The organism is Enterobacteriaceae endosymbiont of Donacia sparganii, assembly GCF_012569045.1.
In the GTDB taxonomy this organism is placed as follows: domain Bacteria; phylum Pseudomonadota; class Gammaproteobacteria; order Enterobacterales; family Enterobacteriaceae.
On record NZ_CP046196.1, the window covers coordinates 233,012 to 290,682 of the forward strand.

The 57,671-nt window shown below is 19.3% G+C and carries 70 protein-coding genes and 5 tRNA genes (2 of these 75 running past the window's edge); 18 read left to right on the forward strand and 57 right to left on the reverse strand.

Annotation, left to right across the window (positions count from 1 at the left end; translation table 11 throughout):
* On the reverse strand, nt 1–379 hold the 5' portion of the coding sequence (locus GJT98_RS01080) for an inositol monophosphatase family protein (protein ID WP_168821023.1). Its footprint begins 407 nt before the window's first position; only the first 379 of its 786 coding nucleotides appear in the window; the start codon lies at nt 377–379; the stop codon falls past the left edge of the window.
* Between the two features lie 185 nt (nt 380–564).
* On the opposite strand from GJT98_RS01080, the gene GJT98_RS01085 reads away from it, so the two are divergent.
* The 3 genes from GJT98_RS01085 (at nt 565) to GJT98_RS01095 (ending at nt 3,935) form a co-directional block, all read left to right on the forward strand.
* Nucleotides 565–1,140, forward strand: a complete 576-nt coding sequence (locus tag GJT98_RS01085; protein ID WP_168821025.1) for a NifU family protein — start codon at nt 565–567, stop codon at nt 1,138–1,140.
* Nucleotides 1,141–1,260: 120 nt separating this feature from the next.
* The gene (locus GJT98_RS01090; RefSeq protein ID WP_168821027.1) at nt 1,261–2,163 is read left to right on the forward strand and encodes a homoserine O-succinyltransferase; all 903 of its coding nucleotides are present in this window, start codon (nt 1,261–1,263) and stop codon (nt 2,161–2,163) included.
* A 20-nt stretch (nt 2,164–2,183) separates the two neighbouring features.
* Complete coding sequence (locus GJT98_RS01095; RefSeq protein WP_168821029.1) at nt 2,184–3,935, forward strand: proline--tRNA ligase; 1,752 nt, start codon at nt 2,184–2,186, stop codon at nt 3,933–3,935.
* Here GJT98_RS01095 and tilS read toward each other — a convergent pair.
* The 11 genes from tilS to rpsB form a co-directional block, all read right to left on the reverse strand.
* Nucleotides 3,910–5,241, reverse strand: a complete 1,332-nt coding sequence (gene tilS / locus GJT98_RS01100) for a tRNA lysidine(34) synthetase TilS (protein WP_168821031.1) — start codon at nt 5,239–5,241, stop codon at nt 3,910–3,912. The genes GJT98_RS01095 and tilS overlap by 26 nt on opposite strands.
* Before the next feature lie 36 nt (nt 5,242–5,277).
* Nucleotides 5,278–8,811 carry a DNA polymerase III subunit alpha gene (gene dnaE / locus GJT98_RS01105; RefSeq protein WP_168821032.1) on the reverse strand — a complete coding sequence of 1,178 codons (3,534 nt, stop codon included), beginning with the start codon at nt 8,809–8,811 and terminating at the stop codon, nt 5,278–5,280.
* 60 nt (nt 8,812–8,871) lie between these two features.
* Nucleotides 8,872–9,312, reverse strand: a complete 441-nt coding sequence (gene fabZ, locus GJT98_RS01110; RefSeq protein WP_168821034.1) for a 3-hydroxyacyl-ACP dehydratase FabZ — start codon at nt 9,310–9,312, stop codon at nt 8,872–8,874.
* Between the two features lie 79 nt (nt 9,313–9,391).
* Nucleotides 9,392–9,913 carry an OmpH family outer membrane protein gene (locus tag GJT98_RS01115; protein ID WP_168821036.1) on the reverse strand — a complete coding sequence of 174 codons (522 nt, stop codon included), beginning with the start codon at nt 9,911–9,913 and terminating at the stop codon, nt 9,392–9,394.
* Between the two features lie 40 nt (nt 9,914–9,953).
* Nucleotides 9,954–12,443: an outer membrane protein assembly factor BamA gene (gene bamA, locus GJT98_RS01120; protein ID WP_168821038.1), complete on the reverse strand. Its 2,490-nt coding sequence runs from the start codon at nt 12,441–12,443 to the stop codon at nt 9,954–9,956.
* Nucleotides 12,424–13,785, reverse strand: a complete 1,362-nt coding sequence (gene rseP / locus GJT98_RS01125) for an RIP metalloprotease RseP (RefSeq protein WP_168821040.1) — start codon at nt 13,783–13,785, stop codon at nt 12,424–12,426. Before rseP ends, bamA begins: the two co-directional genes overlap by 20 nt.
* 149 nt (nt 13,786–13,934) lie before the next feature.
* The gene (gene uppS / locus GJT98_RS01130) at nt 13,935–14,672 is read right to left on the reverse strand and encodes a polyprenyl diphosphate synthase (protein WP_168821042.1); all 738 of its coding nucleotides are present in this window, start codon (nt 14,670–14,672) and stop codon (nt 13,935–13,937) included.
* Between the two features lie 85 nt (nt 14,673–14,757).
* Nucleotides 14,758–15,312 (reverse strand): ribosome-recycling factor, encoded by a 555-nt coding sequence (locus GJT98_RS01135; protein ID WP_168821044.1) that lies wholly within the window; start codon nt 15,310–15,312, stop codon nt 14,758–14,760.
* A gap of 34 nt (nt 15,313–15,346) precedes the next feature.
* Nucleotides 15,347–16,075, reverse strand: a complete 729-nt coding sequence (gene pyrH / locus GJT98_RS01140; protein WP_168821046.1) for a UMP kinase — start codon at nt 16,073–16,075, stop codon at nt 15,347–15,349.
* A gap of 60 nt (nt 16,076–16,135) precedes the next feature.
* The gene (tsf, locus tag GJT98_RS01145) at nt 16,136–16,942 is read right to left on the reverse strand and encodes a translation elongation factor Ts (RefSeq protein WP_168821048.1); all 807 of its coding nucleotides are present in this window, start codon (nt 16,940–16,942) and stop codon (nt 16,136–16,138) included.
* Between the two features lie 9 nt (nt 16,943–16,951).
* Complete coding sequence (rpsB, locus tag GJT98_RS01150) at nt 16,952–17,656, reverse strand: 30S ribosomal protein S2 (RefSeq protein ID WP_425482523.1); 705 nt, start codon at nt 17,654–17,656, stop codon at nt 16,952–16,954.
* A gap of 174 nt (nt 17,657–17,830) precedes the next feature.
* Between rpsB and map the strand changes: the two genes are divergently transcribed.
* The gene (gene map, locus GJT98_RS01155; protein WP_168821050.1) at nt 17,831–18,619 is read left to right on the forward strand and encodes a type I methionyl aminopeptidase; all 789 of its coding nucleotides are present in this window, start codon (nt 17,831–17,833) and stop codon (nt 18,617–18,619) included.
* 66 nt (nt 18,620–18,685) lie between these two features.
* On the opposite strand, the gene rpoD is transcribed toward map, so the two are convergent.
* The 3 genes from rpoD to rpsU form a co-directional block, all read right to left on the reverse strand.
* Complete coding sequence (rpoD, locus tag GJT98_RS01160) at nt 18,686–20,497, reverse strand: RNA polymerase sigma factor RpoD (protein ID WP_168821052.1); 1,812 nt, start codon at nt 20,495–20,497, stop codon at nt 18,686–18,688.
* A gap of 137 nt (nt 20,498–20,634) precedes the next feature.
* The gene (gene dnaG, locus GJT98_RS01165) at nt 20,635–22,371 is read right to left on the reverse strand and encodes a DNA primase (RefSeq protein WP_168821054.1); all 1,737 of its coding nucleotides are present in this window, start codon (nt 22,369–22,371) and stop codon (nt 20,635–20,637) included.
* A 47-nt stretch (nt 22,372–22,418) separates the two neighbouring features.
* Nucleotides 22,419–22,634, reverse strand: a complete 216-nt coding sequence (gene rpsU, locus GJT98_RS01170; protein ID WP_168821056.1) for a 30S ribosomal protein S21 — start codon at nt 22,632–22,634, stop codon at nt 22,419–22,421.
* Between the two features lie 133 nt (nt 22,635–22,767).
* Between rpsU and tsaD the strand changes: the two genes are divergently transcribed.
* Entirely contained in the window at nt 22,768–23,775 is a 1,008-nt protein-coding gene (gene tsaD / locus GJT98_RS01175) for a tRNA (adenosine(37)-N6)-threonylcarbamoyltransferase complex transferase subunit TsaD (RefSeq protein ID WP_168821057.1), read from the forward strand.
* Nucleotides 23,776–23,862: 87 nt separating this feature from the next.
* Entirely contained in the window at nt 23,863–24,666 is an 804-nt protein-coding gene (locus GJT98_RS01180) for an undecaprenyl-diphosphate phosphatase (protein WP_168821059.1), read from the forward strand.
* Between the two features lie 15 nt (nt 24,667–24,681).
* Here GJT98_RS01180 and GJT98_RS01185 read toward each other — a convergent pair whose 3' ends face one another.
* Entirely contained in the window at nt 24,682–25,911 is a 1,230-nt protein-coding gene (locus GJT98_RS01185; protein WP_168821061.1) for a multifunctional CCA addition/repair protein, read from the reverse strand.
* Between the two features lie 205 nt (nt 25,912–26,116).
* Here GJT98_RS01185 and ribB point away from each other — a divergent pair, with 205 nt between their 5' ends.
* Nucleotides 26,117–26,764 carry a 3,4-dihydroxy-2-butanone-4-phosphate synthase gene (gene ribB, locus GJT98_RS01190; RefSeq protein WP_168821062.1) on the forward strand — a complete coding sequence of 216 codons (648 nt, stop codon included), beginning with the start codon at nt 26,117–26,119 and terminating at the stop codon, nt 26,762–26,764.
* Between the two features lie 20 nt (nt 26,765–26,784).
* On the opposite strand, the gene GJT98_RS01195 is transcribed toward ribB, so the two are convergent.
* The 5 genes from GJT98_RS01195 to trxA all read right to left on the reverse strand — a co-directional run bounded on the left by GJT98_RS01195 (nt 26,785) and on the right by trxA (nt 29,050).
* Nucleotides 26,785–26,858: transfer RNA gene (locus GJT98_RS01195), tRNA-Pro, on the reverse strand.
* Between the two features lie 14 nt (nt 26,859–26,872).
* A tRNA-His gene (locus tag GJT98_RS01200) sits at nt 26,873–26,945 on the reverse strand.
* 64 nt (nt 26,946–27,009) lie between these two features.
* Nucleotides 27,010–27,083: transfer RNA gene (locus tag GJT98_RS01205), tRNA-Arg, on the reverse strand.
* 153 nt (nt 27,084–27,236) lie between these two features.
* Entirely contained in the window at nt 27,237–28,496 is a 1,260-nt protein-coding gene (rho, locus tag GJT98_RS01210; RefSeq protein ID WP_168821064.1) for a transcription termination factor Rho, read from the reverse strand.
* A gap of 221 nt (nt 28,497–28,717) precedes the next feature.
* Nucleotides 28,718–29,050, reverse strand: a complete 333-nt coding sequence (gene trxA, locus GJT98_RS01215) for a thioredoxin (protein WP_168821066.1) — start codon at nt 29,048–29,050, stop codon at nt 28,718–28,720.
* 305 nt (nt 29,051–29,355) lie between these two features.
* On the opposite strand from trxA, the gene dksA reads away from it, so the two are divergent.
* Nucleotides 29,356–29,799, forward strand: a complete 444-nt coding sequence (gene dksA / locus GJT98_RS01220; protein ID WP_168821068.1) for an RNA polymerase-binding protein DksA — start codon at nt 29,356–29,358, stop codon at nt 29,797–29,799.
* Nucleotides 29,800–29,890: 91 nt separating this feature from the next.
* On the opposite strand, the gene GJT98_RS01225 is transcribed toward dksA, so the two are convergent.
* From GJT98_RS01225 to tsaC, 5 genes are all read right to left on the reverse strand, one after another.
* The gene (locus tag GJT98_RS01225) at nt 29,891–30,661 is read right to left on the reverse strand and encodes an ABC transporter permease (protein WP_168821431.1); all 771 of its coding nucleotides are present in this window, start codon (nt 30,659–30,661) and stop codon (nt 29,891–29,893) included.
* 31 nt (nt 30,662–30,692) lie between these two features.
* Complete coding sequence (locus GJT98_RS01230) at nt 30,693–31,610, reverse strand: ABC transporter ATP-binding protein (RefSeq protein WP_168821070.1); 918 nt, start codon at nt 31,608–31,610, stop codon at nt 30,693–30,695.
* A gap of 160 nt (nt 31,611–31,770) precedes the next feature.
* A complete protein-coding gene (locus GJT98_RS01235) occupies nt 31,771–32,391 on the reverse strand; it encodes a Fe-Mn family superoxide dismutase (RefSeq protein ID WP_168821072.1) in 621 nt (206 codons plus the stop codon).
* Between the two features lie 32 nt (nt 32,392–32,423).
* Complete coding sequence (aroE, locus tag GJT98_RS01240) at nt 32,424–33,251, reverse strand: shikimate dehydrogenase (RefSeq protein WP_168821074.1); 828 nt, start codon at nt 33,249–33,251, stop codon at nt 32,424–32,426.
* A 2-nt stretch (nt 33,252–33,253) separates the two neighbouring features.
* On the reverse strand, nt 33,254–33,814 hold the full coding sequence (gene tsaC, locus GJT98_RS01245; protein ID WP_168821076.1) for an L-threonylcarbamoyladenylate synthase type 1 TsaC: 561 nt from the start codon (nt 33,812–33,814) through the stop codon (nt 33,254–33,256).
* 130 nt (nt 33,815–33,944) lie between these two features.
* Here tsaC and def point away from each other — a divergent pair, with 130 nt between their 5' ends.
* Nucleotides 33,945–34,481 (forward strand): peptide deformylase, encoded by a 537-nt coding sequence (def, locus tag GJT98_RS01250; protein WP_168821078.1) that lies wholly within the window; start codon nt 33,945–33,947, stop codon nt 34,479–34,481.
* Nucleotides 34,478–35,452 carry a methionyl-tRNA formyltransferase gene (gene fmt, locus GJT98_RS01255; RefSeq protein WP_168821080.1) on the forward strand — a complete coding sequence of 325 codons (975 nt, stop codon included), beginning with the start codon at nt 34,478–34,480 and terminating at the stop codon, nt 35,450–35,452. The genes def and fmt overlap by 4 nt, the downstream gene beginning before the upstream one ends.
* Here the strand turns inward: fmt and rplQ are convergent.
* The 28 genes from rplQ to rpsJ form a co-directional block, all read right to left on the reverse strand.
* On the reverse strand, nt 35,445–35,831 hold the full coding sequence (gene rplQ / locus GJT98_RS01260; protein ID WP_168821082.1) for a 50S ribosomal protein L17: 387 nt from the start codon (nt 35,829–35,831) through the stop codon (nt 35,445–35,447). The genes fmt and rplQ overlap by 8 nt on opposite strands.
* Before the next feature lie 27 nt (nt 35,832–35,858).
* Nucleotides 35,859–36,872: a DNA-directed RNA polymerase subunit alpha gene (locus tag GJT98_RS01265; RefSeq protein ID WP_168821084.1), complete on the reverse strand. Its 1,014-nt coding sequence runs from the start codon at nt 36,870–36,872 to the stop codon at nt 35,859–35,861.
* Between the two features lie 21 nt (nt 36,873–36,893).
* Nucleotides 36,894–37,514, reverse strand: coding sequence for a 30S ribosomal protein S4 (rpsD, locus tag GJT98_RS01270; RefSeq protein ID WP_168821086.1), 621 nt, complete (start codon nt 37,512–37,514; stop codon nt 36,894–36,896).
* A 50-nt stretch (nt 37,515–37,564) separates the two neighbouring features.
* Entirely contained in the window at nt 37,565–37,954 is a 390-nt protein-coding gene (gene rpsK / locus GJT98_RS01275) for a 30S ribosomal protein S11 (RefSeq protein ID WP_168821088.1), read from the reverse strand.
* 21 nt (nt 37,955–37,975) lie between these two features.
* Nucleotides 37,976–38,332: a 30S ribosomal protein S13 gene (gene rpsM / locus GJT98_RS01280; RefSeq protein ID WP_168821090.1), complete on the reverse strand. Its 357-nt coding sequence runs from the start codon at nt 38,330–38,332 to the stop codon at nt 37,976–37,978.
* Between the two features lie 57 nt (nt 38,333–38,389).
* Nucleotides 38,390–38,506, reverse strand: a complete 117-nt coding sequence (gene rpmJ / locus GJT98_RS01285; protein WP_168821094.1) for a 50S ribosomal protein L36 — start codon at nt 38,504–38,506, stop codon at nt 38,390–38,392.
* Nucleotides 38,507–38,542: 36 nt separating this feature from the next.
* On the reverse strand, nt 38,543–39,868 hold the full coding sequence (gene secY / locus GJT98_RS01290; protein WP_168821096.1) for a preprotein translocase subunit SecY: 1,326 nt from the start codon (nt 39,866–39,868) through the stop codon (nt 38,543–38,545).
* 7 nt (nt 39,869–39,875) lie between these two features.
* Nucleotides 39,876–40,307, reverse strand: coding sequence for a 50S ribosomal protein L15 (gene rplO, locus GJT98_RS01295; protein ID WP_168821098.1), 432 nt, complete (start codon nt 40,305–40,307; stop codon nt 39,876–39,878).
* Nucleotide 40,308: 1 nt separating this feature from the next.
* Entirely contained in the window at nt 40,309–40,488 is a 180-nt protein-coding gene (rpmD, locus tag GJT98_RS01300) for a 50S ribosomal protein L30 (RefSeq protein ID WP_168821100.1), read from the reverse strand.
* Nucleotides 40,472–40,999: a 30S ribosomal protein S5 gene (gene rpsE / locus GJT98_RS01305; protein ID WP_168821102.1), complete on the reverse strand. Its 528-nt coding sequence runs from the start codon at nt 40,997–40,999 to the stop codon at nt 40,472–40,474. Before rpsE ends, rpmD begins: the two co-directional genes overlap by 17 nt.
* 24 nt (nt 41,000–41,023) lie before the next feature.
* Nucleotides 41,024–41,377, reverse strand: coding sequence for a 50S ribosomal protein L18 (rplR, locus tag GJT98_RS01310; protein ID WP_168821104.1), 354 nt, complete (start codon nt 41,375–41,377; stop codon nt 41,024–41,026).
* Between the two features lie 28 nt (nt 41,378–41,405).
* The gene (gene rplF, locus GJT98_RS01315) at nt 41,406–41,939 is read right to left on the reverse strand and encodes a 50S ribosomal protein L6 (RefSeq protein ID WP_168821106.1); all 534 of its coding nucleotides are present in this window, start codon (nt 41,937–41,939) and stop codon (nt 41,406–41,408) included.
* A 16-nt stretch (nt 41,940–41,955) separates the two neighbouring features.
* Nucleotides 41,956–42,348 carry a 30S ribosomal protein S8 gene (gene rpsH / locus GJT98_RS01320; RefSeq protein WP_168821107.1) on the reverse strand — a complete coding sequence of 131 codons (393 nt, stop codon included), beginning with the start codon at nt 42,346–42,348 and terminating at the stop codon, nt 41,956–41,958.
* Nucleotides 42,349–42,381: 33 nt separating this feature from the next.
* Complete coding sequence (gene rpsN, locus GJT98_RS01325; protein WP_168821109.1) at nt 42,382–42,687, reverse strand: 30S ribosomal protein S14; 306 nt, start codon at nt 42,685–42,687, stop codon at nt 42,382–42,384.
* 19 nt (nt 42,688–42,706) lie between these two features.
* Entirely contained in the window at nt 42,707–43,246 is a 540-nt protein-coding gene (gene rplE, locus GJT98_RS01330) for a 50S ribosomal protein L5 (protein ID WP_168821111.1), read from the reverse strand.
* A 17-nt stretch (nt 43,247–43,263) separates the two neighbouring features.
* Nucleotides 43,264–43,578: a 50S ribosomal protein L24 gene (gene rplX, locus GJT98_RS01335; RefSeq protein WP_168821113.1), complete on the reverse strand. Its 315-nt coding sequence runs from the start codon at nt 43,576–43,578 to the stop codon at nt 43,264–43,266.
* Nucleotides 43,579–43,600: 22 nt separating this feature from the next.
* On the reverse strand, nt 43,601–43,972 hold the full coding sequence (gene rplN, locus GJT98_RS01340; protein WP_168821115.1) for a 50S ribosomal protein L14: 372 nt from the start codon (nt 43,970–43,972) through the stop codon (nt 43,601–43,603).
* Between the two features lie 101 nt (nt 43,973–44,073).
* Entirely contained in the window at nt 44,074–44,328 is a 255-nt protein-coding gene (gene rpsQ / locus GJT98_RS01345; protein ID WP_168821433.1) for a 30S ribosomal protein S17, read from the reverse strand.
* Nucleotides 44,297–44,530: a 50S ribosomal protein L29 gene (gene rpmC / locus GJT98_RS01350; RefSeq protein ID WP_168821117.1), complete on the reverse strand. Its 234-nt coding sequence runs from the start codon at nt 44,528–44,530 to the stop codon at nt 44,297–44,299. The genes rpsQ and rpmC overlap by 32 nt, the downstream gene beginning before the upstream one ends.
* A 12-nt stretch (nt 44,531–44,542) precedes the next feature.
* Nucleotides 44,543–44,944 carry a 50S ribosomal protein L16 gene (gene rplP / locus GJT98_RS01355; RefSeq protein WP_168821118.1) on the reverse strand — a complete coding sequence of 134 codons (402 nt, stop codon included), beginning with the start codon at nt 44,942–44,944 and terminating at the stop codon, nt 44,543–44,545.
* 17 nt (nt 44,945–44,961) lie between these two features.
* On the reverse strand, nt 44,962–45,672 hold the full coding sequence (gene rpsC, locus GJT98_RS01360; RefSeq protein ID WP_168821120.1) for a 30S ribosomal protein S3: 711 nt from the start codon (nt 45,670–45,672) through the stop codon (nt 44,962–44,964).
* Nucleotides 45,673–45,686: 14 nt separating this feature from the next.
* A complete protein-coding gene (gene rplV, locus GJT98_RS01365) occupies nt 45,687–46,022 on the reverse strand; it encodes a 50S ribosomal protein L22 (protein ID WP_168821122.1) in 336 nt (111 codons plus the stop codon).
* Between the two features lie 46 nt (nt 46,023–46,068).
* Nucleotides 46,069–46,356 (reverse strand): 30S ribosomal protein S19, encoded by a 288-nt coding sequence (rpsS, locus tag GJT98_RS01370; protein ID WP_168821124.1) that lies wholly within the window; start codon nt 46,354–46,356, stop codon nt 46,069–46,071.
* Between the two features lie 27 nt (nt 46,357–46,383).
* Complete coding sequence (rplB, locus tag GJT98_RS01375) at nt 46,384–47,205, reverse strand: 50S ribosomal protein L2 (RefSeq protein WP_168821126.1); 822 nt, start codon at nt 47,203–47,205, stop codon at nt 46,384–46,386.
* Between the two features lie 18 nt (nt 47,206–47,223).
* Nucleotides 47,224–47,529 (reverse strand): 50S ribosomal protein L23, encoded by a 306-nt coding sequence (rplW, locus tag GJT98_RS01380; RefSeq protein WP_168821128.1) that lies wholly within the window; start codon nt 47,527–47,529, stop codon nt 47,224–47,226.
* Nucleotides 47,526–48,131 (reverse strand): 50S ribosomal protein L4, encoded by a 606-nt coding sequence (gene rplD, locus GJT98_RS01385; RefSeq protein WP_168821435.1) that lies wholly within the window; start codon nt 48,129–48,131, stop codon nt 47,526–47,528. The genes rplW and rplD overlap by 4 nt, the downstream gene beginning before the upstream one ends.
* A 28-nt stretch (nt 48,132–48,159) precedes the next feature.
* Nucleotides 48,160–48,801 (reverse strand): 50S ribosomal protein L3, encoded by a 642-nt coding sequence (gene rplC / locus GJT98_RS01390; protein ID WP_168821129.1) that lies wholly within the window; start codon nt 48,799–48,801, stop codon nt 48,160–48,162.
* A 54-nt stretch (nt 48,802–48,855) separates the two neighbouring features.
* Complete coding sequence (rpsJ, locus tag GJT98_RS01395; protein ID WP_168821131.1) at nt 48,856–49,167, reverse strand: 30S ribosomal protein S10; 312 nt, start codon at nt 49,165–49,167, stop codon at nt 48,856–48,858.
* A gap of 244 nt (nt 49,168–49,411) precedes the next feature.
* Here rpsJ and ruvX point away from each other — a divergent pair, with 244 nt between their 5' ends.
* The 3 genes from ruvX (at nt 49,412) to hemW (ending at nt 51,666) form a co-directional block, all read left to right on the forward strand.
* A complete protein-coding gene (gene ruvX / locus GJT98_RS01400; protein WP_168821133.1) occupies nt 49,412–49,846 on the forward strand; it encodes a Holliday junction resolvase RuvX in 435 nt (144 codons plus the stop codon).
* A gap of 95 nt (nt 49,847–49,941) precedes the next feature.
* The gene (locus GJT98_RS01405; protein WP_168821135.1) at nt 49,942–50,508 is read left to right on the forward strand and encodes a YggT family protein; all 567 of its coding nucleotides are present in this window, start codon (nt 49,942–49,944) and stop codon (nt 50,506–50,508) included.
* Between the two features lie 9 nt (nt 50,509–50,517).
* Nucleotides 50,518–51,666, forward strand: coding sequence for a radical SAM family heme chaperone HemW (gene hemW, locus GJT98_RS01410; protein WP_168821137.1), 1,149 nt, complete (start codon nt 50,518–50,520; stop codon nt 51,664–51,666).
* Here hemW and trmB read toward each other — a convergent pair.
* Complete coding sequence (trmB, locus tag GJT98_RS01415; protein WP_168821139.1) at nt 51,649–52,350, reverse strand: tRNA (guanosine(46)-N7)-methyltransferase TrmB; 702 nt, start codon at nt 52,348–52,350, stop codon at nt 51,649–51,651. The two genes, hemW and trmB, sit on opposite strands and share 18 nt — an antisense overlap.
* A gap of 76 nt (nt 52,351–52,426) precedes the next feature.
* Between trmB and GJT98_RS01420 the strand changes: the two genes are divergently transcribed.
* Nucleotides 52,427–52,669 carry an oxidative damage protection protein gene (locus GJT98_RS01420; protein WP_168821140.1) on the forward strand — a complete coding sequence of 81 codons (243 nt, stop codon included), beginning with the start codon at nt 52,427–52,429 and terminating at the stop codon, nt 52,667–52,669.
* A gap of 8 nt (nt 52,670–52,677) precedes the next feature.
* Here the strand turns inward: GJT98_RS01420 and GJT98_RS01425 are convergent.
* Both GJT98_RS01425 and GJT98_RS01430 read right to left on the reverse strand, forming a co-directional pair.
* A tRNA-Ala gene (locus GJT98_RS01425) sits at nt 52,678–52,750 on the reverse strand.
* 8 nt (nt 52,751–52,758) lie between these two features.
* Nucleotides 52,759–52,832, reverse strand: a tRNA-Ile gene (locus tag GJT98_RS01430).
* 43 nt (nt 52,833–52,875) lie between these two features.
* Between GJT98_RS01430 and rmuC the strand changes: the two genes are divergently transcribed.
* The 4 genes from rmuC to GJT98_RS01450 all read left to right on the forward strand — a co-directional run.
* Nucleotides 52,876–54,321 carry a DNA recombination protein RmuC gene (gene rmuC / locus GJT98_RS01435; protein ID WP_211080539.1) on the forward strand — a complete coding sequence of 482 codons (1,446 nt, stop codon included), beginning with the start codon at nt 52,876–52,878 and terminating at the stop codon, nt 54,319–54,321.
* Between the two features lie 35 nt (nt 54,322–54,356).
* On the forward strand, nt 54,357–55,157 hold the full coding sequence (locus tag GJT98_RS01440; protein WP_168821144.1) for a TatD family hydrolase: 801 nt from the start codon (nt 54,357–54,359) through the stop codon (nt 55,155–55,157).
* Between the two features lie 103 nt (nt 55,158–55,260).
* Nucleotides 55,261–56,664, forward strand: a complete 1,404-nt coding sequence (asnS, locus tag GJT98_RS01445; RefSeq protein WP_168821146.1) for an asparagine--tRNA ligase — start codon at nt 55,261–55,263, stop codon at nt 56,662–56,664.
* A 93-nt stretch (nt 56,665–56,757) separates the two neighbouring features.
* Nucleotides 56,758–57,671, forward strand: partial view of a porin gene (locus GJT98_RS01450; RefSeq protein WP_168821148.1) — the 5' portion only. It continues 268 nt past the right edge of the window; only the first 914 of its 1,182 coding nucleotides appear in the window; it begins with the start codon at nt 56,758–56,760; the stop codon falls past the right edge of the window.

Consider the following 57,671-nt stretch of genomic DNA (forward strand, 5'->3'; position numbering starts at 1 on the left):
TAAATAAATCATTTTTTAAGGGATCATATACTAAAGAAATTTCAGTTTTTTCTTTTATACAAATAGCAATAGATATTGAAAAATGAGGTAATTTTTTTAAAAAATTCATAATTCCATCTATAGGATTTATAATCCATACAGTTTTTTTATATTTAAAAATAAAAAGATTTTCTTTACTTAAAAAAATAATATTTTTTGCATATATATTATAAAATAATTTAGTAATTATATTAATTAAATTTTGATTAATTTTTTTTATAAATATATTAATATCATAATTATAATGATTTATATTTATATTTTGTATTTCATAATTTTTAATAATAATATTACCAATATTACGTATTAGACGTATAGCAATATTAAGCATTGGACGCATATATTATTTCTCATTAATATTTATATATTATAAATTAAATAATTAAATAATAGATTTTTATCTTATATTAAAAAATCAAGATTTTAAATATATATTTTTCTAAAATTTTTTTTTAAAAAGATTGTTTTTTTAAATAAAACATATATTATTTAAAATAAATATTTAAAATAATTTTATTATTAATTATGTTACAAATTACAGAATTAGCTCAAAAATATTTTTTAAAATTATTATCTAAAAAAGATCCTAATACATGTATTAGAATAAAAGTTTTTATTAAAAATAATACCTTTAAAGGTAATGTTTCATTTTATGAAATACAAAAAATTAAAAAAAATGATATAAAATTAAATTTTAAAAAATTAGATATTTTTGTAGAAGTTAATAGTTTAAAATTTTTAGAAAATATTAAAATAGATATTATACAAAAAAATTTATCTAAACAATTAAAATTTATAATTTTAAATAAAAAAAATATAAAAATTAAAACAAATATTAGAAATTTAGAAAAAAATATTAATAAATTTTTAAAAAATATAATTAATCCTAAATTATTAAATCATGGAGGATTTATTACATTAAAAAATATAACAATAAATAATATTGTATTATTAGAGTTTCATGGTGGTTGTCAAGGGTGTTCAATGAGTAATTATACTCTTAAAAATTGGATTGAAAAAGAAATATTACATAATTTTCCAAATATAAAAGGAGTACATGATGTAACTTTACATAAAAAAAATACATTATCTTACTACTAAGTAAATAAATATATTATTTTTTATTTAAATATTTTATGTTTTTTAATAAAATATATTTACTATTTTAGTAATATCAAAAATATTTATATATTTAAATATTTAAATAAGGAATTTAAATACATGCCAATTATAGTTCCCAAAAAATTACCTGCTATTAATTTTTTAAAAAAAGAAAATATTTTTTTATTAACAAAATCTCAAAAAAATAAATTTTATGATAATAAACTTAAGATACTTTTTTTGAATTTAATGTTTAAAAAAATAGAAACAGAAAACCAAATAATTAGATTATTATCTAATTCTCCATTATTAATAGATTTTTCATTATTATGTATAAATGATAGTAAATCATCTAATAGTTTATCTATTAATCATATGAAAAAATATTATTTAAATTTAGAACAAATAAATCATAAATATTATGATGGATTAATTATTACAGGAGCTCCTTTAGGATTAATTAATTTTTCCGAAATAAGATATTGGAAAGAATTCGTAAAAATTATACTTTGGGCTAAATATCATGTAAATTCTATTTTATCTATTTGTTGGTCTGTACAAGCAATATTAAATATATTATATAATATACCTAAAAAAATTAATAAATCAAAATTATTAGGTATATTTAAACATAAAACTTTATTAAAAAATCATTTTTTAGTTCAAGGATTTGATGATTATTTTTTTGTCCCTCATTCTAGATATTCTAATTTTTCTTTTAGTTTTATAAAATATTATACTAATTTTAAAATTATTTCTGCTTCAGAAAAAGCAGGTGTATATCTTTTTTCTAGTAATAATGATAAATATATATTTATTACTGGTCATCCAGAATATGATGCATTAACAATAAATAAAGAATATTTAAATGATTTAAAAAATAAATCAAATATTGATATACCATATAATTATTATCCTTTAAATAATAAAAAATTAATACCTAAAATTAATTGGAGAAGTCATGGTAATTTATTATTTTTAAATTGGTTAAATCATTTATTTAATAAATTAAATAATATTTAAATTCTTTAAAAGGAGTGTTAATGTTAACTACTAAATACTTATTTTTTACATCTAAAAACAAAATATATGATAAAAATATAAACAGTTATTCTTTAATGCTAAAATCAGGAATGATTAGACAATTATCTTCTGGAATATATACTTGGTTACCCACTGGATTAAGAATAATTAATAATTTTAAAAAAATAATACGTTACTTTATGGAAGATATAGGTGCAATAGAATTATTATTACCTATATTACATCCAATTAGTATATGGAAACAAAGTGGTCGTGTAAATGATTATGGTAAAGAATTATTAAAAATTTTAGATCGTAAAAAAAATAATTTTGTTTTAGGACCTACACATGAAGAAGTTATTACTTATTTAATAAATAATGAGATTAAATCATATAAATCTCTACCTATTCATTTATATCAAATTCAAACTAAATTTAGAGATGAAATAAGATCTCGTTTAGGAGTTATTCGTACTAAAGAATTTTTAATGAAAGATAGTTATTCTTTTCATATAAATAAAAATTCTTTACAAGAAACATACGATATTGTATTAAAAACTTATAAAAAAATATTTGATTTTATCAATATAAATTATTTAATCGTGAAAGCAGAAAATAATATTATTGGTGGTGATATTTCTCATGAATTTCATATTTTATCTAAAAATGGAGAAGATTCAATTAATGTATCTAAAGAAAATAAATATTTTTTAGATAAAAAATTAAAAAAAAATTTTATTAAAAAAAAATATAATATAAATAAAAAAAAACATCTTAAAAAAAAAATATTAATTTTAAAAAATTGTTTAACTAATGAAGAACTAGCTAAATATTGTAATTTATCTATTAAAAATATTATTAAAACAATTATTATAAAAAAATCTGATAAAAAAAATCCTTTTATTGCTTTATTAATTAGAGCAGATTTAAAATTAAATTTTCATAAAATTAAAAAAATTGATAATAAAGTGATAAAAATTTTATCAAAAATTGAAATAGAAAAAATATTTAAAATAAATATAAATTCAATAGGACCTTTTAATTTAAAAATACCTATTATTGGAGACTATTCTATAGTTAGAATGTATAATTTTATTATAGGAGCTAATATTAAAAATAAATATTTTATTAATACAAATTGGGATATAAATTTATCTATTCCTAAATTTATTTATAATATTAGTTATTTAAATAATAAAAATCTAATTTTAGAAAATAAAAATTTTCAAATTAAACGTAGTATAGAAGTTGCTCATATTTTTCAAATTGGGACAAAATATTCTAAATTAATGAATACTTATATATATGATAAAGAAAAAATTAAACAACCAATATATATGGGCTGTTACGGAATTGGAATATCAAGGTTAATTGCAGCTGTAATAGAACAAAATTATGATTCAAGAGGGATATATTGGTCTAATTCATTATTAGCTCCTTTTTTAGTAGCTATTATTCCAATTAATATGTATAAATATTCTATAGTTGAAAAATATTCTTTTTTAATTTATAAAAAATTAAAGTTATTAGGAGTAAAAGTTATACTTGATAATAGAAATGAAACCCCAGGAGTTATGTTTACAGATATGGATCTTATTGGGATACCACATATTATTACCATTAATAATAATAATATTATTAATAATAATGTTGAATATAAATATAGAAAAACAGGGTTTAAAGAAATTATTTCTATTCATTTAATTATTGATTTTATTTTTAATAAAATTAAGTTAAATAAATGTTTTAATATATTTTATCCCAAAAAATAAAAAAATTATCTTTTTTAGAAAAAGTAGCTTTACCTTCTTGGGTAATTAATTTATTTTCTAATTCTGCAATAAATTTATTATTATAAAATAATAATGGAATTTGTTCTCTTTTCCATTTAGGAATAGACAAATTTTTCCATATATTATTAATATTTTTTTTATTTTTAAAATTATTAAAATAATATTTCCCTGTAATATTAAATTTTATGTATATAATTTCATTATATTTAGGTTTTCTAATGTAAATTGATTGTTTTTTATAATTAATATTAAAATATAATATTATTAATTTTCCTAATTTATTAGGTAATAAAAAAGGAATTTTAAGATTTTTCCATAATAAAATCTTGTTTTTTAAACAAGGAAAATATTTTATACAAAATAAATAATTTTTATATTTTCTAATAGAATATTTTCCTATCTTAATTTGAGAATTATTATTATTTTTACAACAAACAATTTCATTCCATATAATAAATAATGCTTTTCTAGAAGGCATACTGTAATATTTATTATATTCTATCCATTTACGAATAATAAAATTTCTTTTTATTATACTATAATTATATAATGGTTTAATAAATAAACTATTATCTTTTTGTATTAATTTAATTAATACTGGATTTATTAAATCTGTTAATAAATCTTCTTGTTCTTGACAATTTTTAATAGATTTAATAACTGAATTTTTAAAAAATGGCCATCTGTTAGTTATTTTAGGTAAAATAATATTACGTAAAAAATTACGATCATATTTTATATCTTTATTGCTTGGATCTTCTATCCATTTTAATTTTTTTTTTATAGCATAATAAAATATTTGTTTTTTATTTATATTAATTAAAGGACGAAATAATTTAATATTATTAATTATTTTTATTTTAGACATTCCTGATAATCCTTTTGGCCCACTTCCTCTTTTTAGAGATAAAAAAAAAGTTTCATATTGATCATCTAAATGATGAGCCGTAACTAAAATTTCTTTTTTTTTTATAAAATTTTGAAAAATTTGATATCTTTTTTCACGGTAATATTGCTCTATATTACTTTTTATTTTAATATTTATATTTTCATATAAAAATGATATATTCCATTTTTTACATTGTAAAAAACAAAATTTCATCCAATCATTAGATTGATAATTTAAATTATGATTAATATAAATAGCTCTTAAATAAATAGGATATTTTTTTCTTAATTGTACTAAATTATATAATAATACCGTAGAATCTATACCTCCACTGTATGCTATCAGTATTTTTTTAAATTTACATAATATTAATTGTATTTCTTTTTTTATTAACATATTTTCGATCTTATGTTAAAAATAAATTATAAAATTTTAATTAAATTCTAATTCAATATTATCATTATTTAATAAACATATAAATTTATTAAAATTATTTATTTCATTAGAAATAAAATAAGATTTATTAAAAAATATTTTTTTTTTAATATCTAAATTTTTATAAAAAAAATATACTTGTATATTTTTTTTATTATTAATATAATTTTTATTAAAAATTATTTTTTTTAAATTTTTTAAAAAAAAAATATTTTTTAAAATTTTTTTACTTGTAAAAATAACATTAATATTATGTAAATATTTTTCTCTAGCTTTTGTAATACTAATAACATTAGTAGCATTACATATAAATAATTTTAAAAAATTATTAAAATATAATATTCCATTTAAAATAATGATATTATTTAATAATATAACGTTATCTTTTTTAATTAAAAGATCTAATGATAAATGTATTTCAATTATACTCGAACTATCATCTAAATCAAAAAATAAAAATTTTTGTTTTTTTTTATTATAAGAAGTCCTAATATTACTTATAATTCCACCTATTGTAACTAATATAGGAGATTTAGAACTTTTTTTATAATTTACTAAAATATTTTTTATACTATTATTTTTTGTATAAAAAAAAATTTCTTTTAAATATTCCGTTAATGGATGTCCTGTTAAATAACAACCTAAAATATTTTTTTCTTTTATAAGAATATCTTTTTTTGTCCATAATAAATTTATATTATTATTTATATATTGATCATCTTTTAATAAAAAATTTTGTTTTTGATTAAAAAAATCAATTTGTCCTGTTTGTTTTTCTTGAAAATATTTATTAGTTATTTTTATAATTTTTTCTAAATTATTTATTAATAATCCTCTATTAAAATTAAAACAATCTAATGATCCAGAAAATATTAATACTTCTATAATTCTTTTATTTATTTTTTTAAAATTAATATTAGTAAAAAAATTAAATATAGATGTAAAATAACCTAATTTTTTTCTTGAATTAAGTATGTTATATGCTTGTTGTTCACCAATTCCTTTAATTGCTCCTAATCCGTATATAATATTACCATATTTATCAACATGAAATTTATATAAACTTTTATTAATATCAGGCGGAAGAATATTAATTTTCATATTTTTACATTCATAAATTAAATCAATAATTTTTTTAGTATTATCCATTTCTGATGTTAAAACAGCTGCCATAAATTCTGCAGGATAATATACTTTTAACCATAAAGTTTGATAAGATATTAAAGCATATCCTGCAGAATGAGATTTATTAAATCCATATGAAGCAAATTTTTCTAAATAATCAAAAATTTTCATAGATAAAACATCATTTATTTTTAATTTTTTTGAACCTTGTAAAAAACGTTTTCTTTGTTGTAACATTTTTTTATGCTGTTTTTTACTTATAACTCTTCTTAAGATATCTGCTTCTCCTAAACTATATCCTGCTAGTACTTGAGCTATTTTCATTACTTGTTCTTGATATAAAATAATTCCATATGTAGGTTGTAATATCGATTTTAATTTTTTATGTTGCCATTTTTTGTCAGGATATGAAATAATTTCTTTACCATGTTTTCTATTAATAAAATTTTCAACCATACCTGTTTGTAATGGTCCAGGTCTAAATAAAGCTAATAATGCTATTAAATCTTCAAAATTATCTGGTTTTAATTGTTTAATTAATTCTTTAATACCTTTTGATTCTAATTGGAATATACCTGTAGTTTTAGCAGTTTTTAAAAAATTAAAAATTTTTTTATCATTTAAAATAATTTCATTAATATTAATTAATTTTTTATGATTTTTAATAAATTCTTTATTAATCATATTTAATGCATGATTAATTACAGTTAATGTTCTTAAACCTAAAAAATCAAATTTTACTAAACCAATATCTTCTATATCATTTTTATCAAATTGAGTAACTATATTTTTTCCATTATAATCACAATATATAGTTGTATATTTCGTGATATTATCTGGAGATATCACTACTCCTCCAGCATGTTTCCCAATATTTCTTATTGTACCTTCTAATTTAAGAGAAGTCCGTACTAATTCTTTAATATTAATATCAGATTTATATAAATCATATAATTTTTTATTATTCATAAATGCTTTTTTTAAATCAATACCTACATCTAAAGGAATTAATTTTGAAATACGATTAATAAAATCATATGGATAACCTAAAACTCTACCTACATCTCTTATAACAGCTTTTGCTGTCATAGTTCCAAATGTTATAATTTGAAATACTGATTTATATCCATATATTTCTTTTACATGATTAATAACTAAATCACGTTTTTCCATACAAAAATCAATATCAAAATCTGGTAATGATATTCTTTCTATGTTTAGAAATCTTTCAAAAATTAAATCAAATTTTATAGGATCTAAATTAGTAATATTCAATACATAAGCTACTAACGAACCTGCTCCTGAACCTCTTGCTGGACCAACAGGGATATTATTATCTTTTGCCCATTGAACAAATTCCATAACTATAAGGAAATAACTAGGAAAACCCATTTTATTTATAATATCTAATTCTTGATTCAATCTTTTTACATATTTTTCTTTTTTGGTTTTTAATGTATTTAAATTTGGATATAAAATTTTTAATTTTTTTTGTAAACCTAGATAAGATTTTTGAATAATATAATTTTCTGGTGTTATATTTTTTTTTATTTTAAATTTAGGTAAAAAATATTTATCAAAAGATAAAAAAACGTTACATCTTTTTGCAATTTCAACACTATTATATAGTGCTTCTGGAATATCTTTAAATAAAAAACACATTTCTTCTGTATTTTTTAAAAATTGTTCTTTACTATATTTTGATTTTTTATGAATTTCATTTAAAGTATAACCTTTATTAATTGCTACACGAATTTCATGAGCATAAAAATCTTTTTTATTTAAAAAACAAACATCATTAGTAGCAACTACAGGAATTGAAAAATAATTAGATAATTTTAACATTAAATTGATGTAATTTTCTTCATATATACGATTAGTTCTAATTAATTCTAAATAAAAACAATTATGAAAATATTTTTTATAAAAAGAAATTAATTGTTTTACTAAAAAAATATTTTTTTGTAAAATATTTTTTCCTAATTCTCCTTGTATTCCTCCAGACAAAATAATCAATCCTTTATTATACTTTATAAGTAAATCATAAGTTATTACCGGTCCTAAATTATTATTATATCCATTTTTATAAGAATCAAATATTAATAATTTAATATTTTGAAAACCTATATTATTCATTGCTAATATAGTTAATTTTGAATATTTATTATTATTAATATTAATAAAATTTTTTATTTTTAAATCTACTCCAATAATTGCTTTTAATCCTAAATTATGAGTAATTTTATAAAATTTTATTAAACCAAATATATTATTAAAATCAGTAATAGCTATTCCTGGCATATTTAATAATGCAGTTTTTTTTGCAATTTGTTCTATTTTTGCAAGACCATCTTTAATAGAATAATCACTATGTACATGTAAGTGAATAAATTTTAGATCATTCATACTTTATATTAAAATTATAAACTTGATTAATGAAATACTAATTATTTTTTATGAAAAATTTTATTTTAAAATTTTCATACACATAATTTTTGCTTTACAAATAATTTTATTATTAATTTTTGCTATACTTTGGAAACAAAATAAAAGTTTTTTTTGTTTTTCTAAAATACTTTCTATTATTATTTGATCACCGGGGAAAGCTGGTTTTTTAAACTTAGCTTGATCAATACCAGTAACATAATAAATTATTTTTTTTTCTAATTTTTTTTTATTTGTACTTTTATACAATAAAATTCCTGTAGTTTGTATCATTGATTCTAATAATAATACTCCTGGATAAATAGGTTTTTGGGGAAAATGTCCTTGAAAATAAGGTTCATTCATAGAAATATTTTTTATAGCATTTAAAAAGGTAAATTTTTTAAATGCTATAATCCGATCTACTAAAATAAATGGATATCTATGTGGTAAAATAGACAAAATTTCATTAATATCTAACATATAATTCTTACTATTTTAATAATTTTTTTTATAAATATAAATTTATTATATAATTTTTATATTATTAATATAATTTTATTTATTGTATTAAAAAAACATTATTCTGTTGAGTAGCTAAATCTATTACATCATCTGTAATATCTTTAACATTTTTTATATAAGCTATAGATGAAACATCTAAAACAAGATTATAATGGCCTTTTTCTGCAATAATATTAATTAATTTATGAATAAAAACTAATATTTTTTCACGAGCTTTTTCTTGTCTTTGATTATTTTGTTTTGTATAAAATTTTATTTTTTTTAATAAAATATTTTTTTCATACACAATTTCTTTTTTTATTTTTTCCCTAACTTTTTTTGATAATTTTTTATTTTTTAACTTTTTAATTTTAGATAGTAATGATTTTTCCATTTTTTCTATTACTAAAAAATCAGAACGTAATTCTTTTTCTAACTGTTGAGTCATTGTATTTTTTTGAGGTATTAAATTAAAAATTTTTGCAATATTTATTATTACTATTTTAGTACAACAGTATGCTCTATTGTAGGGTATAGTTAAAACTAAAATTAGTAATGTAATTTTAAAAAAATTTTTCATATTCAAATATACTCTTATTTATTTTACATTAAAATAGAAACTACCAATTTTTTGAAAAATTAAACTGAAAAAATTGAATTTTATCAGTTTTATATGATTTAATTGGATATGCAAAAGATATAATAATATCTCCAAAAGGAGTGTGAAATTGAAAAGAAAAACCTATTGAAGATCTTATTTGTAAAAAAATATTAAAATTTGGTATTTTATATAATTTAGATAAATAATTATTTTTCCATGAAGTATCTATTAAATTACCGATATCCCAAAAAATAGAAGATCTAATCTGTTCTATATATTTATTTTTTAAAAATGGAAGAGGAATAATTAATTCATTATTTAAATTAAATAATAAATTACCTCCAATTGAATTATTAGATAAACAAACAGTTTTACCATTACTACAATGATATCCTTTTGAAGAATAATATACTCCTTTAGGACCAATACTATTATTTTGGAAACCTCTAACTGTATTAGGACCTCCTAAATAAAAATTTTTATAAAAGGGAAATTTACCACCTAAAAAACCATTTCCATAACCTAAATTACTTTTAAATAAAAATATTAAAGGATTATCTTGTAAATAATTTTCTGATATTGGTAAATATAAAGGTATATATCTTAAATAATGAAAATTAATTTTATAATTACGATTATTACTATACCATGGTATGGAAAAATATGTATTTAAAGAACTTAATATACCATTTGATGGTAAATCTATACTATTTAAATTTTTATATACAAAAGTATAATTAATTATAAATTCATCTAATAAATAATTTTTATATGATTTACTATAAAATTTATATCCTATACTTCTAAGATAAGACCATAAAGATAATTGTGGTTCAATATTACCAATTTTATTTTTTACAAATCCAATACTATTAGTTATAAAAAATTTATTATTAATTGGAAATTTTAAAATTCCTAAAAAACCTTTATTTTTATTTATATAATTAGAAAAAAAATTATTATTTTGATTTATTGTATTTAAAAAAATTTTTATGCCAACATTTATTTTTTCAAAAAAAACATGATTTTTCATTATGAAAAATTCTAAATAAGAATGATAAAAATCTTTACTAAAATTAATATCTACATCATAACCAGTTCCTAAAAAATTATTTTGTTTTAAAATAGTATTTAATCCTAATGAACCTCCTTCAATTATTCCTAAACCTGAACTTAAAGATCCTTCATTTTTTTCGTCAACTTTAAAAATTACATCTACTGTATGATTAAAATCATTATTTTTGTGTAAAAATATTTCTACTTTATCAAAGTAACCTAAAGAATATATTTTTTGTCTTGTTTTTTTTATTAATTCAATATTTAATGGTTTTCCTTCTATTTGTAATAATTCATTTCTTAAAATATTATCTTTAGTAAAATTATTTCCCAAAAAATCTATTTTTCTAACATAATATTGATGATTAGTTATAATTTTAAAAATTACATTTATTGTATTATTTTGTTCATTTAAAACTGTTTTAATTTTAATTTGAGGATTTAAAAATCCATTTTTTTCTAAAAATTTTTTTATTTTATATTTTAATTCTATGATCTTATCATTTTGATAAACTGATCCAGGAATAATATTAATTATATTTTTTATAGATTTAAAATATTTTTTTTTATTAAAATTTATTTTAATTTTATTATAAAAATATTGTTTATTTTCTTTTATTTTTATTATTAAATAAATATTTTTTTTATCATATGATAAAATTTTTACAATGTTTTTAATTTGAAATTTTATATATCCATTTTTTATATAAAAATTTTTTAAATCGTTTAATTTTTTAATAATAAAACTAATTTTATATTTATTCTTTTTTGGAAAAATAAATAAAAAATTATTATTTATTTTTAATAAATGTAACAAAAAATTAGTTTTATAAGTATTATTACCTATAATATTTATTTCATTAATTTTTGTAATACCATCTTCTTTTAAGGTTATTAAAATATCTACTTCATTATTTATATTTGTTTTAATTTTTATTTTAATAAATGACGATAACATATAATATTTTAAAAAAAATAATTCTATATTTCTTTTAAAAAAAAATAATGAAGAATTATTTAATATATTACCTTTTTCAATTTCTTCTTTTTTTAATAAAAAATTGATTAAATTATCACTAATTAATTTATTACCTTTAATTATAATATTTTTAATAATTGGTTTTTCTATAATTTTAATAAAAATATAATTTTTATTTCGAAAAATATTAAGATTACTAATCATATTAGTACTAAATAATATACGCATAATATTAGATATTTCTTTTAAAGAAATACATTTTTTGGTATTTATATATGAAGGTAAGTTAAGATCTTCTAATTTAATCCTATTCAGACCAAAAAATATTATATTATTAATACAATATTTTTTTTTTTTCATAACAGCTGGATAACAAATAATATTTGTATTAAAAATTAATAAAAAAATAAATATATATTTATAATACTTAATATTTTGTAGTAAATATATTTTTTTAAAACTGTTTAAAATCATTTATAAATGTAATCCCCATAATTATAAGTAAAATAAATATACTAATAGTATATATGAATTGTTTAATTTTATGTGGTAATTTTTTCCCAATAATTTTTTCAAATATTAAAAATAATAATTGACCACCATCTAATATTGGTATAGGAATTAAATTAATTATACTTAAATTAATATTAATTAATGCTAAAAACATAAAATAATAAATTAAATTATTACGTATTAACATACTAGCAACATGTCCTATTGAAATAGGACCATTTAATTTATAAATATTCTTTTTATTATATAATAAATAAAAAAATGAATTTAAAATTAATTTAATTGATTTAAAAGTTTCGTTAAAAGATTTTTTTAATGCTTTAAAAAGATTAAATTTATATATAATATTTGATATATTTTTAGTATGAATTATCTGAGGTAAAATACCTAAAAAACCAATATTTTTAAATTTTCTAGCAGAAATTAAAATAGAAAAATTTATATTTTTTTCTTTTCTTTTTATATTTAAATGAATAATTTTATTAGGATTATTATAAATTAATTTTTGAAAATTATACCAATTAATAAAATTTTTACCTTCTACACCTATTATTTTATCATTAATATGTAATTTTAATTTTTCTGCAGGAGATTCTGGTATTATATAATTAATAATAGGATTAATTTTTAATCCTTTAGGTAAAATACCTAACATTAATATTAAGTTTTTTTCTTTTGAAAATGTTATAAATTTTTTATCAATATTTATTTTTTTATTTTTAATTACATTAGAATTAATTTTATTAAATTCTAAGTTTATTTGATGATTAAGATTAATTTCTTTAATTAATTCCATATTTAAAATATTCCAATTATTAACATTAATACCATTAATTTTTTTAATTTCTAAATTAGGTTTTAATTTAATCATATTAGAAATTGAAATATAATTAATTTCATGAATAATATTTTTTTTAATAGGTAAACCTATTAAAAAAATCATCCAATAAATCAATATTGCGAAAATAATATTTGCAATTGGTCCTCCAAGAATAATTAATATTTGTTTAAAAAAATTTAATTTATGAAAAAATAATAACTTAAATTTTTTTATATATTTAACATTATTATCTTGAATAAGATCAGGCATTTTTACATATCCCCCTAAAGGGATTAATCTTAATATATAATTAGTTCCATATTTATCACGATATTGAAAAATTTTTTTACCAAAACCTAATGAAAAACATTCTACATAAGTATTAAAAATACGTGCTATATAAAAATGTCCATATTCATGTACTATAATTAAACTACTTATAGTTATAATAAATATTATTATATTATATAAAATATTAAACAAAATTTAAACTCCTGAAATTAATATTAATTAATATTAGTAATAATAAATTAAGTTCTTCTAATAGAATAAGAAATAATTATTTTTAAATTACTAAAATAAAAATTTTTTATAAAAAATTTAAAGTTAATTATTAATAAAAAATAATTTATTTAGTCTCCACCAAAACGACGATTTCTTTTTGTAAAAGAATTTAGTGCCCGTTGAAAATCTTTTTTATCAAAATCAGGCCATAATTTTTTAGTAAAATATAATTCTGAATATGCAATTTGCCAAATTAAAAAATTACTTATACGATATTCTCCTCCTGTTCTGATTACTAAATCTATAGGAAAAATATTATTTAAGCAAATATAATTATTTATAATATGTTCATTTATATTATTAGGATTTAATAATCCTTTAGAAACTTTTAAAGCAATTTTTTTCATACTATTTGTAATATCCCAACGACCACCATAATTTGCTGCTATATTTAATAATAATTTATTATTATTTTTAGTTAAAGATTCGGCTTGAATAATAGCATCTTGTAAAGATGAATTAAATTTATTTCTATTACCAATAACTTTCAAACGTATATTTTTTTTTTTCAAATTAATTGTTTCAACATCTAAAACTTCTTTAAATAAATCCATTAAAAATTTAACTTCATTGCTAGATCTTTTCCAATTTTCACTACTAAAAGCATATAAAGTTAATGCTTTTATTTCATATTTTAATGATAAACCTATTATTTTTTTTACAGTCTTAATACCTTCTCTATGTCCTAAAAATTTTAATTTTTTATTTTTTTTAGCCCATCTTCTATTACCATCCATAATAATAGCAATATGTTTAGGATAAAAAATAATATTCTGTTTTTTTTTAATTAATTTATTTTTTTCCATATTTATTAAAAATTAAATATTTTATATTTTAACTACAACATAATAATATAAAATTTTAAAAATTTATTTTCTAATTTTAAATTATTTAATTTAATAGTTCTTTTTCTTTTTTTTTTAAAAATTCTTGTATATAATTAATGTATAATATTGTATTTTTTTGAATACTATCATATAATTTTTGTTCTTTATTTTCATTTATTTGTTTATTTTTTAATAAAAATTTAACTTTATTATTTGATTTTCTACGTATATTACGAATATTAATTTTATTTAATTCTGCTTCTATTTTAAGATTTTTAAAAATTTTTTTTTTTCTAGATTCAGTAATAGGAGAAAAAATCACATGAATATCATAACCAATTCTTTTAGTTGTTACATCTAAATTTGAAAGTACAATACTTTTTTCTATATTTTTTATAATTGTAGGATCAAATGGAGTTATTTTAAGAGTAGAAGAATTTTGTACAACAATAGCAGATATATGATTAATTAATATTAATTTATTATTTAATTTTACAAATATATTATTTAATAAATAAGGAGATAATCTGTTATATGACAAAATATTAATTTTCTTTATAAATAAATCTAAACATTTTTGCATACTTTTTTTATTATCATTTATGATATCATCACACATGTAATTATCCTTTATTTAATTTATATTAATTTATTTAACTATTTTTAATTATTGTTCCTTCAATCTGTCCTGTTACAATTCTATAAAGTGAACCTGGTTTTTGAATATTAAAAACATGTATCGGCATATTATAATCACGTGCTAAAATAAAAGCTGTATTATCCATAATTTTAATTTTTTTTTTTATTACATAATCATAATTTATTTTATTAAAAAATTTAGCATCAGAATAATTTATAGGATCTTTTGAATATACTCCATTAACTTTTGTTGCTTTTAATACAGCATTTGCTTCTAATTCAATTCCTCTTAAACATGCTGTAGTATCTGTAGTAAATAAAGGATTACCTATACCTCCTGTTAAGATAATTATTTTTTTTTTAATTAAATCAATTGCTTCAAAAGTATTATATCCATTACAAATCCCTTGAATAGAAAAAGATGACATTAAACATACATTAATTAATTTTTTTTTAATTGAATGATATAGTAATAAACCATTAATTATAGTAGATAACATCCCAATTTGATCTCCTAAAACTCTTTTTAAATTATTATTTCCATTACAATATTTTCCTCTAAATAAATTTCCTCCCCCTATTACAATACCTATTTCAATTCCTAATGGTAAAATACTTTTTATTTCTTGTATAATATAATCTAATAATTTATTATCTATACCAGATAGATTTTTACCTTGTAAAAATTCACCACTTATTTTTAATATGATACGATCATAAATTATTTTTTTTTTAATATTCATAGGATATTTATTATATATTTTTTAATAAAAAAGGTTTATTGAATTATATTAATAAAATAATTAATTTTTAATTATATTTGTACCTAATTCAAAACATATGAATTTTAAAATTTTCATTTTATTTTCATTTAAAAAATGAAAAACTGTTTTATTATTATCTAATAAAAATTTTTGATTATATAAAGTAATATTATTTATAAATTTTTTTATACGTCCTTCTACTATTTTTTGCATAATTATTTTAGATTTATTATTTTTTAATGCAATATTTTTTTGTAATTGATATTCATGATTTATAATATTTATTGGAATATTTTTTTTTTGTATATAATCTGGTTTTAACATTGCTATATGCATAGAAATTTGTTTCATTAATAATAAATTATCTAAATTAGATCTAATAATTACTCCAATACGATTACTATGATGCATATATTTCCCTATAAATTCTCCTTTAATACAACCTAAACGATTAATAAATATATTTTCTTTTAAAATCCCAATTAATTTTACTCTCTTTTTATCAAAAATTTCTCTTATTATAGATAAATTTGTTTGGTTATTTTCAAAAATATATTTTAAAATATTATTTCCAAACTTTATAAGTTCTATTGATTTTGCAACAAAATCTGTTTGACAATTTATTTCTAATAATATTCCAAAATTTTTTGTAACATAATCTAAAATTAATCCTTCTTTTGTTTTATTTTTAGATTTTTTAATAGATTCTATTTTAGAATATTTTCTTATATAATCTAAAGATTGTGTAATATTTCCTTTTGTTGCAATTAATGCTTTTTTACATTCTATAATACTAATACCTGTTATATTTCTTAATTTTTTTATTTTATTAATATCGATTTTCAATATTATCTCCTAATTTTTAAGATTTTTACTATTTAAATTTAAATTATTACCTAAAATAAATTTAGTTACATAATATAAATATAATTTGATAGCACGTATAGCATCATCATTAGCCGGTATAATAAAATTAATTCCTTCAGGATTTGAATTAGTATCTACAATAGCAAAAATAGGGATATTTAATTTTTTAGCTTCTTGAATTGCAATTTTTTCATGATATGCATCAATAACAAAGATTGCATCAGGTAATCCCCCCATATTTTTTATCCCACCTAAACTTCTTTCTAATTTTAACAATTCTCTATTACGTGTTAAAGCTTCTTTTTTTATTAATTGTTTAAATATTCCATTTTTACTTTGTAATTCTAGTTCTTTTAATCTTTTAATAGATTGTTTAACAGTTTTCCAGTTAGTTAACATCCCTCCTAGCCAACGATGATTAACGAAAAATTGTTTACAGTTAATTGCAGTTTCTTTAATTAAATTAGATGCAGCTTTTTTTGTACCAATAAATAAAATTTTACCTTTACGAGAACTTATTTTTTTTAATTCGGTTAAAGCAATATTAAACATTGGAATAGTTTTATCTAGATTAATAATATGTATTTTATTTTTATAACTAAAAATAAATTTTTTCATTTTAGGATTCCAAAAACGAGTTTGATGACCAAAATGAGCACCTACTTCAAACATTTTATTAATAGATATAAACATAATTATTTATCCTTATTTTCTATATATTTAAAATAATATTATATAATTAATATTTATACAAAAAATAATTTAATTAATTTATATAATTATTTGAAATATTATTTAATTTTAATTTAATTATTTATAATATAACATTTATTATTGTATAATTAAGTATTTTATAAAAAGAAAATAATGAAAATATTTATTAAAAATTCTGAAGAAATAAAAAAAATTTATAAATCTTGTCAATTAGCAGCAGAAGTATTAGAAATGATAGAAGCCTATATATTACCTGGAATTAGTACGGAAGAAATAAATAATATATGCCACAATTATATTACTAAAATTCAAAAAGCTAAACCAGCTACTTTAGGATATAAAGGTTTTCCAAAGTCAATATGTATTTCTAAAAATAATGTTGTATGTCATGGAATTTCTAATAAAAATGACATATTAAAAAATGGTGATATTGTTAATATAGATGTAACAATTTTATATAATAATTATTATGGTGATACATCAAAAATGTTTTTTGTCGGGAATAATATTTCAATAGAATCTAAATTATTATGTTTAACTGCTCAAAAAAGTTTATATAAGGCTATTAATATTTTAAAACCTGGTATTAGATTATATAAAATTGGGCAAGTAATTCAAAATTATGTAGAATCGAAAAAATTTTCTGTTGTAAGAAATTATTGTGGTCATGGTATAGGTAAAAATTTTCATGAAAATCCTCAAATTTTACATTATAAATCAAATGATTATGGTTTTTTATTAAAACCAGGAATGATTTTTACTATTGAACCTATGATAAATGTTGGACATTATGATGTATACATAACAAATGATAATTGGACAGTAAAAACTAAAGATAAAACTAATTCTGCTCAATATGAGCATACTGTACTTATTACTAATTCTGGTAGTAAAATTTTAACTATAAGACAAGAAGAAAAAAAAAAATTTATGAAAATATAAATTTGATATAATTAAGTAATTAAATTTTTTTAATTACTTAATTATATCAAAATTTATTAGTTACTATTAATTGTCTAAAAAACTTTTTAATATTTCTGACCTACTTGGATGTCTTAATTTTCTTAATGCTTTTGCTTCTATTTGCCTAATCCTCTCTCTAGTTACATCAAATTGTTTACCTACTTCTTCTAAGGTATGATCGGAATTCATATCAATACCAAATCTCATTCTTAATACTTTTGCTTCTCTTGGTGTTAAACTAGATAATATGTTATATGTAGCTACTCTTAAACTTTCTGAAGTTGCAGAATCTAATGGTAATTCTAAAGTATTATCTTCAATAAAATCACTTAAGTGTGATTCTTCATCATCTCCTATAGGAGTTTCCATAGAAATAGGTTCTTTTGCTATTTTTAATACTTTTCTAATTTTATCTTCGGGGATAAGCATATGTTCGGATAATTCTTCTGGTGTAGGTTCTCTTCCTAATTCTTGTAGTATTTTTCTAGAAACTCTATTAAGTTTATTTATAGTTTCAATCATATGAACAGGAATTCTTATTGTTCTTGCTTGATCTGCAATAGATCTAGTTATTGCTTGTCTAATCCACCATGTAGCATATGTAGAAAATTTATAACCTCTTCTATATTCAAATTTATCTACTGCTTTCATTAAGCCTATATTACCTTCTTGAATTAAATCTAAAAATTGTAATCCTCTATTTGTATATTTTTTAGCTATAGAAATAACTAATCTTAAATTAGCTTCAATCATTTCTTTTTTAGCTCTTTTTGCTTTTGCTTCACCTATAGAAATTTTTTTATTAATATTTCTAATTTTTTTAATTGTTAATCCAGTTTCTTTTTCAATATTAATTAATTTTATGATACTATTATTTAATTTATTAAAAAATATATCTTTATTATATAAATTATAATTATTTTTAATTTTAAAATTTTTTAATTTTTTAAAAAAAAAATCTTTATTTGTTTCATTACCGTAAAATATTAAAATAAGTTTTTTTTTAGATATATTATATTTTTTCAAACATATTTGTATAATTTGACGTTCTTCAATACGTATACGAAACATTATAGAACGCATATTATTAACTAAATAATTAAATTCTTTAGAATTTAACCGAAATTGCTTGAAAATTTCTGAAAGATTTTTCATCTCATTTAATGATTTATTATGATTTCTACCTTTTTTTTTAATAAAAATTGATGTTATATAATGTTGTTTTCTTAATTCTGAAAATTTTTCTTTAGCTAATTTATAATCTATAATATTTTCATTATTTTCATTATTTTCATTTTTAACATCAGTAGATATTACTGCATCTGTAGATGATATAAGTTCTTCTTTAAGATTAGGATAAATAAAACCATTTATTAAATCTGATAAACGAATATCTCCAGATTCAACTTTATCATATTGTTTTAATAAATATTGTATAGAATTAGGATATTCAGCTACTGAAGCTTGTACTTGATTAATACCTTCTTCTATACGTTTAGCTATATTTATTTCTCCCTCTCTTGTTAAAAGTTCTACAGTACCCATTTCTCTCATATATATACGTACTGGGTCTGTAGTTCTCCCCATTTCTGCTTCTACATTAGATAATACTTGTACGGCATCTTCTGCTTCTGTTATATTATTTTCTTCATTATTTAATATTAAATCATCATTATCAGGAGCTTCTTCCATTACTTTAATACCCATATCATTTATCATTTGAATAATATTTTTTATTTGATCAGAATTAATAATATTATCAGGTAAATGATCATTAACTTCTGAATAAGTTAAATAACCTTTTTCTTTTCCACGATTTACAAGAAGTTTAAATTGTAGTTTTGAGTTATAATCCATAAAATAGTTCCATATTTTTATTTATTAATATTTAAATAAATTTTAATAAAATAGAATTTTAAATAAATTATTATTTTAATAAATAAAATATTACTATATACTAATAGTATATTTTATTTATGTTTTATTAAAATTTTTTAAATTATTTTTTTTTTAATTAATATCTTATTTAAAGACCATAATTCTTGTTTTTTTTTATAATCTAACCCTTTTATTCTTTCTAAAGAAATTAAATATTCTTGCCTATCTTCTAAAATATTAATTTTTAATTTTTTTATTAAATTAATAAAAAAATTTTCTATTTCATTATCAGGAATCATATGGTTCCATGTTAATAAAGTTTCAAGAACTTTTTTTAATTTAGTTCCTCTATATTGTTCTAATATTTTAACTGTTGTTAAATTTTGATTCTTATAAAAATTTACAAATTTTATAAAAAAAAATAAACCATTTATATTAGAACTTTTAAAAAATTCTAATTTCGGAACAAGATTAATTAATTTTGGATTTTGAATTAATAAACTTAATAATCTACGAATAGTAGTTTTTTTAAAATTATTATTTATAATTATTTTTTTTTCATATTTAAATGAATCATATATATCAATAAGATTGATAATTCCTATTTTTTCTCCTAGTTTTTTAATTAAATTAATTTGAAAAAAATAATCAGGAATTAATTTAATAAATGATAAAGCTTTATAAATAAGACTTGTTTTTTCTTCACAAGAAGAAAAAAAATTTTTTAAAAATAATCTTTTAAAAAAAAATTTTGAAAATGATAAAGTATTATTAATTCTTTTTTCAAAAAGAATTTTTCCCTCTTTTCTAATTAAACTATCAGGATCTTCTCCATCAGGTAGGATCATAAATCTTATTTGTTTACCATTTACTAAAAAAGGTAAACTAATTTTTAAAGATTTCCATTGAGCTTCTATCCCAGCTTTATCTCCATCATAACAATAAATAATTTTATTTGTGATACTAAATAATTTTTTTATATGCATATTAGTAATTGATGTTCCTAATATCGCAACTACATATTTTATATCAAATTGAAATAAACTAATTACATCAATATATCCTTCTACTACTAAAACTTTTTTTATAATATTATTTTCTTTTTTTGTTTCAAATAAACCATATAACTCATTACTTTTATGAAAAATATTATTTTCTGAAGAATTTAAATATTTAGGATTTTGATTTTTTAAAACTCTTCCTCCAAATCCAACTATTAAACCTTTTATATTTTTAATAGGAAATATAATACGATTATAAAAAATATCATAATAATTATTATTTTTTTTATCTATTTGTAGAATACCTAATTTTTCATATAAAATTTTTATATTTTTTGTATTATTTGATATTTTATTAGTCCAATAAAAAGGAGAAAAACCGATAGAAAAATATTTAATAATATATAAATTAAATCCTCTATTTAATAGATATTTATAAGCTTCTTTACCTAAAGGATCAAATAAAGATTTTTTATAAAAAATACTTAAATTAGAAATTAATTTATAATAAATATTATTTTTATATATTTTTTTTGATAGATATGATTTTTTAGCATAAATAATAGGTATATTAAATATATTTGCTATTGATTCTATACTTTCAAGAAAAGATAAATTATCAAAATTCATAATAAAATCAATAATATTTCCATGTACACCACATCCAAAACAATGATATAATTGTCTCGTAGAATTTACAACAAATGAAGGATTTTTTTCTAAATGGAAAGGACAGATACCAAAAAAATTTTTTCCTTTTTTTTTTAATTTAACTCTATTTTTAATTAAATATACAATATCAATTTGATCTAATAAATTATTAATAAATGTAGGGGATATATATTTAATCATAAAAATAATTTTTTATAATTTATTATTTTTTATAATAAATAATATTTTTAATATAAACGTACTCTTTTAGAATTTTCTCGAAATATTTTTTTTGCATGTCTTTTAATAGCAGAAGCTTTTGCTCTTTTTCTTTCTGTTGTTGGTTTTTCATAAAATTCTCTACGTCTTACTTCTGCTAAAATTCCTGCCTTTTCACATGAACGTTTAAAACGTCTTAAAACTAAATCAAATGGTTCATTATCACGTACTTTTATAACTGGCATATATTAATTCCTGTTTTATATTAATTTTTTAAAAAATTTATAATAATAAATTATTATAGTATATAATACTAATTATATAAATAATTTTTTATTTTACTTTTATAAAAAAATTTTAATAATATTAAGGATCAATATGCTTTTAATGGGTATAGAAACATCATGTGATGATACAGCAGTAGCTATTTATGATAATAAAATAGGTATATTATGTAATAATATTTATACACAAAGAATTCATTCTAAATATGGAGGAGTTGTACCTGAATTAGCAGCAAGAAATCATTTACAAAAAATTATTCCATTAATAAAAAAATCTTTATTAAAAATAAACAAAAATTTAAAAGATCTTAATGCTATTGCTTTTACCTCAGGTCCTGGACAAATAAATTCTTTAATAATAGGTGCAATTGTTTCACATACTCTAGCTTTTTCTTTAAATATTCCTATTATTCCAGTAAATCATATGGAAGGACATTTATTTTCAATTATGTTACAAAAAAATAAACCAAGTTTTCCTTTTATTGGTTTATTAATTTCTGGAGGACATACTGAATTAATATATACATATAAATTTGGAAAATATAAAGTATTAGGAAAGAATATAGATGATGCAGTTGGGGAAACTTTAGATAAAGTATCTAAATTATTAGGATTAAATTATCCTGGAGGTAAAAATTTATCTAAATTATCTAAATATGGTACTTCAAATAAATTTTTTTTCCCAAGACCAATGACATATAAAAAAAATAATTTAAATTTTAGTTTTTCTGGATTAAAAACTTGTGTAAAAAATTTTTTAAAAAAACAAGATTTAAATAATTTTCAAACTAAAGCAGATATTGCATGTGCATTTGAAGATGCAATTATAGAAACTCTTTATATTAAAAGTTTATGGGCATTAAAAAAATATAATATTAATCAATTAGTTATTGCAGGAGGAGTAAGTTCAAATAAAAAATTAAGAATATTTTTATATAAAAATTTAAAAAAAAATAATATTAAATTATTTTATAGTAGAAAAAAATTATGTACTGATAATGCAGCTATGATTGCTTATATTGGCTCAAAAAAAAAAATTTTTAAAAAAAAATATATACTAAATAATATTTTTATTAATCCTAATTTATCTTTAGATACTTAATAAGTATTTTAAATTTAAATATAAAAATATAAATTTTATTAAAAATTTTTTATAAAAAATTATTTTTAATAATAGAGATTATTCTTTATGTTATTAAATTACTTTTCTTCTATATTATTAAGTATTATACAAGGTTTAACTGAGTTTTTACCTGTATCTTCTAGTGCTCATATTATGATTTTTTCTATAATATTAAAACTTATAAATAATGATAATTTAAAAATTTTTGAAGTAATTATTCAATTAGGATCTGTATTAGCAATATTAATTTTTTTTAGAAAAAAAATTTTTAAAATTATAATTAATACTAATAAATATATTTTTTTTACTCAAAAACAAATAAATTTATTACATATAATAATATGTACATTTCCTATAATAATTATAGGATTAATTTTTTATAATAAAATTAAAATAATAAATAATATTTATTATATTATCTATGGATTATTATTTGGAGGAATTTTATTATATTTTTCTGAAAAATTTAAATTTTATAAATATAAAATTAATAATATTAATAATATATCATATATTTTTTCTTTTATTATTGGATGTTTTCAATGTTTAGCATTATTACCAGGAATTTCAAGATTAGGAGCAACCTTATCTATTAGTTTAATAATAGGAATTAAACGTGTTATTGCTACTGAATTTTGCTTTATTATATCAATACCTGTAATTTTGGGTGCTAATTTATTAGAATTATATAAACATTATTCAATAATAAATTTTTATAATATAAAAATATTTTTTCTCGGATTTTTCATTTCTTTTATTATTAGTTTAATTGTAATAAAAAAATTTATTTATATTATCAATAATATTTCTTTAAAATGGTTTATTTTTTATCGTTTATTATTAATAATAATATTATTTTTTATTAATTAAATATATAATAAAAAATTAATTTTTTAATTTTAAAAAATATTTTAATAATTTTAATCTTTCATCTTGAATTTTTTGATTTATATCGATTCCTTTTAAAAGAGGATTATTAATAATATCTTTTATATTTATTTTAGAAATATATTTATATATATCAATAAAATATTGTCCTTGTTTATATTTCATTAATTCTAAAGTTAATCTACCTCTTGCATCAGCTTCACTAATTAAGGCTATTTGTTTTACTCGTTCAGGTTTTCTCCAAGCATCAATTATATTATATATATTTAATATATCTTCAGCTTTTTGATTATGTATATCATGAATAATATCATGTATTTGAGCTGCTAATATAGATAAATTTTTAATGTTATTAGGAATTTTTAATTTTTTACATAATTTTTTAATTAAAGATATCCCAGCTTTACCATGTCCAGGGTGTCTTGGCCATATTTTTTTTGGAGTTAACCCTTTACCTAAATCATGACATAATGCAGCAAATCTTGTTGATACATTGTTTGTAAGTTTAGATATTATTTTTAATGTAAGCATAGTATGTATGCCAGTATCTACTTCCGGATGCCATTTTAATGGGGCAGGAATACCATATAATTGGTCTATTTCTGGAAAAATAATAGATAAAGCATCACATTTTTTTAATATTTGAAAAAATATTTGAGGATTTTGAGATTGAAGAGCATTATATGTTTCTTTCCAAATTCTTTCTGGTTTTAAATATGATAATTCTCCTGAATTACTCATAATTTTCATTAATTCTAATGTGGAATCATGAATACGAAAATTTAAATATTTTAATTTAGCAGCAAATCTAGCTACTCTTAAAACTCTTAAAGGATCATCTTTAAATGAACTTGAAACATGTTTTAATAAACGATTTTTAATATCTTTTAATCCATTAAATGGATCATAAAAATTTCCTAATTCATCTTGTGCAATAGCATTAATAGTTAAATCTCTACGTAATAAATCTTCTTTAAGTGTAATTTTAGGAGATACGTAATATTTAAATCCTTTATATCCATGTCCAAATTTATATTCTGTTCTAGCTAATGCATACTCTTCATGAGTTTTAGGATGTAAAAAAACAGGAAAATCTTTACCAACTAATTTAAAACCTAATTTTAACATTAATTTTATATTAGATCCTATAACAACCCAATCTTTATCTGTTACTTTAATATTTAAAAGATAATCACGTATAGCTCCACCAACTAAATAAATTTTCAATTTATTATTCTCCTTAAAATTAGAATTATATTTATAATATAAACATATAAATTAGTATAATATACTATCAATATAATAATATTATTTTTTTTTTAAAAAATTATTTTTCTAAAATATTTAAAATTTTTATTTTTTTATAAAGAGATAATTTTTAATTAAAATTTTAATATATAATATTCTTAAATTATAATATAAATATTATTTTATGAATATACTTGATACAGAATTTGGTAATCTAGAAATACGTATTAAAAATGCTATTTTTTCCTTACAAAAAGGTAACGGTATTTTAGTTTTAGATAATGAAAACAGAGAAAACGAAAGTGATATAATTTTTGCAGCAGAAAATATTTCTATATCAAATGTTGCTTTTTCAATTAGATATGGTAGTGGTATTGTTTGTTTGTGTATTACAGAATATTTACGTAAAAAATTAGAATTACCTATGATGGTAAAAAAAAATACTAATATTTATAAAACAGGTTTTACAGTTACTATTGAAGCTGCTCATGGTATTTCTACAGGAGTATCTGCACAAGATAGATTTACAACTATTAAGACAGCTATTGCTAATAATGCAATTCCTAAAGATTTAAATAAACCAGGACATGTTTTTCCTTTAAGAGCTGTTAATGGAGGAATTTTTAAAAGACAAGGACATACCGAAGCTACAATAGATGTATTAAAAATTGCAAAAATGAAACCAGTTGGAATATTATGTGAATTAACAAATAAAGATGGAACAATGGCAAAAATATTAGATACGATATCTTTTGCAAAAAAAAATAAAATGCCGGTAATTACTATTAATGACATAAAAAAATATATTATATTAAATAATATTAATATTTAAAATTTTATAAATTTTTTTTATCGGCGAGAGAGGATTTGAACCTCCGACCCACTGGTCCCAAACCAGTTGCGCTACCAAACTGCGCTACTCGCCGTAAAAAAATTTATGGGTGGTTAATGGGAATTGAACCCATGACAACCGGAATCACAATCCAGTGCTCTACCAACTGAGCTATAACCACCATTATTTAGTATTAAATCAATCAATTATTAATTTAAAAATATAATAATCATACAAAATTTTATTACACCCGACAGGGATTGAACCTGAGACCTCTACTTTCGGAAAGTAGTACTCTATCCTACTGAGCTACGGGTGCAAATATATAATACTAATATTACAAATTCATTTCTTTAATGTCTAGTTTTTTTATAAAAAATTTTTCAAAAATATTTATAATCGCAAATAATAACACAAATTAAATAATTTAATTCAATATAAATTTTTGATAAAAAAAATAAATATAATAATGTTAAGATCTTTTCATCATATTAAAAAAATCATTATTAGTTTTTGTCATTAACAATTTATTTATTAAAAATTCCATTGCATCTATTTCATTCATAGGGTGTATTATTTTTCTTAAAATCCACATTCTTTGAAGTTCTTCTTGAGAACTTAATAACTCTTCTTTTCTTGTTCCAGACCTATTATAATCTATAGCAGGGAATACTCTTTTTTCAGCTATTTTACGTGATAAATGTAATTCCATATTTCCTGTTCCTTTAAATTCTTCATAAATAACATCATCCATTTTTGAACCCGTATCAATTAATGCTGTTGCAATAATTGTTAAACTTCCTCCTTCTTCAACATTTCTTGCTGCTCCGAAAAAACGTTTAGGACGATGTAAAGCATTAGCATCTACACCTCCTGTTAAAACTTTACCAGATGCTGGTGAAATAGTATTATATGCTCTAGCTAAACGTGTAATAGAATCTAATAAAATAATAACATCTTTTTTATGTTCTACTAATCTTTTAGCTTTTTCAATAACCATCTCAGAAACTTGAACATGTCTAGATGGAGGTTCATCAAAAGTTGATGCTATAACCTCACCTTTGACTAATCTTTGCATTTCAGTAACTTCTTCTGGACGTTCATCTATAAGTAAAACTATTAATACACAATCAGGATGATTATATGCTATACTTTGTGCGATATTTTGTAATAACATAGTTTTTCCAGCTTTAGGAGGCGCTACTATTAAACCTCTTTGCCCCCTTCCTATTGGTGAAGCTAAATCTAATACACGAGCTGTTAAATCTTCTGTAGAACCATTACCTCTTTCCATACTTAGTCTAGAGTTTGCATGTAATGGTGTTAAATTTTCAAAAAGAATTTTATTTCTAGCATTTTCTGGTTTATCAAAATTAACTTGATTAACTTTTAATAATGCAAAATATCTTTCTCCTTCTTTTGGGGGACGTATTTTACCGGAAATCGTATCTCCTGTACGTAAATTAAAACGTCTAATTTGACTTGGAGATACATATATATCATCAGGTCCTGCTAAATAAGAACTATCAGAAGAACGTAAAAATCCAAATCCATCTTGTAATATTTCTAATACTCCATCACCAAAAATATCTTCACCACTTTTGGAATGTTGTTTTAATATAGTAAAAATAATATCTTGTTTACGCATTCTAGCTAAATTTTCTAGATAAATACTTTCACCTAAATCTATTAATTCAGATATTGGTTTATTTTTTAATTCGGTAAGATTCATAATGATGGGGTCTTAAACTTTGAATAACTCTTGAATAGTTTTTATAAAATTTATATAGAAAATTTCTATATCAATAATATTTTAAGAAAATTTTTAAAAATATAACAGTATTTATAAAATTAAAAATAATTTAACTATTTTTATAATTTATTAATAAAATTTTCATAAGAGTAACTTTATCCTTTTTTTTAAAAAAAATATCTTTAAAAATATATAAAAAATTATTTTAAATTTTTATTTAAAAAATTTTCTAATTGTGTTTTATTTATAGATCCAATTATTTTATCAATAATATTTCCATTTTTAAATAATAAAATTGTTGGTATACTACGAATGTTATATTCTTCTGCTATAATTTTATATTTTTCAATATTTAATTTAGTAAAAATTATATTTTCATATTTATGAAATACTTCTTCTAATACTTTAGAAAATATTTTACATGGATTACACCATTCAGCCCAAAAATCAACTAAAACTAAATTGTTTTTTTTTATTTCATTTTGAAAATTTTTGTTATTTAAATTTATTATAACATTATTTTGATGTTGCATGAATTTAATATTCCTATATGAATAGTATATAAAATTATTATTTTTTATAAAGTATTAATAAATTTGATAAAAAATTTATTTAATTAAAATTTTAATTTTATTATATATTAATATTAAATATATTACAAGATAATAAATAATATTTAAAAATACTAAAATTTATATATAATTTAATTATTTAAAAATAATTTTTTATGAAAAATAATAAACTTTTTAAAAAATTTTATATATAATTTAATAATTAAAATATTTATTTTAAAAAATTTAATAAAAATTAAATTTATAAATAAAAAAATGGATAATTAATGAAAAAAAATTTATCATCTTTAAATATTTTATCTTTTGCTAAAATTAAACCATATAAATTAAAAATTAATGAGGAATATATGAATAAAAAACAACTTTTACATTTTAAAAAAATTTTAGAATCATGGAAAAAAAAAATAAATAATAAAATTATAAATACAGTATCTTATATAAAAGATGAAACTTCTAATTTTCCTGATCCTATAGATAGAGCTTCACAAGAAGAAGAATTTAATTTAGAATTACGTAATAGAGATAGAGAAAGAAAATTAATAAAAAAAATAGAAGTAACATTAAAAAAATTAGATACTAAAAATTTTGGTTATTGTGATTGTTGTGAAGTAGAAATTGGATTAAAAAGATTAGAAGCTCATCCAACAGCAAATTTATGTATTGATTGTAAAACTTTAGCAGAAATACGTGAAAAACAAAGAGCAGGATAAATATTTTTAAAAATATTTTATTATAAAATAATTTATTTATAATTAAATTATATTTTGTTTATATAAGTATTTTTTATGTTTTAATTTTTTTTTAATTACGTATTCCTATACCTTTTTCAAGTAAAATAAAAGTTAATATATATAAAATAATAATAAAAATAATTAAAAAATTTATAGTTAAAAATAATGATATTGTATGTATACCTAAGAAACTATAACGAAATCCTGATATAATATAATAAATTGGATTTATTTTTAATAATTGTTGCCAAAAAATAGGTAGAATTGAAGTAGAATAAAATACACCACCTAAATATGTTAAAGGAGTTAAGATAAATGTAGGAATAAAACTAATATCATCAAAATTTTTAGCAAAAATAGCATTCAATAAACCAGCTATAGAAAATAAAATAGATGTTAATATTACAATAATTATAAAAAAAATCCAAGAATATATATGTAAAGAAATAAAAAAAGCAGAAATAAGTGTTAAAGTTATACAAATAATTATACTTCGTATTATTCCACCACTAATATATCCTAATATAATAATATTAGTTGGTACTGGAGCTATTAATAATTCTTCTATATAATGTTGAAATTTAGCTCCAAAAAAAGATGATGCTACATTAGAATAAGAATTATTAATAATACTCATCATAATTAATCCTGGTATAATAAATTGTATATAACTAAATCCTAATATTTTATCTATATGTAAATTAATTAGATTACCAAATATTATAAAATATAATGATATGGTTATAATAGGAGGAATTAAAGTTTGTATCCAAATACGCATAAAACGATTTATTTCTTTTTTTGAAATAGTATATAAAGCAATTAAATATGGATGTATTATCATTTAAATAATCCTCTATATTATTAAAAACTTAATTTGAAATAAAAAAATCCATAAATAATTTTTCTAATTTATTATGTTTATTTTTCATACTATTAACTTGAATATTTTGTTCGTTTAATTGTTTAAAAATATTATTTAAATTTTGATTTTTCATTACTGTAATTTCTAATTTTGAATTATTAATAATTTTATATTTATATCCATAAATTTTAGGTTTAACATTATTCAAATTTATATAATCTAATATAAATATTTCAAACTTTAATTTATCTAGTAATTTGATTAAAGAACAATTTTCTATTAATATTCCATTATTTATAATTCCAATATGATTACATAAAAATTCAGCTTCTTCTAGATAATGAGTTGTTAAAATAATTGTAATTTTTTTTTTAATATTTAATTTTTTAAAAAAAGACCACATATAATAACGTAATTCAAGATCTATTCCAGCTGTAGGTTCATCTAAAATTAATAATTTAGGTTCATGAATTAATGCTCTAATTATCATTAAACGACGTTTCATTCCTCCTGATAAATTTTTAGCTTTTTTATTTCTTTCATTCCATAATTCTAATAATTTTAAATATTTTATAATTTTTATTAAAGCTTGTGTTTTTTTAATACCATAATATCCAGCTTGATTAATTAATATTTGTAATACTGTTTCAAATGGATTAAAATTAAATTCTTGAGGTACTAATCCTATTTTTTTTTTAGCTTGAAATTTTTTTTTTTCAATATTTAATCCAAATATTTTTACTTTTCCTGAAGATTTTTTAATTAAAGAAGTAATTATACCTATAATAGTTGTTTTTCCTGCTCCATTAGGACCTAATAAAGCATAAAAATCTCCTTTTTTAATATTTAAATTAAAATTTTTTAAAGCTTGATAATTATTTAAATAAATTTTAGATATATTTTTAATTTCTAATGCATAAGACATAATAGTACTTTACTCTTTAAAAAGAAAAATAAATTAAATAATTTTTTAAATTTATTAATATTATATTTTTAATTATATAATTTTTTATAAATAAAATATAATTTTTATTAAAAATGATGTATTTTATTTAAAAAATAAAATACATCATATAAATATATATTTATTTTTTTAAAAATAATTGTAATACTCTATCCCAATTTAGAATATTCCAAAAAGATTTAATATATAAATTTTTTTGATTTTGATATTTTAAATAATATGCATGTTCCCATAAATCTAAACCTATTATAGGTAATCCTAATTTATTATTATTTTCATAATTCATTAGAGGATTATTTTGATTTATTGTTGTAATTATTTTTAATGATTTTTTTTTCTTAATTAACCAAATCCATCCAGATCCAAAAAAATCTAGAGCTATTTTTTCAAAAATTTTTTTAAAATTTTCTAAATTTTCAAATTCATTTTTCAATTGATTAATAATAATATTATCAGGTTTAGTATTTTTTTTTAAAATTTTCCAAAAAAAACTATGATTAGCATGTCCTCCAGCATTATTACGTAAAAATTCTTTTTGTGATGTAGGAATTGATAAATTATCTAAATTTGATATTAATGTATTAATTTTAATATCTTTAATATTATTTTTTTTAAGTATTAAATTAGTATTATTAATATAGTTTTGATGATGTTTTTTATGATGGATTTCCATTGTTTTTGTATCAAAAAATGGTTCTAAATCATAATATTCATATAATAATTTTGGTAATTTATAACTCATATTAAATCCTTTAAAAAGAAATATTACTTATATTAGTTATATTTCTTATATTTTTGAATTATTATTTTAGTATTTGGCATAATACCATGCCATAAATAAAAAGAATATGCTGCTTGTTCAATTAACATTCCAATACCATCTGATATTTTTTTAGCTCCATGATTAATACACCATTTTAAAAATGGTGTAATTTTAATATTATAAAAAAGATCATAACAAAAAACATCTTGATTAATAATTGAAGAAGGGATATTAGGAATATTTCCTTTAATACTACTAGATGTAGCATTAATAATTAAATTATATTTTATTGTATTGTCTAAGTTTATAAATAAATCTTCTAATTTAAGGCAATTAATTTTTTTTATATTATTAAAATATTCAACAATATTTTTAGCATTTTGGTATGTACGATTAATAACTGTAATATTACAACCAAACTTAATTAATGGATATATAATTCCTTGTGCAGCTCCACCTGCTCCTATTAATAGGATATTACTTGTAGAATTTATAAATTTTAAGTTTTGTAAATCTTTTAATAAACCAATACCATCAGTATTATCACCTAAAAATTTTTTAGAATTAGTAATTTTTATTGTATTTACAACACCAGCATATTTAGCTCTTGTTGTTATAATATTACAGAATTTATACGCTTCTTTTTTAAAAGGAGTTGTAATATTTGCTCCAATACCGCCATTTTTAAAAAAATAAAAAATTTTTTCATAGAAATTATTTATTGGTACATAAATTTTTGTATAATTTTGTAATATCCCAGTTTGTTTAGCAAATAAATTATGTATAATTGGAGATTGACTATGTTTTATAGGATTACCAAATACTGCAAATAATTTCATATTTATCCTTTACGAATTACTAAATTAGTAAAACTATCTCTAATTTCAGATGGTTTTACATGATTTCCTGTTTTTCCATTTAAAATTAAAATATGTTTTTTTACTTTATAAAATTGATTTAATACTTCTTTAGAAGTTAAACATGGTTGCATTCCTGAAATATTTGCACTCGTAGAAACAATAGGTTTACCAAAATAATTACATAATTTACTTATTAAGTAATGATTAGTTATACGTACAGCTATAGAATTAAAATTTCCAGTTAACCAAAAAGGAGTTTTTTTTGAAATAGGCATAATCCAAGTAATTTGTCCAGGCCAAGTAGATAAAATTTTTTTTTTTTGACTTTTGATAATTTTTTTTTCATTTATATATTTCAATAATTGAGTATATTTTGAAGCAACTAAAATTAATCCTTTTTTTATACTACGTTTTTTAATTATTAATAATTTATATACTGCTTTTTTATTATCAGGATCACATCCTAAACCAAATACAGATTCAGTAGGATAAGCTATAATCTTACCTATTTTTAATGCATTGATAAATATTTTGATATCCATAATTTTATTATAAATAATTTGATAATATTATGAATGAATTATATATTAATATATATGTTTTTTTTTGAAATTTAAAAAATTTTTTGTTAAATTAAAAAATTATTTTTTTATATATAAAAAGATCTTTAATATGTCTATAATGAAATTATTATATTTTCCTAATAAAAAATTAAGAAATATTGCTAAATCAATAAAAAATATAAATAATAAAATTAAATTATTAGCAAGTAATATGCTTAAAATTATGTATTCTTATAATGCTATTGGATTAGCTGCTACACAAATAGGAATAAATAAAAGAATCATAGTTATTGATATAACTATAAAGAAAAATAATCCTCTTATTCTTATTAATCCTGAAATTATAAAATTCGATAAATCAAAGATTGATAGTAAAGAAGGTTGTCTTTCTATACCTATTAAACAACAATATTTTATTTTACGTTATAATAAAATAACAATTAAAGCTCAAAATTTGATGAATAAAAATATTGAATTAGAAGCAAATAATTTATTATCTTTTTGTATACAACATGAAATTGATCATTTAAATGGAATTTTATTTATTGATTATTTATCAAATTTAAAATATCAAAGAATTTATGATAAAATAAATAAATTTAATCAAAAAATAATATTTCTAAAAAAACAGAATTATATAAAATGAAAAAAAAAATAAAAATTATTTTTATAGGTACTTCTAAATTTGCTGCTTATCACCTTAAAGGTTTAATTGATAGTATTTATACTGTATCTTGTGTTATTACTAAACCAGATACTTATGCTAATAGAGGGCATAAATTAACTTTTAATTCTGTAAAAAAATTAGCTATAAAATATAAAATTAATATATTACAACCAAAATATCTTAATTCTTTAACTTTAATTAATAATATTATTAATTATCAATGTGATATTATTATAGTTGTAGATTATGGTTTATTAATACCTAATAAAATACTTAATATACCTAAGTTATTTTGTATGAATGTACATGCTTCTTTATTACCTAGGTGGAGAGGAGCAGCTCCTATACAAAGAGCATTATTAGAAAATGATTTAAAAACAGGTATCAGTATAATAAAAATGAATGATTTTTTAGACCAAGGAAACATTATTTATCAAATAGAATATAATATTCTATTATATGATACATATGGTTCATTATATAAAAAATTAGCTGTTTTAGGTTTACAAGGATTATTATTAATTTTAAATAAAATTTCAAAAGGAGAACAAATAAAATTTAAATCTCAAAATATAAATATGATTAAACCTACATATGCAAAAAAAATATCTAAAATAGAATGTAAATTAAATTGGTTTTTGTCAGCTAAAAAATTAGAATGTATGATTCGTGCATTTAATCCAAGTCCAGGTACTTTTTTTATAATAAAAGATAAAAGATTTAAAGTATGGAAAGCAGAAGTTGTTAATAATTTTAATAATCATCATATTAATAAAATACCTGGAACAATATTATTAATTAATAAATATGGTATACAAATAAATACTAACAATGGAATTTTAAATATTCAAATTATTCAACCTAGTGGTAAAAAACAAATGAATATTCAAAATTTTTTAAATTATAAACAATATAAAAATCTTTTTAGAAAAGATAATATAATTACTTAATTTTTTTATTTTTTAAAATTATTTTTCTTCCTATTAATTCTATATAAGCCATAGGAGCTTTATCCCCATTACGAAATCCACACTTAATTATACGTGTATATCCACCTAATCGATCTTTGAATTGTGGTGCAATAACATTAAAAAGTTTTATAATATTATTTTTATTATTTAATTTAGATCTTATTAATCTTTTATTAGAAATATTATTTTTTTTAGCAATAGTAATTATTGGTTCTATTACTCTTCTAAGTTCTTTAGCTTTCATCAAAGTAGTTTTAATTATTTCATTATGAATTAATGAATTAGTCATGTTATATAACATTGCACTACGATGTGTACTACTTTTATTAAAGTAACGACCTATTTTACGATGACGCATTATTCTTTACCTAATTAAAAAAGTTAATTATTCATTATTTTTTTTATTATTTATAATTGGTGGCCAATTATCCAGTCTCATTCCTAAAGATAAACCTCTAGAGGCTAATATATCTTTTATTTCTGTTAAAGATTTTTTTCCTAAATTTGGAGTTTTTAATAATTCTACTTCAGTACGTTGTACTAAATCTCCAATTAAATGGATAAGTTCAGTTTTTAAACAATTTGCAGAACGAACAGTTAATTCTAAATCATCAACTGAACGTAATAGAATAGGATCAAATTCTGGTTTTTCTTCTTTAACTTCTTTTTCTTGTTGAATATCTCGTAAATTTACAAATGATTCTAATTGTTCAGCTAAAATTGTAGCAGCTTTTCTGATAGCTTTTTCTGGATCAATTGTTCCATTAGTTTCCATTTCTATTATTAATTTATCTAAATCTGTTCTTTGTTCTACTCTTGCTGCTTCTACATTATATGTTATTCTTTCTATAGGACTATAAGAAGCATCTAATAATAATCTACCTATTTTAGAATTATTTTTTAAATTATTTTTATTTATTCTAGTATGAGCAGCTATATATCCTCTTCCTAATTCTATTTTTATTTTCATATTAATTGATGTATTTATATTAGTAATATGACATATAATATGTTCTTGATTTATAATTTCTATATCATTACCATGATCAATATCAGAAGCTTTTACAATTCCAATACCTGATTTATTTAAAGTTAAAATTACTTCTTTTTTATTATTTTCTATTTTTATAGCTAGTTTTTTTAAATTTAATAATATTTCAATAATATCTTCTTTAATACCTTCTTTTATGCTATATTCATGTAATATTCCTTCTATTTCTACTTCTGTAACTGCATAACCAGGCATTGAAGATAATAAAATACGTCTTAACGCGTTTCCTAAAGTATGACCAAAACCCCGTTCTAAAGGTTCTAAAGTTATTTTTATAGTAGAATTATTAATATATTTTATGTCTACTAATCGAGGTTTTAAAAATTCTGTAACAGAATTTTGATCCATTTATATACTCTCTTATAAAAATTATTTTGAATATAATTCAATAATTAAATGTTCATTAATATCTGCAGGTAAATCAGAACGTTCAGGAAGTTTTTTAAAAATTCCTTCCATTTTTTTACTATCTACTTCTAACCAATTAGATTTCTCTCTTTGAGAGAATAAATCAATTGATGCGCTAATTCTTAACTGTTTTTTAGATTTTTCACATATAGAAATTTTATCATTTAAAGATATTTGATAAGAAGCTATATTTACAGTAAAGTTATTAACTTTTATAGATTTATGAGAAATTAACTGCCTAGCTTCTGCTCTTGTAACTCCAAAACCCATTCTATAAACAACATTATCTAATCTTTTTTCAAGTAGACATAATAAATTAAATCCAGTATTTCCTTTTATACGTGCTGCTTTTTTATAATAATTATGAAATTGACGTTCTAATACACCATATAATCTACGTAATTTTTGTTTTTCTCTTAACTGGATACCATAATCGGACAATCTAGCTTTCTTAAAGCCATGTTGCCCTGGAGTTTGTTCTAATTTACATTTTGTGTCAATAGCACGTACATTAGATTTTAAAAATAAATCAGTTCCTTCTCTTCTAGATAATTTTAATTTTGGTCCTAAATATTTCGCCATTATATTTATTCCTGAAATATTAAAAATAATTTTTAAAATAAAATAATTATTTATACTCTTCTTTTTTTCGGAGGTCTACATCCATTATGAGGAATAGGAGTAATATCTGTAATATTAGTTATTTTAAAACCAGCATTATTTAATGCTCTAATAGTAGATTCTCTTCCAGGTCCTGGTCCTTTTACCATAATTTCTAAATTTTTAATTCCATAATTTTTAACAATTTCAGCACATTTTTCCGCAGCTACTTGTGCTGCAAATGGAGTTGATTTTCTTGATCCTCTAAAACCAGAACCACCTGCTGTAGCACAACCTAAAGAATTACCTTGTCTATCTGTTATAGTAACAATAGTATTGTTAAAAGAAGCATGTATATGAGCAATACCATCTATAATTTGTTTTTTCAAATTTTTTTTAAAATTTAAAGATTTTTTCTTCATTATATATACCTAATTAAAATATTATTTTTTAAAATATTTATATAATTTTTTTCTAGTATGTGCATTAGTTTTAGTACGTTGTCCTCTAACAGGTAATCCTTTTCTATGACGTAATCCTCGATAACAACCTAAATCAATTAATCTTTTAATGTTTAAATTAATACTTCTTCTTAAATCTCCTTCTATTTTAAATTTAGATATAACATTTCTTAATAAATCTATTTTTTTCTCAGAAAGTTTATTAATTTTAATATCTTGAGAAATATTAGTTATTTTACATATATAGGCTGCATGAGATTTACCTATGCCGTAAATATATTTTAATGCTATTATTGTACGTTTATTATCAGGTATATTAACTCCAACTATACGAACCATTTTAAATCCTTTATTTTAATATTATAAAATATTTTTAATAAATATATAAAAAATTTATTATCCTTGACGTTGTTTATGTTTAGGATCTGTTTTACAAAAAACATATATTATTCTGTTCCTGCGAATAATTTTACAATTACGACATAATTTTTTTATTGAAGCCCGAACTTTCATTTTATTATATCTCCAAAAAATATTTCATAAATATTATTATTTTAAATTAATTTTTTTAAGTATAGACTCATATTGAGTAGACATAATTAATGTTTGAATTTGTGTAATAAAATCCATAATTACAACTATTACTATAAGTAAAGATGTACCACTAAAATAAAATGGAATATTAATTATATTACGTATAAATTCAGGTATAAGGCAAATAAAAGTAATATATAAACTACCAGTAAAAGTTAATTTCATAATTATTTTTTTTATATATTTAGCAGTTTGTTCACCTGGACGAATACCAGAGATATATGCACCAGATTTTTTTAAATTATCTGCAGTTTCTTGAGGATTAAAAACTAAAATAGTATAAAAAAAACAAAAAAATATAATTGCTGATATATATAATATAATATATACTGGTTGTCTTGGTTGTAAAAATATAGAAATATTTTTAATCCAATTCCAATTGGAAATATTACTAAACCACGAAAACATAGTAGAAATAAATAAAATAATACTAGAAGAAAATATAGCGGGGATAACTCCTGCCATATTAATTTTTAATGGTAAATGAGTATTTTGTTGTGTATTATATATTTGTCTTCCATAATATCTTCTAGCATACTGAATAATTATTTTTCTTTGTCCTTTTTCGATAAAAATAATAAAAAAAGTTATAAAAAATATTAAAAATAATAAACTAAAAATAATAAAAAAATTTAAATCACCTTGTTTTATTTGTTCTGTAATTTGTCCTATAACAGCAGGTAATGTAGTAATTATACCAATTACAATGATAATTGAAACTCCATTTCCAATACCTCTTTTAGTTATTTGTCTACCTAACCACATTAAAAATGTGGTTCCTGTAATTAAACTTAAAATAGATATTATAAAAAAATAAATATCAGGATTTATTACTAAATTATGCATACTTGGTAATTTAGATAATCCAGTAGTTATACCAATAGCTTGAATAATAGATAAAATTAATGTAGTATACTTAGTATATTTATTAATTTTTTTCCTACCAGCATCACCTTCCTTTTTTAAAGAAATAAACGTCGGATGTATTGATGTTAAAAGTTGTATAATAATAGATGCAGATATATAAGGCATAACACCTAAAGCAAAAATTGACGCTCTACTAAGTGCTCCTCCAGAAAACATATTGAACATATCAATGATAGTACCATGCTGTTTAATTATTAATGAATGTAAAATACTAACATTAATACCCGGAATTGGTATAAATGAACCTATACGAAAAATAATTATAGAACTTATTAAAAATATAAATCTTTCTTTTAATTCACTAAAACCTTTTTTAGTACTTTGAAAATTTAATTGATTAAATGATTTAATCATTTATTATTTATTCCTCAATTATACCACCTAATTTTTTAATAATTATTTTAACGCTTTTTGTACAATTTAATTTAATAATTTTTTTTGGAATAGTTATATTTCCTGTATTAATGATTTTAACATATTTTATTTTTTTACTAATTATTTTAGAAGTTTTTAAAATATTTAAATCAATAAAATTACCATCTATTTTTTCTAAATCACTTAATCTAATTTCTTTAAAAAATATTTTTTTTTTTGATTTAAAACCAAATTTAGGTAATCTTCTATGTAAAGGACTTTGTCCTCCTTCAAATGATTTATTAATATTATAACCAGAACGAGATTTTTGTCCTTTATGACCTCTTCCACTTGTTTTACCTTTTCCAGAACCAATACCTCTTCCTAATCTTTTTTTATTATTATTTTTAATTTTAGTAAATAAAGTATTTAAATACATATTAATAGAAAACCTTTATCATATAAGATATTTTTTTAATCATTCCTAAAATACTAGGTGTGTTTTTTTTTATAACAGTATGTCCAATATATTTTAATCCTAAACTAACTAAAATTGCTTTATGTTTAGGTAATCTACCTATAGAACTTTTAATTTGTGTAATTTTAATATTTTTTAACACTGTCCATATTCCTTTTTATTTCTTCTATAGTTTTATTTCTTTTAGCTGCAATCATTTTTAATGAATTTATACTAGATAATCCTTTAATAGTTGCTTTTACGATATTAATCGGGTTAGTAGATCCATATGCTTTTGCTAAAACATTATAAATTCCTACTACTTCTAATACAGCTCTCATAGCTCCACCTGCAATAATACCAGTACCTTCAGATGCTGGTTTTATAAATATAATTGATCCAGTATGATAACCTTTAATAGGGTATTGTACTGTATTATTTTTAATAATAATATTAATCATATTTTTTTTAGCTTTTTCCATAGCTTTTTGTATTGCATTAGGAACTTCTTTAGCTTTACCATATCCAAAACCAATTTTACCTTTACCATTACCTACTACAGTTAAAGCTGTAAAAGAAAAAATACGTCCTCCTTTAACAGTTTTAGATACTCTATTAACAGAAATTAATTTTTCTTTTAATTCGTTATTTTGATTTTTATTATAAATATTCATATATTTTTCTTTTAAAAATAAATGTTAAAATTTTAAACCTGTATTACGTGCAGCATTTGCTAATGCCTTAATACGTCCATGATATTTAAATCCTGAACGATCAAAAGATATATTTAAAATATCTTTCTTAATCGCTCTACTAGCTATCTTATTTCCTATAAAAATAGCAGCTTTTATATTTCCAGTATATATTAATTTTTTTTTAATTTTTTTTTCTAAAGTTGAAGCTGTAACTAAAATTTTATTATTTACAGAAATAATTTGTGCATATATATGACGAGAAGTACGATGTATCGATAAACGTGTTATTTTAAATTTTTGTATATTTTTACGATATTTTGTTGCTCTACGTATACGAGCAATTTTTTTAATATGCATAATATTTTTTTAAAAACCTTTCTCTATCTTATTTTTTTTTAGTTTCTTTTGTTTTAATTATTTCAGTACTATAACGAATACCTTTTCCTTTATATGGTTCTGGAGGTCGATATGATCTAATATCGGCAGCTACTTGTCCTAATAATTGTTTATTTACTCCTTTTAAAATTATTTCATTTTGATTTAAACATTCCCCAATAATTCCATTTGGAAGAATATAATTTATTGGATGTGAAAAACCTAATACTAAATTAAGTATATTATTTTTAATTGAAATTTTATAACCTACTCCGAATAATATTAATTTTTTAACAAAACCTATTGTTACCCCAATAATCATTGAATTCATTAGAGACCTAGCTGTACCAGCTTGTGCCCATCCATCTTTACATTTTATTATTGGTTTAAATAATAACTTTTTTTTTTTTAAAATTATTTTAATTTTTTTATTAAAAGTTTTGTTTATAATCCCATTATTACCTTTAATATTTATATTTTGTTTATTAATAATAATTTTTATATTATTTGGAATAATAATCAATTTTTTAGCTATTCTAGACATTATTTATATACCTTTTTTAGGATACATAACATATAATTTCACCACCTATTCCATAATAACGTGCATTATAATCAGTCATTATTCCTTTAGAAGTAGAAATAATAGCAATACCTAAACCAGACATTACTTTAGGTAAAAATTTTTTTTTTTTATAAATTCTTAATCCAGGACGACTAATACAATATATTTTTTCTATTACACCTTTACCTTTAAAATATTTTAAATTAATTTCTAATAAAATATTTTTTTCTTTAATAAGATTAAAATTTTTAATATATCCTTCATTTTTTAAAATATTAGCAATAGATTTTTTTAATTTTGAATATTGCATCAAAATTTTATTTTTATGTGATAATTGTCCATTACGTATACGTGTTAACATATCTGCAATTGGATTTTGTATACTCATATTAAAATTATCCTATTTTATTTTATAAAAAAATTACCAACTAGATTTTTTTAATCCAGGGATATCTCCTTTCATTGCAGCTTCTCTTAATTTAATTCTACTTAATCCAAATTTTTTTAAAAATGCATGTGGTCGACCAGTTAATTTACATCTATTCCTTTGTCTAGATAAACTAGAATCTCTAGGTAAAGATTGTAATTTAAAAATAGCATCCCAACGGGATTTATCAGGTGTATTTATATTAGAAATAATTTTTTTTAATTTTTTTCTTTTTAAAAAAAATTTCTTTCCTAATTTAATACGTTTTAATTCACGAGCTTTAATTGATTCTTTTGACATTTTAATAATTTAACCTTTTTTATAATCTAAATGGAAATTTAAATTCTTTAAGTAGTGCATAACTTTCTTTAGTTGATATTTTATTAGTTGTTATTGTAATATCTAATCCACGAATATAATCTATTTTATCAAAATTAATTTCTGGAAAAATTATTTGTTCTTTTATTCCAATACTATAATTACCATCTTTATCAAAAGATTTTTTAGATAAACCTCTAAAATCTCTAATTCTAGGAATTACTATCCATAATAAACGTTCAAAAAAATTCCACATTTTTTTTTTTCTTAAAGTAACTTTACAACCTATAGGATAACCTTTTCTTATTTTAAAACTAGCAATTGATTTTTGGGATTTTGTTATTATTGGTTTTTGTCCACTAATAATAGTTAAATCATTTATAGCATTATCTAAATGTTTTTTATCAATAATAACTTTACCTACTCCCATATTTAAAGTAATTTTTTTTATACAAGGAACTTGCATAATAGAATTATATTTAAAATCTAACATTAATTTTTTTATTACTTTATTTTTATAATAATTATATAATTTTGACATTTAATATTATCCCTAATTTATTTTATATTTTGATTATTAGATTTAAAAATTCTTTTTTTAATTCCTTGTTCATATTTAATTTTTATTTTATCAGCTTTACTTGTTTTATTATTATAAATAGTAATATTAGAAATATGAATAGCAGCTTCTTTTTCTATAATACCTCCAGCATGTGATATTGCAGGATTAGGTTTACTATGTTTTTTAATAATATTTATTCCTTTAACAATCACTAATTTATTTTTTATAAAACATTTAATTATTCCTATTTTTCCTTTATCTCTACCTGTTAAAACAATTACTTCATCATTACAACGTAATTTATGTATCATATATTTATATCTCTTTATTTAATTAAATAACTTCAGGAGCTAATGAAATAATTTTCATAAATTTTTCATTTCTTAATTCTCTAGTAATAGGGCCAAAAATTCTTGTACCAATTAGTTGTTCATTAGTGTCATTTAATAAAACACATGAATTATGATCAAATCTAATTATAGAACCATCAAGACGTCTTATACCTTTTTTAGTTCTTACAATTACTGCTTTTAAAACATCACCTTTTTTAACTTTTCCTCGTGGAATAGCATCTTTTATAGTAATTTTAATTATATCTCCAATATTAGCATAACGACGCCGTGATCCTCCTAATACTTTAATACACATAACACTTTTAGCACCAGAATTATCAGCTACATTTAATATTGTATGTTCTTGTATCATATATTTATAATCTCTATTTTATAGAACAGTTTTAGAAAAAATTATTAAAATATAAAATATATTTAATATTTATTAAATTTTATTAATATAGGATTTTATGATTAAACTAATGATTTTTTTATAATATTAACTAAGATCCAAGATTTAGTTTTTGATAATGGACGACATTCTTTTATTGAAACTAAATCTCCAATATTACATGTATTTTTTTCATCATGAACATGTATTTTAGTAGTACGATTAATATATTTTCCATAAATAGGATGTTTTACTAATCTATTAATTTTTACAATAATTGATTTTTGCATTTTATTACTTATGACTTTACCTTTTAAAGTTTTTATTTTTTTTTGTATCATTTGCTAACCTTTTAATTTTTCTTTGTAATAAAATCATTTTTATTTTTGCAATATTTTTTCTTGATTTTTTTAATAAATGTGTTTGTTTTAAATTACCTGATGTTAATTGTATTTTTAAATTAAATTGTTCTCTAGATAAACTTAATAATTCATTTTTTAAATCTTGATTATTTTTTTTTAAAATTTCATTTATTTTCATATGATATATATTTTATTTTTTTAAAAAAATAGTTTTAATAGGTAATTTTGCAGCACCTAATTTAAAAGCTTTACGAGCCTCTATTTCAGATACTCCATCAATTTCATATAAAATTCTTCCAGGTTGTACTAAAGCTACCCAATATTCTACATTTCCTTTACCTTTCCCCATTCTAACTTCTAAGGGTTTTTCAGTTATAGGTTTATCAGGGAAAATTCTAATCCATATTTTTCCTTGCCTTTTAATTGAATGACTAATAGCTCTTCTTGCTGATTCTATTTGTTTTGAACTAATTCTACCTCTATGTACTGCTTTTATTCCATAAGTACCAAAATTAATATTCATGTTTACAATAACACCACGGTTTCTTCCTTTATGCATTTTTTTAAATTTTGTACGTTTTGGTTGTAACATTATGTAGAACCTCTTTTTTATTTACGTCCTTTTTTACGTTGTATCCTATAAGGATGATGTGTTATTGATTTTTTAAAAATTAATTTTTTTTTAAAATTATCTTTTAAGATTTCTCCTTTGAAAATCCAAACTTTTACTCCTATTATTCCATATGTAGTATGAGCTTCTGATAAACTAAAATCAATATCTGCTCTTAATGTATGTAATGGTACTCTACCTTCTCTATACCATTCTCTACGTGCAATTTCAGTACCTCCTAAACGTCCACTTACTTCTACTTTAACTCCTTTAGCACCTAATCTCATAGCATTTTGGACTGCTCTTTTTATTGCTCTTCTAAACATTACTCTTTTTTCTAATTGTTTTGATATAATATCAGCTACTAATTTTGCTTCTAATTCTGGTTTTCTAACTTCTGTTATATTAACTTGTGCAGGTACTCCTGTAATTTTAGATATAATTTTTCTAAGTTTTTCAACATCTTCTCCTTTTTTTCCTATAACTATACCTGGTCGTGCTGTATGAATATTAACTCTAATACTTTTAGAAGGTCTTTCTATTATTATTTTAGAAACAGATGCTTTTATTAATTTTTTATTCAAGAAATTTCTTACTTCAAAATCACTATATAAATAATTAGCAAAATCTTTTGTATTTGCAAACCAAATAGAATTCCATATTTTTGTAATTCCTAATCTTAATCCATTTGGATGTGTTTTTTGACCCATTAATTTTTCTCCAATTATATATTATCTGATAATATAATCGTGATATGACTTGTATATTTTAAGATTCGATCTGAGCGTCCTTTTGCACGAGGCATGATACGCTTCATATTTGTTCCTAAATCTATAAATATCTTAGATATAAATAAATTATCTATATCTAATCCATAATTATGTTCAGCATTAGCAATAGCAGAATTTAATACTTTTTTTATTAAAAAAGCAGATTTTTTATTAGAAAAATTTAAAATATCTAAAGCTTTAGATATATTTTTCCTTCTGATTAAATCAGCTATTATTCTTAATTTTTGCGCAGAAGAAGAAGCATATTTATGTTTTGCTATAATTTCCATTTTTTCCCCTACTTAAAAATGTTATATTTAATATGTACATATATATTTATTTTTTTAAAGTTTTTTTAATTTTTTTATCAGCTGTATGCCCCCTATATGTACGGGTTGGAGAAAATTCTCCTAATTTATGACCAACCATCTCATCAGAGATATATATTGGTATATGTTGTCTACCATTATGAACATTAATAGTTAATCCGATCATGTTTGGAAAAATAGTAGAACGTCTAGACCAAGTACGTAATGGTTTTTTATCTTTATTTTTTATTGCTTTTTCGACTTTTTTTAATAAATGTTTATCAATAAAAGGACCTTTTTTTAAGGAACGAGGCATGTTTATTATTTCCTTTACTTAATATTATTATTTATTACGATGTTTGATAATATATTTATCTGTTCTTTTATTTTTTCTTGTTTTTTTACCTTTAGTTTGTACTCCCCATGGAGTTACAGGATGTTTACCAAAATTTTTTCCTTCTCCTCCACCATGAGGATGATCTATAGGATTCATAGCGGTACCTCTTACTGTAGGTCTAATTCCTTTCCAACGTTTTGCACCTGCTTTCCCAAAAGATTTTAGCATATGTTCATTATTACCAATTTCTCCTAATGTAGCTCTACAATTAGATTTAATTTTACGAATTTCTCCTGACTTTAATCGTAAAGTTATATATAATTTTTCTTTTGCAATTAATTGAACATATGTACCAGCTGCTCTAGCTATTTGCCCACCTTTACCTGGTTTCATTTCTACATTATGTAAAATAGTTCCAATTGGAATATTATTCATAGGTAATGTATTACCAATTTTAATATTTATATTTATTCCAGATTCTATAATATCACCAATCTTAAGATTTTTAGGAGATAAAATATATTTTTTTACTCCATCTTTATATTTAATTAATGCAATATTAGCAGAACGATTAGGATCGTATTCAATACGTTCTACTACAGCAGGGATATTATCTTTATTTCTTTTAAAATCTATAATACGATATAATTTTTTATGGCCTCCTCCAATATGACGAGTTGTAATACGACCATTATTATTTCTTCCTCCCGATTTTTTTTTTTTTTCTACTTTAGAATAAAATGGCTTACCTTTATATAAAGAATCATTAATGATTCTAATCATATGACGTCTTCCGGGAGACGTAGGTTTATATTTTTTAATTATCATTTTCTATAAATTCAATCCTTATAAATTTTTATTTATATTAAAATTGATTTTTTGATCTTTTTCTAAAATAATATATGCTTTTTTCCAATTAATACGTTGATAAGTATATTTCTTATTTTTTTTTTTTTTGCCTTTTACAATTAAAGTATTAATATTTTTAATTTTTACATTAAAAATTTTTTTTATTGCTCTTTTAATATCTATTTTAGTTGCTTTTTTTAAAACTTTTATAATTAAAGTATTAGTTTTTTCTGCAACAAAAGAAGATTTTTCAGAAATATAAGGTCCTTGTATAATTTTAAAATCATATTCTTTTAAAATCATGTTAATATCTCTTCTATGTGTTTAATAGCACTAACAGTTATAATAACTTTATTAGCATTTATCAAATAAATAGGATTTATATTAATTGAGTTTTTAATTTTTATATTATATAAATTTCTAGAAGCTAGAAATAAGTTTTGATCAATTAATGTTGTAATAATCATTATTTTTTTTGATAAATATTTTTTTAATTTTTCTACTAATATTTTAGTCTTGGGTTTATTGATAAAGAATTTTTTTACTAAAATTAATCTTTTTTCTTTAATTAATTTTGAAAAAATACTTTTCAATGCATTACGGAACATTTTTTTATTAATTTTTTTATTATATATTTTATTTTTAGCGGCAAAAGTTACACCCCCAGAACGCCAAATTGGGCTTTTAACAGATCCTGCTCTAGCTTTTCCTGTTCCTTTTTGTTTCCATGGTTTTTTACCAGATCCTTTTACTTCCCCTCTTGTTTTTTGTGCTTTAGTTCCTTGTCTTCCAATTGTTCTATAAGATTCTATTAATTGATGTATTAATGGTTTGTTATAATTCCTATTAAAAATAATATCTGAAATTATAACCTTATCTTTTGTATCTTCTGTTATAATTTCCATCATTATGCCTAATTAATATATTTTTTTATTAAATTAAATTTTTTATAGCTGGTTTAACAATTACATTACTTCCTGTATATCCAGGTACAGCTCCTTTTATTAATAATAAATTTTTAATAATATCTAATTTTATAATATGTAAATTTTGAACAGTAATTTTTTTATTACCTAATTGTCCAGCCATTTTTTTACCTTTAAATACTTTACCAGGAGTTTGATTTTGTCCGATAGATCCAGGAACTCTATGTGATAAAGAATTTCCATGACTAGCATCTTGAGTTTTAAAATTCCATCTTTTAACAGTTCCTGAAAAACCTTTTCCTTTTGATATTCCGGTAACATCTACTTTAATTATTTGTTTAAAAATATCAATATTTATTTTTTGACCAACATAAAATTTATGTTGATTATATTTTTTAATATGATATTCCCATAAAATATGTCCTGCTTTAATTTTTGCTTTTGCAAAATGTCCTATTTCAGCTTTATTAATACGACTAGTTTTTTTAAATCCAGTAGTCATTTGAATTGCATTATATCCATCATGTAAAATAGTTTTTATTTGAGTAATACGAATAGTTTCAAATTGTATAACAGTTATTGGGATGGATATTCCATCTTCAGTAAAGATTCTAGTCATACCCATTTTTTTCCCTATTAATCCAATCATATTGTATATATACTCTATTTAATAATTATGTTATAAAGTCATAATAGAATTTTATTAACCTAAGCTAATTTGTACATCAACTCCAGCTGCTAAATCTAATCTCATTAATGCATCTACAGTTTTTTCTGTAGGCTCTATAATATCAACTAAACGTTTATGAGTACGAATTTCATATTGATCTCTAGCATCTTTATCTACATGAGGAGAAGTTAATATTGTAAACTTTTCTTTGCGAGTAGGCAAAGGTATAGGGCCACGAACTTGAGCACCAGTACGTTTAGCAGTTTCAACTATTTCCGCTGTTGATTGATCAATTAAACGATGATCAAAAGCTTTTAGACGAATACGGATTCTTTGGTTCTGCATTTAGACCAGAGCCTCCTATTTTTAAAATTAAAACAACTCTTAATATCGTATATATTAAGAATAATTACGTAATTTTATTAAAAAAAATAATTATATTATTATGACTTATAAAGTATAAATAAAGCAATATATTTCATTTATAAAATATAAAAAAATTACATTATACTAATAAGTAGTAAATAAAATTTATACTTTAAATTTATATCATTTAAAATATATTCTAAAAATTTTTATATATACTAAAATGTACAAAAAATATGATAATATAACATTATTAGCTTTTGATTATGGAACTAAAAATATAGGAGTTGCTGTAGGACAAAGTCTTATACGTATAGCTCATTCATTAAAAGTTATTAAAAATAAAAAATCTGGAGATATTAACTGGTTCGCATTTAATAATTTAATTAATTTATGGGAACCTAAAAAAATTATAATTGGATTACCACTACAAATGGATGGGAGTAAACAGTATATTACAACTTTAACTAAAAAATTTGCTTATCATATAAAAAAAAAATTTGATATAGAAATAGAATTTCATGATGAAAGATTAAGTACTGTTGAAGCTAAATATATTTTATTTTCTAAAGGAGGATGGAAAAAATTACAAAAAAGTGATATTAATTCTTTATCAGCATGTATTATTTTACAAAGTTGGTTTGAACATAAAAAATAAAAATATTTTAGTTAATTAAAATATCTTTTATAAAAATTAATTTTTTTAACATAATTTAATTTTAAAAAAAATATTTTTATATAATTTGAGGTTTTATGATAACAATAATATGTTTATGTAAACATCTAATAGAAATTATCATATTAATTTTTTTAATAAAATTATGGATGAATTTTTCTATTGAAAATGATCATTATAATTTTTTTATAAGATTTATATTTTTTTTTACAAAAATATTATTTAAATATATTAAAAAAATTATTCCCCAGATAAATAAAAATGAATCTTTATCATTAATAATGATGGTATCATTATTAATTTTTTTAAAATATCCGATATTAATTTTAATACAAAAAAGAAATTTATTTAATTATAATATTTTTTTTTATATATTTATAAGTATGTTAACTTTATTAAAAACTTTAGGATATTTATTATTTTGGTTAATAAATATATATTTAATATTGAATATATTAAATATTAAAAATAATAATTTTTATAATATTTTAAAAATATTTGTAAATCAAATTTTTAATATTATAAAAAAATTTTTTCCAAATATTTACAATATTAACATATTTTTATTTATTACTAATATAATTTTATATTTTCTAAATAATTTATTAATGGATTTATTTCCCCATTTTTGGTTTTTGATATAAATAAATTATATGATTAATTTTAATAAAATTTATAGTTTATATATTCATATTCCTTGGTGTTTAAAAAAATGTCCTTATTGTGATTTTTATTCTACTATTTTTATAAAAAAAGATGAACAAATACAAAAACAATATATAAATAGCTTATTATTAGATTTTAAAAAAACTTTATCTTTTATAAAAGAAAAAATTTATATTAAAAGTATTTTTTTTGGTGGAGGTACTCCAAGTTTATTAAATGATAAATTAATTTCATTTTTTTTAAATAAAATAAAAAATATAACATATGTATTAAAATCTGTTGAAATTACTATTGAAATAAATCCATCTTCTATTTCTGAAAAAAAAATTATAAATTATATAAATAGTGGTATTAGTCGTTTTTCAATTGGAGTACAGAGTTTTAATAATAAAAGTTTAAAAATTTTAGGAAGATTACATAATTCTAAAGATGCTATTAATGCTATTAATATATTAATTAAAAGAAAAATATCCAATTTTAATTTAGATATAATTTATGGTATACCAGGACAATCATTAAAAAATTCTTATGATGATTTATGTAAAGCAATTTCATTTAAACCTAATCATATATCATGGTATCAATTAACTATTGAAAAAAATACGATTTTTGAAAAATTTAAACCTAAAAATTTACTAAATAATAATTTATTATGGAAAATATTTTTACAAGGTAAAAAAATATTCTCTCAAAATAAATATTTACAATATGAAATTTCTTCTTTTGTAAAAAATAAAAAAGATATTTGTCAACATAATTTAAATTATTGGTATTTTGGTAACTATTTAGGTATTGGATGTAATTCTCATAGTAAAATTACATTATCAAATAATAGAATTATTAGAATTATTAAAAATAAAAATATTAAACAATATATAGACGGTAATTTTTTTAATTCTATAAAAATAATTTCACATAAAGATATAATATTTGAATTTTTTTTAAATCGTTTTAGATTATATGAAAAAATTTATAAAAAAGAATTTGTAAGATTAACAGGAATAAAAATAATAAATATTATACCTTTAATTAATAAAGCATTAAAATTAGGTTATTTAACTGAAAATAATGATTTTTGGTTTATAACAAATAAAGGACATTTATATTTAAATAATTTATTAGAAATTTTCATTTAATATTATTTTTTGATATTCTATATGATATATATTTTTTTTTTGCATTTTTACTTTATTAAAAAATTTAGTATTAAATAAATATGAATCAAAATTTGAATATGAATTATTATATTGATTAGATTTTATAAAAAAAAAATTATTATTACTAATATCTTTTATATCAGATAAAATATTATTTTTATAATCTTTAGAATCAGTTATTATATATAATAATCCCTTATTTATTAATTTTAAAAAAATAATTTTTAAAAAATCTTTTTTTAATAATCTTCTTTTTTTATGTTTTAATTTAGGCCATGGATCAGGAAAATATAATTGAATTAATTTAATTGAACAATTAGGTATCATATTTTTTATTACAAAATAAGCATCATGATAAATTAATTTTAAATTTTTAATTTTATTTACTATAATTTTTTTAAGACAATTTATAATTCCTGGTAAATATACTTCTATTCCAATAAAATTATATTGCATGTTTTTTATAACACAATCAATAATATTATTACCTATTCCAAAACCAATATCAATTATAATTGGTAATTTATTATAAAATATATTTTCAAAATTTAAAATTTTATGTTGATAATTAATATTATAAAGATTAAAAAAATTATTAAAAATTATCTTTTGAGATTTCTTAATTTTTCTATAACGACAACAAAAACTTTTTATATTATTCATATTTTTTATATAAGTAAATATTTTTTCAATAAAAATAATATATTATATAATTAAATTAAAATATAAAAGAAATTTTATGTCAAAAAAAATTTTTTGTGTTTATTTTCAAAAAAAAATGAAAAAATTAAATTATAAAGTATATCCAGGTATTATAGGAGATATTATTGATAATCATATATCTGAAAATGCATGGACGAAGTGGTTAATATATCAAACTAAATTAATTAATGAAAAAAAATTAAATATGATAGAAGAAAAAAATATTTTTTATTTAGAAAAAAAAATGATTAATTTTTTATTTTTAAATAAAAAAAATTAAAAATATTATGGAGCTAAGCGGGATTGAACCGCTGACCCTCTGCGTGCAAAGCAGATGCTCTACCATCTGAGCTATAGCCCCAAATTTTATAGGCTTGAGTGGACTTGAACCACTGACCTCACCCTTATCAGGGGTGTGCTCTAACCATCTGAGCTACAAGCCTAAATTAAAAATAATTAATATAATTAATTCATATTTTTTAATAAATGTCAATAAAAATATTAAATTTATATTTAAAATATAAACTTTATTTTTTTTTAAAAAAAAATCATAATAATATTTTTAAAAAAAAAGGTTTATTAGTTAAAATGTTTTTTTATAAAAATTTAATTTATTTTTATATACAATTTGTATTAATTATTATTATATTTTTTTATTTTAAAAGAAAAAAATATATTTCCAAAAAATATTTAGTTAAAAAAAAAAAAGAAAATAAACAATTGGAAATTAAATTAATAAAAAAAATACAACAAATAGAATTTTTACAAATTGTCAAAATAAAAAATAAAAATTTAAATAAAATAATATCAAATCAATTAGAAATAATTTTAAATTTAAAAATAAAAGTTAAAGAACTTAAAACTAAATTAGACGATACTAGTATTTTTTTTAATAAAAAAGAAAAATATTTAATTAATAATAATCATTATTTAAATAATGAATTTCAAAATTTAGCTAATAATATTTTAGAAAAAAGTGAAAAAAGAATTAACCAATATAATAATCAAAATATAAAAAGCATTATTTCTCCTTTACATAAACAAATAGAATCTTTACAAGATCAATTACAAAAAAATTTAAATCAAGAATCTTTAGAAAGAAATATATTAACTAATGAAATTCAAAATTTAAAAAAATTAAATATACACATTTCTCAAGAAGCTATTAATTTAACTAATGCTTTAAAAGGGAATAACAAAATTCAAGGTATTTGGGGAGAATTAGTACTAGATAAAATTTTAGAATCTTCTGGATTAAGAAATGGATATGAATATGAAACACAAAAAAAAATTAAATTTAAAAATACGGAAAAAATACAACCAGATGTAATAATTAATTTACCTTATAACAAAAAAATAATTATAGATTCTAAAATGACTTTAATAGCATATGAACGTTATTTTAATGCTAATGATAAAAAAAAACAAAAAAAAGCATTAAATGATCATATACTAGCTATTCGTAATCATTTACGTTTATTAAGTAATAAAAAATATCAATGTTTATTTAAACTAAAATCATTAGATTATATAATAATGTTTATTCCTATTGAATCAGCTTTTTCATTAGCAATAAATTTTAAACCTTCTTTATTATATGAAGCTTTAAAACTAAATATTATGTTAGTTAGTCCTACAACATTAATGATTTCTTTAAGAACTATAGAAAATTTATGGCGTTTTGATAAACAAAATAAAAATTCTTTAATTATTGCTGATAAAGCTACAAAATTATATGATAAAATTAGATTATTTATAGAAGATATATATATTTTAGAAAAAAGTATTAATAAATTACAAATTAGTTATAATTCAGCCACTAAAAAATTATTTAAAGGTAAAGGTAATATAATATCTCAAGCAGAAAATTTTCGTAATTTAGGTATAGATGTAATTAATAAAATTAATAAAGATTTTATAAAAAAAGATTAAAATAATATATAAAAAATATATAATAAGAGCATATTATGTTTGATATTAGTGTTAATTTAACAAATAAACAATTTAAGAACGATATAGATAATATTATTAATAGAGCCATTAAAAATGGAATAAATGGTATGTTAATTATAGGATCTTATATAGAAGATAGTTTTAATGCTTATAAAATTACTAAAAAATATAAAAATTATTGTTGGTCCACAGTAGGTATACATCCACATTATGCTTATTTATGGCATAATAATATTATTAGTAAAATTGAAAAATTAATAAAATACAAAACAGTTGTAGCAATAGGAGAATGTGGATTAGATTTCTATAGAAATTATTCATCTATAAAAGAGCAATTATTATCTTTAAATGCACAATTAGAATTAGCATCAAATTATTCTATGCCAATATATTTACATTGTCGTAATGCTTTTGAAATTTTTTTTAAAGTATTAAAATTGTGGATAAATAAAATTCCTAAAATTATAATACATTGTTTTTCTGGAAATAAATATGAATTAGAGAAATGTTTAGATATGAATATATCAATAGAATTAACTGAATTATTTTTTAATAACAAATATAGAATAGGTTCAATAAATGATATTAAATTAATTCCCAAAAAACAATTATTAATTGGAACTGATTCACCTTTTTTATTACTTAAAAAAATATATAATAAAATATATAAAAAATTTAAAGGTAGAAATGAACCTTCATTATTGCCTAATCTTTTAAAAAAGATTTCATCATTAAGAAATGAAAAATATTTAACATTAAATGTTCAAACAGAAAAAAATTCATTAAATATTTTAAATTTAAATAAAAATAATTGAATTTATTATTTTTATAATTTAAAATAAATTTTATTAAAAATATAATATTAATTATTAAATTTTAAATAAAATTTTTTAAAATTTTAATTAAGAGAAAATAATAATGTGTTTAATTGCTAGTATATCTCAATTAATAACTGGAAAAATAAAAATTAATAGTAAAGTATCTATAGGAGGATGGGTACGTAATAGAAGACATTCTAAATTAGGTATTTCTTTTATTAATTTATATGATGGTTCATGCATATATGATATACAAATTATTGCTATTAATCATAAATTAAAAAATTATAAAAATGAAATTTTATCTATTACTAGTGGTTGTTCTTTAAAAGTTATAGGAATATTAAAATATTCACCTAAAAATTTACAAAATTATGAATTATATGCTTTAAAAATAAAAATTTTAGGTTGGGTAGATAATCCAGGAAAATATCCTATTTCTCCTAAAAAACATAGTTTAAAATATTTAAGAGAAGTATCTCATTTACGTCCTAGAACAACAATAATTAGCTGTATTACAAGAATTAAACATAGTATAGCATTATATATACATAATTTTTTACATAAAAAAAATTTTTTTTGGATAAATACTCCATTAATTACAACATTAGATACTGAAGGATCTGGTAAAATGTTTAGGGTATCTACCCTAGATTTTAAAAATATTAAACATCAAAAAGATATAAATATTTTTAAAAAAGATTTTTTTGGTAAAGAAGCATTTTTAACTGTTTCAGGACAATTAAATTTAGAAACATATGCTTGTTCTATGTCTAAAGTTTATACATTTGGTCCTACTTTTAGAGCAGAGAATTCAAATACTAAACGTCACTTAGCTGAATTTTGGATGTTAGAAATAGAAATAGCATTTGCTAATTTAGCATATATTATAGATTTTACAGAAAAAATGTTAAAAAATATTTTTGAATACTTCTTAAATTTTCATGAAAATGAAATTTCTTTTTTATCTCAAAAAGTAGAAAATAATTTATTTAATAAAATTAATAAGGTTTTATTAAATAAATTCAATATCATTGAATATAATGAAGCTATAAATATTTTAAAAAATTGTAAAGAAAAATTTATACTCCCTATTACATGGGGAGAAGATTTTTCTATAGAACATGAAAAATATCTAACAAATAAATATTTTAATAGTCCAGTAATAATATTTAATTATCCTAAAAATATTAAAGCATTTTATATGTATTTAAATAATGATAAAAAAACTGTAGCATCTATGGATTTATTATTGCCTGATATAGGTGAAATAATAGGAGGTTCACAAAGAGAAAATAGAATAAATATTTTAGATAAAAGATTTAAAGAATTTAAACTTAATAAAAATGATTATTGGTGGTATCGTGATTTAAGAAAATATGGTACTGTTCCTCATTCTGGATTTGGTTTAGGTTTTGAAAGATTAATACTATATATTACTGGTTTAAATAATATTAAAGATGTAATACCATTTTCAAGAACTCCATATAATGCAAAATTTTAAAAATTTTTTATAAATATAAAAAAATAATTTTTTAAAAATTTTATTATTAATTTAATATAAAATTAATCATGATTATTAATAAGGATAAAAATTATGAAATTTAATATATTTAAAATTTTAACATCTTTCTTATTATTAATAAATATCACTACTGCCAGTGCCAGTGAAATTTATAATAAAAATAAACAAAAAATGGATTTATATGGATTTTTAGAAATTAAAAAAGCTTATTCTAATAAAAATCATATTTTAAAAAAATATGAAAATACTATTTCAAATATAATTTTAGGTATTAAAGGAATAACTAATATTTCTAGTGATGTTTATGGTTATTTTCAATTTGAATATAGTTTACCTATTAATCAAACTGAAATAGATAAAAATATTTTTCCCTCAGTACGTTTAGGTTTAATAGGTTTAAATTTTAACCATGGAAATAATTCTATAGATTTTGGAAGAAATTATGGAATTTTATATGACGTAACTTCTTATATAAAAAAAGATTCTTTTTTTATAGATGATTTAATGTATAATCATAATGATCAGTTTATGTTTGGAAGAACAAATAATCTTCTAACATATAGAAACAAAAATTTTTTTGGATTAATTAAAAATTTAAATTTTGCTATACAATATAAAAGTCCTTTTCATTATGAAAATAATGATGATGAAGATAATACAAATGATGATATTTTTTTAGAAAAAGAAAAAGATAAAAAAGGTTGGGGAGCGTCTGTTGGTTATAAAATAGGTAATTCAGGAGTTAGTATTACTGGTGCTTATTTTAATTCTTCAAAAATAATTGATAAAAATAATGAATTAAAAAATATTTTTTCTATTAAAAATAAAAAAACTAATATTATAGATGCTTTTTCTGTTGGAGTTAAATATGAAAAAAATAATATTTATTTAGCTACTGTATTTAGTAATTCAAAAAATTCGTTAACATATTTAGATAAATATAATTATTCTTTTGCGAATAGAATTAAAAATTTAGAAATTATCGG

Excerpts from the sequence above, each read along its gene's own strand:
- GJT98_RS01085 (WP_168821025.1), top strand. The coding sequence starts at position 565 with ATGTTACAAATTACAGAATTAGCTCAAAAATATTTTTTAAAATTATTA.
- GJT98_RS01090 (WP_168821027.1), top strand. The coding sequence starts at position 1,261 with ATGCCAATTATAGTTCCCAAAAAATTACCTGCTATTAATTTTTTAAAA.
- GJT98_RS01095 (WP_168821029.1), top strand. The coding sequence starts at position 2,184 with ATGTTAACTACTAAATACTTATTTTTTACATCTAAAAACAAAATATAT.
- tilS (WP_168821031.1), bottom strand. The coding sequence starts at position 5,241 with ATGTTAATAAAAAAAGAAATACAATTAATATTATGTAAATTTAAAAAA.
- dnaE (WP_168821032.1), bottom strand. The coding sequence starts at position 8,811 with ATGAATGATCTAAAATTTATTCACTTACATGTACATAGTGATTATTCT.
- fabZ (WP_168821034.1), bottom strand. The coding sequence starts at position 9,312 with ATGTTAGATATTAATGAAATTTTGTCTATTTTACCACATAGATATCCA.
- GJT98_RS01115 (WP_168821036.1), bottom strand. The coding sequence starts at position 9,913 with ATGAAAAATTTTTTTAAAATTACATTACTAATTTTAGTTTTAACTATA.
- bamA (WP_168821038.1), bottom strand. The coding sequence starts at position 12,443 with ATGATTTTAAACAGTTTTAAAAAAATATATTTACTACAAAATATTAAG.
- uppS (WP_168821042.1), bottom strand. The coding sequence starts at position 14,672 with ATGGAAAAAAATAAATTAATTAAAAAAAAACAGAATATTATTTTTTAT.
- GJT98_RS01135 (WP_168821044.1), bottom strand. The coding sequence starts at position 15,312 with ATGTGTGATGATATCATAAATGATAATAAAAAAAGTATGCAAAAATGT.
- pyrH (WP_168821046.1), bottom strand. The coding sequence starts at position 16,075 with ATGAATATTAAAAAAAAAATAATTTATGATCGTATCATATTAAAAATA.
- rpsB (WP_425482523.1), bottom strand. The coding sequence starts at position 17,656 with ATGTTTATATCTATTAATAAAATGTTTGAAGTAGGTGCTCATTTTGGT.
- map (WP_168821050.1), top strand. The coding sequence starts at position 17,831 with ATGAAAATATTTATTAAAAATTCTGAAGAAATAAAAAAAATTTATAAA.
- rpoD (WP_168821052.1), bottom strand. The coding sequence starts at position 20,497 with ATGGATTATAACTCAAAACTACAATTTAAACTTCTTGTAAATCGTGGA.
- dnaG (WP_168821054.1), bottom strand. The coding sequence starts at position 22,371 with ATGATTAAATATATATCCCCTACATTTATTAATAATTTATTAGATCAA.
- rpsU (WP_168821056.1), bottom strand. The coding sequence starts at position 22,634 with ATGCCAGTTATAAAAGTACGTGATAATGAACCATTTGATTTAGTTTTA.
- tsaD (WP_168821057.1), top strand. The coding sequence starts at position 22,768 with ATGCTTTTAATGGGTATAGAAACATCATGTGATGATACAGCAGTAGCT.
- GJT98_RS01180 (WP_168821059.1), top strand. The coding sequence starts at position 23,863 with ATGTTATTAAATTACTTTTCTTCTATATTATTAAGTATTATACAAGGT.
- ribB (WP_168821062.1), top strand. The coding sequence starts at position 26,117 with ATGAATATACTTGATACAGAATTTGGTAATCTAGAAATACGTATTAAA.
- rho (WP_168821064.1), bottom strand. The coding sequence starts at position 28,496 with ATGAATCTTACCGAATTAAAAAATAAACCAATATCTGAATTAATAGAT.
- trxA (WP_168821066.1), bottom strand. The coding sequence starts at position 29,050 with ATGCAACATCAAAATAATGTTATAATAAATTTAAATAACAAAAATTTT.
- dksA (WP_168821068.1), top strand. The coding sequence starts at position 29,356 with ATGAAAAAAAATTTATCATCTTTAAATATTTTATCTTTTGCTAAAATT.
- GJT98_RS01230 (WP_168821070.1), bottom strand. The coding sequence starts at position 31,610 with ATGTCTTATGCATTAGAAATTAAAAATATATCTAAAATTTATTTAAAT.
- GJT98_RS01235 (WP_168821072.1), bottom strand. The coding sequence starts at position 32,391 with ATGAGTTATAAATTACCAAAATTATTATATGAATATTATGATTTAGAA.
- aroE (WP_168821074.1), bottom strand. The coding sequence starts at position 33,251 with ATGAAATTATTTGCAGTATTTGGTAATCCTATAAAACATAGTCAATCT.
- tsaC (WP_168821076.1), bottom strand. The coding sequence starts at position 33,814 with ATGGATATCAAAATATTTATCAATGCATTAAAAATAGGTAAGATTATA.
- def (WP_168821078.1), top strand. The coding sequence starts at position 33,945 with ATGTCTATAATGAAATTATTATATTTTCCTAATAAAAAATTAAGAAAT.
- fmt (WP_168821080.1), top strand. The coding sequence starts at position 34,478 with ATGAAAAAAAAAATAAAAATTATTTTTATAGGTACTTCTAAATTTGCT.
- rplQ (WP_168821082.1), bottom strand. The coding sequence starts at position 35,831 with ATGCGTCATCGTAAAATAGGTCGTTACTTTAATAAAAGTAGTACACAT.
- GJT98_RS01265 (WP_168821084.1), bottom strand. The coding sequence starts at position 36,872 with ATGGATCAAAATTCTGTTACAGAATTTTTAAAACCTCGATTAGTAGAC.
- rpsD (WP_168821086.1), bottom strand. The coding sequence starts at position 37,514 with ATGGCGAAATATTTAGGACCAAAATTAAAATTATCTAGAAGAGAAGGA.
- rpsK (WP_168821088.1), bottom strand. The coding sequence starts at position 37,954 with ATGAAGAAAAAATCTTTAAATTTTAAAAAAAATTTGAAAAAACAAATT.
- rpsM (WP_168821090.1), bottom strand. The coding sequence starts at position 38,332 with ATGGTTCGTATAGTTGGAGTTAATATACCTGATAATAAACGTACAATA.
- rpmJ (WP_168821094.1), bottom strand. The coding sequence starts at position 38,506 with ATGAAAGTTCGGGCTTCAATAAAAAAATTATGTCGTAATTGTAAAATT.
- secY (WP_168821096.1), bottom strand. The coding sequence starts at position 39,868 with ATGATTAAATCATTTAATCAATTAAATTTTCAAAGTACTAAAAAAGGT.
- rplO (WP_168821098.1), bottom strand. The coding sequence starts at position 40,307 with ATGTATTTAAATACTTTATTTACTAAAATTAAAAATAATAATAAAAAA.
- rpsE (WP_168821102.1), bottom strand. The coding sequence starts at position 40,999 with ATGAATATTTATAATAAAAATCAAAATAACGAATTAAAAGAAAAATTA.
- rplR (WP_168821104.1), bottom strand. The coding sequence starts at position 41,377 with ATGCATATTAAAAAAATTGCTCGTATACGTAGAGCAACAAAATATCGT.
- rplF (WP_168821106.1), bottom strand. The coding sequence starts at position 41,939 with ATGTCTAGAATAGCTAAAAAATTGATTATTATTCCAAATAATATAAAA.
- rpsH (WP_168821107.1), bottom strand. The coding sequence starts at position 42,348 with ATGAGTATACAAAATCCAATTGCAGATATGTTAACACGTATACGTAAT.
- rpsN (WP_168821109.1), bottom strand. The coding sequence starts at position 42,687 with ATGTCAAAAGAATCAATTAAAGCTCGTGAATTAAAACGTATTAAATTA.
- rplE (WP_168821111.1), bottom strand. The coding sequence starts at position 43,246 with ATGTCAAAATTATATAATTATTATAAAAATAAAGTAATAAAAAAATTA.
- rplX (WP_168821113.1), bottom strand. The coding sequence starts at position 43,578 with ATGATACATAAATTACGTTGTAATGATGAAGTAATTGTTTTAACAGGT.
- rplN (WP_168821115.1), bottom strand. The coding sequence starts at position 43,972 with ATGATACAAGAACATACAATATTAAATGTAGCTGATAATTCTGGTGCT.
- rpmC (WP_168821117.1), bottom strand. The coding sequence starts at position 44,530 with ATGAAAATAAATGAAATTTTAAAAAAAAATAATCAAGATTTAAAAAAT.
- rplP (WP_168821118.1), bottom strand. The coding sequence starts at position 44,944 with ATGTTACAACCAAAACGTACAAAATTTAAAAAAATGCATAAAGGAAGA.
- rpsC (WP_168821120.1), bottom strand. The coding sequence starts at position 45,672 with ATGGGTCAAAAAACACATCCAAATGGATTAAGATTAGGAATTACAAAA.
- rplV (WP_168821122.1), bottom strand. The coding sequence starts at position 46,022 with ATGGAAATTATAGCAAAACATAAATATGCTTCTTCTTCTGCGCAAAAA.
- rpsS (WP_168821124.1), bottom strand. The coding sequence starts at position 46,356 with ATGCCTCGTTCCTTAAAAAAAGGTCCTTTTATTGATAAACATTTATTA.
- rplB (WP_168821126.1), bottom strand. The coding sequence starts at position 47,205 with ATGATAATTAAAAAATATAAACCTACGTCTCCCGGAAGACGTCATATG.
- rplW (WP_168821128.1), bottom strand. The coding sequence starts at position 47,529 with ATGATTTTAAAAGAATATGATTTTAAAATTATACAAGGACCTTATATT.
- rplD (WP_168821435.1), bottom strand. The coding sequence starts at position 48,131 with ATGGAAATTATAACAGAAGATACAAAAGATAAGGTTATAATTTCAGAT.
- rplC (WP_168821129.1), bottom strand. The coding sequence starts at position 48,801 with ATGATTGGATTAATAGGGAAAAAAATGGGTATGACTAGAATCTTTACT.
- rpsJ (WP_168821131.1), bottom strand. The coding sequence starts at position 49,167 with ATGCAGAACCAAAGAATCCGTATTCGTCTAAAAGCTTTTGATCATCGT.
- ruvX (WP_168821133.1), top strand. The coding sequence starts at position 49,412 with ATGTACAAAAAATATGATAATATAACATTATTAGCTTTTGATTATGGA.
- GJT98_RS01405 (WP_168821135.1), top strand. The coding sequence starts at position 49,942 with ATGATAACAATAATATGTTTATGTAAACATCTAATAGAAATTATCATA.
- hemW (WP_168821137.1), top strand. The coding sequence starts at position 50,518 with ATGATTAATTTTAATAAAATTTATAGTTTATATATTCATATTCCTTGG.
- trmB (WP_168821139.1), bottom strand. The coding sequence starts at position 52,350 with ATGAATAATATAAAAAGTTTTTGTTGTCGTTATAGAAAAATTAAGAAA.
- GJT98_RS01420 (WP_168821140.1), top strand. The coding sequence starts at position 52,427 with ATGTCAAAAAAAATTTTTTGTGTTTATTTTCAAAAAAAAATGAAAAAA.
- rmuC (WP_211080539.1), top strand. The coding sequence starts at position 52,876 with ATGTCAATAAAAATATTAAATTTATATTTAAAATATAAACTTTATTTT.
- GJT98_RS01440 (WP_168821144.1), top strand. The coding sequence starts at position 54,357 with ATGTTTGATATTAGTGTTAATTTAACAAATAAACAATTTAAGAACGAT.
- asnS (WP_168821146.1), top strand. The coding sequence starts at position 55,261 with ATGTGTTTAATTGCTAGTATATCTCAATTAATAACTGGAAAAATAAAA.